48 protein-coding genes, 3 pseudogenes and 1 riboswitch (2 of these 52 cut by a window edge) are annotated in these 57671 nt (G+C 37.2%); of the genes and pseudogenes, 1 reads left to right on the top strand and 50 read right to left on the bottom strand.

The genetic code is table 11. The features are described 5' to 3' along the window. The 9 genes and pseudogenes from LRP84_RS02070 to LRP84_RS02030 all read right to left on the bottom strand — a co-directional run. Positions 1-764: the 5' portion of a molybdopterin molybdotransferase MoeA gene (locus LRP84_RS02070; RefSeq protein ID WP_302850563.1), read on the bottom strand. 550 nt of this gene lie to the left of the window's left edge; 764 of the gene's 1314 nt are visible here — the first part of the coding sequence; its start codon is at positions 762-764; its stop codon lies off the left edge, out of view. A 20-nt stretch (positions 765-784) separates the two neighbouring features. Further along, entirely contained in the window at positions 785-1801 is a 1017-nt protein-coding gene (locus LRP84_RS02065; protein WP_230573544.1) for a molybdopterin-synthase adenylyltransferase MoeB, read from the bottom strand. A gap of 83 nt (positions 1802-1884) precedes the next feature. After that, complete coding sequence (locus tag LRP84_RS02060; RefSeq protein WP_302850559.1) at positions 1885-2667, bottom strand: formate channel; 783 nt, start codon at positions 2665-2667, stop codon at positions 1885-1887. Between the two features lie 261 nt (positions 2668-2928). Next, positions 2929-3945, bottom strand: coding sequence for a GTP 3',8-cyclase MoaA (gene moaA, locus LRP84_RS02055; protein ID WP_230573542.1), 1017 nt, complete (start codon positions 3943-3945; stop codon positions 2929-2931). A gap of 109 nt (positions 3946-4054) precedes the next feature. Then, positions 4055-4852 carry a formate dehydrogenase accessory sulfurtransferase FdhD gene (gene fdhD / locus LRP84_RS02050; RefSeq protein WP_230573541.1) on the bottom strand — a complete coding sequence of 266 codons (798 nt, stop codon included), beginning with the start codon at positions 4850-4852 and terminating at the stop codon, positions 4055-4057. Between the two features lie 16 nt (positions 4853-4868). Continuing rightward, on the bottom strand, positions 4869-5213 hold the full coding sequence (locus LRP84_RS02045; RefSeq protein WP_230573540.1) for a Na-translocating system protein MpsC family protein: 345 nt from the start codon (positions 5211-5213) through the stop codon (positions 4869-4871). Positions 5214-5394: 181 nt separating this feature from the next. After that, positions 5395-5877: a helical membrane plugin domain-containing protein gene (locus LRP84_RS02040; protein WP_230573539.1), complete on the bottom strand. Its 483-nt coding sequence runs from the start codon at positions 5875-5877 to the stop codon at positions 5395-5397. A 15-nt stretch (positions 5878-5892) separates the two neighbouring features. Next, positions 5893-8832 (bottom strand): formate dehydrogenase subunit alpha, encoded by a 2940-nt coding sequence (fdhF, locus tag LRP84_RS02035; RefSeq protein WP_230573538.1) that lies wholly within the window; start codon positions 8830-8832, stop codon positions 5893-5895. Further along, positions 8801-8993, bottom strand: a pseudogene (locus tag LRP84_RS02030) (hypothetical protein). The gene fdhF and the pseudogene LRP84_RS02030 overlap by 32 nt, the downstream one beginning before the upstream one ends. A gap of 264 nt (positions 8994-9257) precedes the next feature. On the opposite strand from LRP84_RS02030, the pseudogene LRP84_RS02025 reads away from it, so the two are divergent. Continuing rightward, positions 9258-9482: pseudogene (locus LRP84_RS02025) on the top strand (transposase domain-containing protein); the annotation flags it as partial. A 16-nt stretch (positions 9483-9498) separates the two neighbouring features. On the opposite strand, the gene LRP84_RS02020 reads toward LRP84_RS02025, so the two are convergent. The 41 genes and pseudogenes from LRP84_RS02020 to LRP84_RS01820 form a co-directional block, all read right to left on the bottom strand. Then, on the bottom strand, positions 9499-10701 hold the full coding sequence (locus tag LRP84_RS02020; RefSeq protein ID WP_230573537.1) for an L-lactate MFS transporter: 1203 nt from the start codon (positions 10699-10701) through the stop codon (positions 9499-9501). Between the two features lie 137 nt (positions 10702-10838). Continuing rightward, the gene (locus tag LRP84_RS02015; protein ID WP_230573567.1) at positions 10839-11579 is read right to left on the bottom strand and encodes a LytR/AlgR family response regulator transcription factor; all 741 of its coding nucleotides are present in this window, start codon (positions 11577-11579) and stop codon (positions 10839-10841) included. Next, positions 11554-13323 (bottom strand): sensor histidine kinase, encoded by a 1770-nt coding sequence (locus LRP84_RS02010; RefSeq protein ID WP_230573536.1) that lies wholly within the window; start codon positions 13321-13323, stop codon positions 11554-11556. Before LRP84_RS02010 ends, LRP84_RS02015 begins: the two co-directional genes overlap by 26 nt. A gap of 171 nt (positions 13324-13494) precedes the next feature. Next, a pseudogene (locus LRP84_RS02005) lies at positions 13495-13680 on the bottom strand (transposase domain-containing protein); the annotation flags it as partial. 664 nt (positions 13681-14344) lie between these two features. Next, entirely contained in the window at positions 14345-16252 is a 1908-nt protein-coding gene (gene mutL, locus LRP84_RS02000) for a DNA mismatch repair endonuclease MutL (protein ID WP_230573535.1), read from the bottom strand. An 8-nt stretch (positions 16253-16260) separates the two neighbouring features. Next, entirely contained in the window at positions 16261-18924 is a 2664-nt protein-coding gene (mutS, locus tag LRP84_RS01995; RefSeq protein ID WP_230573534.1) for a DNA mismatch repair protein MutS, read from the bottom strand. Between the two features lie 128 nt (positions 18925-19052). Then, complete coding sequence (cotE, locus tag LRP84_RS01990) at positions 19053-19613, bottom strand: outer spore coat protein CotE (protein ID WP_230573533.1); 561 nt, start codon at positions 19611-19613, stop codon at positions 19053-19055. Positions 19614-19798: 185 nt separating this feature from the next. Next, the gene (locus LRP84_RS01985) at positions 19799-20230 is read right to left on the bottom strand and encodes a YlbF/YmcA family competence regulator (protein ID WP_230573532.1); all 432 of its coding nucleotides are present in this window, start codon (positions 20228-20230) and stop codon (positions 19799-19801) included. A 3-nt stretch (positions 20231-20233) separates the two neighbouring features. Beyond that, positions 20234-21763, bottom strand: a complete 1530-nt coding sequence (gene miaB, locus LRP84_RS01980) for a tRNA (N6-isopentenyl adenosine(37)-C2)-methylthiotransferase MiaB (RefSeq protein WP_230573531.1) — start codon at positions 21761-21763, stop codon at positions 20234-20236. Positions 21764-22093: 330 nt separating this feature from the next. After that, a complete protein-coding gene (locus LRP84_RS01975; RefSeq protein WP_230573530.1) occupies positions 22094-22960 on the bottom strand; it encodes a 2-oxoacid:ferredoxin oxidoreductase subunit beta in 867 nt (288 codons plus the stop codon). Further along, entirely contained in the window at positions 22947-24704 is a 1758-nt protein-coding gene (locus LRP84_RS01970) for a 2-oxoacid:acceptor oxidoreductase subunit alpha (RefSeq protein ID WP_230573529.1), read from the bottom strand. Before LRP84_RS01970 ends, LRP84_RS01975 begins: the two co-directional genes overlap by 14 nt. A 270-nt stretch (positions 24705-24974) precedes the next feature. Next, positions 24975-25898 (bottom strand): dipeptidase, encoded by a 924-nt coding sequence (locus LRP84_RS01965; RefSeq protein ID WP_230573528.1) that lies wholly within the window; start codon positions 25896-25898, stop codon positions 24975-24977. A 265-nt stretch (positions 25899-26163) separates the two neighbouring features. Further along, positions 26164-26424, bottom strand: coding sequence for a stage V sporulation protein SpoVS (spoVS, locus tag LRP84_RS01960; protein WP_020059065.1), 261 nt, complete (start codon positions 26422-26424; stop codon positions 26164-26166). 149 nt (positions 26425-26573) lie between these two features. Further along, positions 26574-27368 carry a 2',3'-cyclic-nucleotide 2'-phosphodiesterase gene (gene ymdB, locus LRP84_RS01955; protein WP_230573527.1) on the bottom strand — a complete coding sequence of 265 codons (795 nt, stop codon included), beginning with the start codon at positions 27366-27368 and terminating at the stop codon, positions 26574-26576. A gap of 183 nt (positions 27369-27551) precedes the next feature. Then, positions 27552-29114: a ribonuclease Y gene (rny, locus tag LRP84_RS01950; protein WP_230573526.1), complete on the bottom strand. Its 1563-nt coding sequence runs from the start codon at positions 29112-29114 to the stop codon at positions 27552-27554. Between the two features lie 318 nt (positions 29115-29432). Further along, positions 29433-30467, bottom strand: coding sequence for a recombinase RecA (gene recA, locus LRP84_RS01945; protein ID WP_230573525.1), 1035 nt, complete (start codon positions 30465-30467; stop codon positions 29433-29435). Positions 30468-30768: 301 nt separating this feature from the next. After that, positions 30769-32007, bottom strand: coding sequence for a competence/damage-inducible protein A (locus LRP84_RS01940; RefSeq protein ID WP_230573524.1), 1239 nt, complete (start codon positions 32005-32007; stop codon positions 30769-30771). A gap of 21 nt (positions 32008-32028) precedes the next feature. Next, entirely contained in the window at positions 32029-32607 is a 579-nt protein-coding gene (gene pgsA, locus LRP84_RS01935; RefSeq protein WP_230573523.1) for a CDP-diacylglycerol--glycerol-3-phosphate 3-phosphatidyltransferase, read from the bottom strand. A gap of 64 nt (positions 32608-32671) precedes the next feature. Further along, positions 32672-33559 (bottom strand): helix-turn-helix domain-containing protein, encoded by an 888-nt coding sequence (locus LRP84_RS01930; RefSeq protein ID WP_230573522.1) that lies wholly within the window; start codon positions 33557-33559, stop codon positions 32672-32674. A 21-nt stretch (positions 33560-33580) separates the two neighbouring features. Continuing rightward, positions 33581-34366 carry a DUF3388 domain-containing protein gene (locus LRP84_RS01925; RefSeq protein ID WP_230573521.1) on the bottom strand — a complete coding sequence of 262 codons (786 nt, stop codon included), beginning with the start codon at positions 34364-34366 and terminating at the stop codon, positions 33581-33583. 148 nt (positions 34367-34514) lie between these two features. Continuing rightward, complete coding sequence (locus tag LRP84_RS01920) at positions 34515-34763, bottom strand: DUF3243 domain-containing protein (RefSeq protein WP_230573520.1); 249 nt, start codon at positions 34761-34763, stop codon at positions 34515-34517. 108 nt (positions 34764-34871) lie between these two features. Beyond that, positions 34872-35585: an elongation factor P 5-aminopentanone reductase gene (gene ymfI / locus LRP84_RS01915; protein WP_230573519.1), complete on the bottom strand. Its 714-nt coding sequence runs from the start codon at positions 35583-35585 to the stop codon at positions 34872-34874. 21 nt (positions 35586-35606) lie between these two features. Then, a complete protein-coding gene (gene yfmH / locus LRP84_RS01910) occupies positions 35607-36893 on the bottom strand; it encodes an EF-P 5-aminopentanol modification-associated protein YfmH (RefSeq protein WP_230573518.1) in 1287 nt (428 codons plus the stop codon). Between the two features lies 1 nt (position 36894). After that, positions 36895-38169 (bottom strand): EF-P 5-aminopentanol modification-associated protein YfmF, encoded by a 1275-nt coding sequence (gene yfmF, locus LRP84_RS01905; protein WP_230573517.1) that lies wholly within the window; start codon positions 38167-38169, stop codon positions 36895-36897. A 131-nt stretch (positions 38170-38300) separates the two neighbouring features. Further along, positions 38301-39260, bottom strand: coding sequence for an ABC transporter permease (locus LRP84_RS01900; protein WP_230573516.1), 960 nt, complete (start codon positions 39258-39260; stop codon positions 38301-38303). Further along, a complete protein-coding gene (locus LRP84_RS01895) occupies positions 39261-40319 on the bottom strand; it encodes an ABC transporter permease (protein WP_230573515.1) in 1059 nt (352 codons plus the stop codon). Next, a complete protein-coding gene (locus LRP84_RS01890) occupies positions 40312-41844 on the bottom strand; it encodes an ABC transporter ATP-binding protein (RefSeq protein ID WP_230573514.1) in 1533 nt (510 codons plus the stop codon). Before LRP84_RS01890 ends, LRP84_RS01895 begins: the two co-directional genes overlap by 8 nt. Before the next feature lie 81 nt (positions 41845-41925). Continuing rightward, positions 41926-43008: a BMP family lipoprotein gene (locus LRP84_RS01885; RefSeq protein WP_230573513.1), complete on the bottom strand. Its 1083-nt coding sequence runs from the start codon at positions 43006-43008 to the stop codon at positions 41926-41928. A gap of 89 nt (positions 43009-43097) precedes the next feature. Further along, the gene (locus LRP84_RS01880) at positions 43098-43823 is read right to left on the bottom strand and encodes a GntR family transcriptional regulator (protein ID WP_230573512.1); all 726 of its coding nucleotides are present in this window, start codon (positions 43821-43823) and stop codon (positions 43098-43100) included. Between the two features lie 236 nt (positions 43824-44059). After that, positions 44060-44162, bottom strand: a riboswitch (purine riboswitch). A gap of 365 nt (positions 44163-44527) precedes the next feature. Next, the gene (locus tag LRP84_RS01875) at positions 44528-46909 is read right to left on the bottom strand and encodes a DNA translocase FtsK (RefSeq protein ID WP_230573511.1); all 2382 of its coding nucleotides are present in this window, start codon (positions 46907-46909) and stop codon (positions 44528-44530) included. Between the two features lie 359 nt (positions 46910-47268). After that, positions 47269-47475, bottom strand: coding sequence for a YlzJ-like family protein (locus tag LRP84_RS01870; protein ID WP_098309714.1), 207 nt, complete (start codon positions 47473-47475; stop codon positions 47269-47271). Continuing rightward, positions 47472-48221, bottom strand: coding sequence for a ClpP family protease (locus LRP84_RS01865; RefSeq protein WP_230573510.1), 750 nt, complete (start codon positions 48219-48221; stop codon positions 47472-47474). The genes LRP84_RS01870 and LRP84_RS01865 overlap by 4 nt, the downstream gene beginning before the upstream one ends. A gap of 103 nt (positions 48222-48324) precedes the next feature. Continuing rightward, positions 48325-49995, bottom strand: coding sequence for a ribonuclease J (locus tag LRP84_RS01860; RefSeq protein WP_230573509.1), 1671 nt, complete (start codon positions 49993-49995; stop codon positions 48325-48327). Positions 49996-50491: 496 nt separating this feature from the next. Beyond that, complete coding sequence (dapA, locus tag LRP84_RS01855) at positions 50492-51370, bottom strand: 4-hydroxy-tetrahydrodipicolinate synthase (RefSeq protein WP_230573508.1); 879 nt, start codon at positions 51368-51370, stop codon at positions 50492-50494. A gap of 11 nt (positions 51371-51381) precedes the next feature. Beyond that, entirely contained in the window at positions 51382-52614 is a 1233-nt protein-coding gene (gene dapG / locus LRP84_RS01850; RefSeq protein ID WP_230573507.1) for an aspartate kinase, read from the bottom strand. A gap of 22 nt (positions 52615-52636) precedes the next feature. Then, positions 52637-53683: an aspartate-semialdehyde dehydrogenase gene (asd, locus tag LRP84_RS01845; RefSeq protein WP_230573506.1), complete on the bottom strand. Its 1047-nt coding sequence runs from the start codon at positions 53681-53683 to the stop codon at positions 52637-52639. Between the two features lie 149 nt (positions 53684-53832). Beyond that, a complete protein-coding gene (locus tag LRP84_RS01840) occupies positions 53833-54432 on the bottom strand; it encodes a dipicolinate synthase subunit B (RefSeq protein ID WP_230573505.1) in 600 nt (199 codons plus the stop codon). Further along, a complete protein-coding gene (dpaA, locus tag LRP84_RS01835) occupies positions 54429-55331 on the bottom strand; it encodes a dipicolinic acid synthetase subunit A (RefSeq protein ID WP_230573504.1) in 903 nt (300 codons plus the stop codon). Before dpaA ends, LRP84_RS01840 begins: the two co-directional genes overlap by 4 nt. Positions 55332-55501: 170 nt before the next feature. Next, entirely contained in the window at positions 55502-55753 is a 252-nt protein-coding gene (locus LRP84_RS01830; RefSeq protein ID WP_230573503.1) for a YlmC/YmxH family sporulation protein, read from the bottom strand. A gap of 254 nt (positions 55754-56007) precedes the next feature. Beyond that, on the bottom strand, positions 56008-57252 hold the full coding sequence (locus LRP84_RS01825) for a M16 family metallopeptidase (RefSeq protein WP_230573502.1): 1245 nt from the start codon (positions 57250-57252) through the stop codon (positions 56008-56010). Between the two features lie 88 nt (positions 57253-57340). Further along, positions 57341-57671: the final stretch of a polysaccharide deacetylase family protein gene (locus LRP84_RS01820; protein WP_230573501.1), read on the bottom strand. Its footprint extends 569 nt past the window's final position; 331 of the gene's 900 nt are visible here — the last part of the coding sequence; its start codon lies beyond the right edge, outside the window — the gene reads right to left on this strand; the stop codon is at positions 57341-57343.

Here is a 57671-nt window from a genome sequence, read left to right as displayed (position 1 = left end):
ATTAACATATCCACTTGACTTAATGCTTCTTTTACGGCTGTGAAGCACGTATCAAAATCGTCACTAAACTTCCCAAAGTATTTCACTCTTCCCCCTGCTCTTCGAATTTGGGACAATATCATGTACATATTACTATTTCGAATTTTACCGGGTTTTAGCGATTCATTTACATCAAGAAGCTCACTCCCAGTCGCTAATACTCCAATCATAGGTTTTTTAGCAACTGGCACTTCGCTGTAACCAAATGTAGCAAGGAGAGCTGAAATACCTGGATTAATGTAAACTCCTCTCTTCGCAAGAATCGTCCCTTTACGTGTATCTTCACCTTGAAAGGAAATATTTTCTCCTTTTTTGAATGAGCGTTTCACTTCCATATAGATTTTACCGACATCCTCATATTGACGGGTCAGTTCCAGCATCACAACCGCGTTACATCCTTCCGGAATTTGTGCCCCCGTCATGATTCGAACCGCTTGAAATGGCCCTACCTCTTGAGGAAATATGGAGCCTGCCCCAATTTCGCCGATTACTTCGAATATAGTTGGATTCTCATAACTTGCCCAGGCAGTATCTTCTGCTCTAATAGCAAATCCATCATAAGGTGAGCGATCGAAGGAGGGAACATCATGATCAGCTACTAAATCCTCGGCTAATATACGTCCGTAAGCTAATTCAAGTGATACCAGCTCTTTTAAACCATGGCTGGCAAATTCCATTACTTTATGGATGGCCTCTCCAATTGCAATCGGTATTCGTTTTTCTATCATTTTCCTCACTCCTTCTGTTACCCTAATAAACGATAGTATATTTTTTTCGCTTTTTGAATTTCATTTGTCCCGTGGATAAATACACGACCATCCTGAAACATGACCAAACGATAATCATCTAGTTGGCAAGATAACAAATACGGGTTCCGATCTACTTTCCCATGTTTTTTTAGTTGTTTTTCTAAATGGTCAAGATTGTAACGACTATTATGCGGCGGTCTAATTTGAACCGTATTTCTCCCACATAAAACAGCTGTCTTTGTTTGGTTTTCATAAGATAAATAAGGATAAGTTCTATGTGTTCCGCACGAAGGACAATTGTCCGTTTTAATTTTTTCTAGTTTGACAGAATGGTGTTGATTACTCCATATATCAAACATTAAAAAGGTGTTTCTAATTGCTGAAAAATCTTCCACTAGAATTTTGAATGCTTCCACTACTTGATACGCTGCCACCATTTGGACAGCTGGACTAATGATTCCAACTGTGTCACACGTCGCTCCTGTAACTGGAACACTTTTAAGTACACAATGTAAGCACGGTGTTTTCCTTGGAATAATGGTATAGCTCATGCCATATCCCCCCACACAAGAACCATAAATCCAGGGAATATCATATTTTTGTGATAGATCATTTATCACAAATCGAATATCAAAATTATCTGTTGCATCAATGATTATATCGACGTCGCCTAACAAAGCTTCCATATTCTCTATTCTTGCATCCATCACTAAAGCATCAATCTGTACCTCTGAATTGATTTGTTTTAAACGATTCTGAGCTGCAATTGCTTTTGGTAATTTTTCTGTTGCATCTTGTTCAACGTAAAGTTGTTGTCGCTGTAAATTACTCCATTCTACGTAATCACGATCAATGATCGTTAACTTTCCGATACCTGCACGAACCAACGCTTCTGCGCTTGCACTTCCTAATGCACCTGCCCCCACAATCAACACATGCTTATTTCTAATCTTCTCTTGTCCTTTACTCCCAATAGGAATGAACAACTGTTGTCGTGAATACCGCTCTATCATTAGAAAGCCTTCCTTTCTTTTAGATAATTCTTGTTCTAAAACACCCCATTAATTAAAAAAATCTGCTTCATATGAGGTTTTTTTTACTCTTTCTCTATATGGCTTTGTTTCTGATAACAAGAAAAGTAAGCAAATCCAACAAACCCAGCTCCACCAATTACATTTCCTATAAAAACAGGAACAAAATTCTCTGCAAGATCTATCCACGAAAGGTGACCCGCAAAAATAGCTGCTGAGATTACAAACATATTTGCTACCACTTGCTGAAATCCAATTACCACAAATGTCATAATAGGAATCCAAATTCCGATAATTTTCCCAACAAAATCGTTAGTTCCATGAGCCAACCAAATTGCAAGACAAACAAGCCAGTTACAACCGATTGCTGAAATTAATGTTTTCCCAAACGGTTCATGTAATTTCTCTTGGGCTATTTCTACTGTTTTATTTAAATATTCCCCCTCCGTCAATCCTCCAAGATGACCGAAAAAATAAGCTACGAAAAGTGCACCAACAAAATTACTTAAAGTTATCCAAATCCAATTATTTAACACACTTTTCAATGAGATTTTTCGTGCATACAGGGCCATAGACACTGACATCATGTTTCCCGTAATTAATTCTCCTCCTGCCAGGACAACGAGCATAAGCCCTATAGGAAAAACTGCTCCTCCCAAAAAATTTACTAGACTTCCCCATTGCTCCGGTAAATTACCAAGAACTCGAATATTAAGCAAAAACCCTAACGAAATGAATGCTCCTCCTAAAAAACCAAGAATAAGCATGGCGGATAGCGATTGCCTTACCTTTTGAACACCGGCTTCAATCACAAGCTCAGCGATTTTTTCCGGTTTATGAAATGCCATAACCAATTCCTCCATTTTTTCAAATAAAAAACAGCTTCAAGAAACCCTTAACATAGTAAGGATTTTTGAATGCTGTTTTAATCTCCCTGCACTTCTCTTACAGAGATATCAATCATCATTTTTACTATAAAATAGAAAATCTACAGGACTTGCACACTTTCCACTTCGTATATTCAAGCATTATCTGCTATAACAAAAAGAAGCTACTAATAACCTTTTTTCATAGTGTTTTGAAAGTCATCCTAACATATTATTTATTCCTCAACCACCAATATGCGACATTTCAATTTTTGGAAGTGTTTTTTTATTTGTATTGCTCAACCGTTCATCTGAATAGCGATCTGAACGATTATTCCAAATGTCACGAATAACATCGGTAATCTCCTCATCGGTATACCCAGAACGAAGCAATTCTCTAAGATCATTTCCTTTGGAAGTAAACAAACAAGTATATAGCTTTCCTTCCGCGGAAATACGAGCTCTTGTACATGATGAACAAAAAGAATCTGTTACAGATGAAATAATTCCTATTTCCTCATCGCTATCGATATAACGATAGCGAGTGGCGACTTCGCCGGGATAGTTTGCTTCAATTCGTTCAAGCGGCATAACTTTATTAATAGTTTCTAATATCTCTTGTTTAGAGATTACTTCGTCTAATTCCCAGCCGTTAAAATTCCCGACATCCATATATTCAATAAACCGAAGAATATGCTTATTCTCTTTAAAGTATTGCGCCATCTGAATGATGTCCTGTTCATTTTTTCCTTTTTGGACAACCATGTTCATTTTGATTTTCATCCCGACTTCCGCTGCAGCCTGTATTCCTCCAAGAACCGTTTTCACTTTACTTCTATTACCATTTAAATAAGCAAAACGCTCTTCTTCCAAAGAATCCAAACTAACTGTCACACGTGATAAACCCGCCTTATATAAATCACCAGCAAACTTCTTGAGTAAGGACCCATTTGTAGTTAAACCAATATCCTCTACTCCATCAATTTTGTTAAGTCGCTCGATTAGCTCAGGAAGGTTTTTCCGAAGTAAAGGCTCTCCCCCAGTAATACGCAACTTTCTTACACCTAAAGAAACGAAAATACGTGTTACCCTTTCAATTTCATCAAAAGATAAAATTTTATCATTAGGCAAAAAAGAATAGTCAGGACCAAATATTTCCTCTGGCATACAATATCGACAGCGAAAATTACAGCGATCGGTAACAGAGATACGCAAATCCCTTAAAGGACGGTGCAATTTGTCCAATGTGACAGATTTCATGTTTATTGCCTCACTTCTGCATATTTTGTGATTCCGTACAAATTTTATTTAAAACACCTATTGTATATTACTCAACAAACGGTCGGCCGACGTGCTGACCAGTTTGCATTTATTTAATATTTACAACCCGCTCTGGGTGAGTATATACATTTAAAGATTCATTACGAATAAAACCTACTGTAGTAATCCCTAATTGTTCTGCTAGCTGCAATGCTAACTCAGTTGGAGCGGATTTTGACAATATTACTTCGCAGCCAATTTTCGCAACTTTTAATAGAATTTCAGATGATATACGGCCACTAAAAACAATAATTTTATCACTAATAGAAATGTTGTTTTTTAAACAATAGCCGAAAATTTTATCTAAAGCATTATGTCTTCCTATATCCATTCGGCTTAAAATAATTCCATTCACATCGCATAAGGCTGCATTATGAACCCCGCCTGTATGCTGAAAAGTAGCCGCAGATTGCTGCATATCATTCATTAATCGAAAACAATCCTGGGCAGAGATTGTTACGCGAATATCATTCATCTTCTTCGCGGTCAGTGCATCGTTTACGAAAACAAATCCTTGTCTACTCATTCCACAGCATGAAGTAATATAACGCTTATTTTGGATGTCACGATAATAAGGATTGATTTTTGTCGTTGTTACGTGTACATATCCTTCTTTATCCTGCACCCATATTTCATCAATGTCTTCATACTTTCGGATAATACCTTCAGATGCTAAAAAGCCTATCACCATATCTTCAATATACTCTGGAGTACTAACCATTGTAACAAACTCCTGTCCGTTAATTTTAACTGTAACTGGAAACTCTGTTACAATGCTGTCCTCTATATGTTTAAACTCCTCTTGCTCATAACGGAAAATTTCCCGTTCCACCTGTATCGATTTCACGATCAGTATCCTTCTCTCACGTTATATTTTTATCAAAGACAAACACTGAAACTGCAATATCTTCGTCCACTTTCATATCCGAAAACAGATGAACTAATTTCGCCCCAACAAGTTCCTCCAAACGTTCACGAGAATTAACTGCATAAACCTCCTGAATCATTTTCGTTCTAGCCATATGAACCATTTCCGCACCATCCATAGTTCCCGAAATGAATTTCTCAGTAGGTGTCAAATTTCCATAAAGTGTGGCAATAGCCATATTCTCAGCAAATACAGTATGAATTCGTTCCGGCCCTTTACCGAACAAATCCTTTCGAAGCTTTCGTATCATATCATTAAATTCATGTACCATTTTTGACATTCTCTCATTCCTCCCCAGTTAATCAATAATATTTTTTCGAATACTACTTCATCATACACATTTTAACAAAATGACCTTCTCGTCTAAATTATTCCACTCAAATAATTAGACGAAAAGGCTCATCTTTTAGAATTATTTCAAACATGCATACAACGTATGAAATAATATTATTGTTGCTTACCTATTCGTCTTTTAACCCTTTACCCATACCTTTTAAGAAATGAAGACCGAATCCGATAGCACGGTTAATATCTGGATCCTTAAGCACTTTCATAAGGTCCAGTATTCCTACTTTTTTATTACTTTGCAGATGTTGGTTTCCTTCATCCATACCTGTTAATACACTACTTACTAGTTTTTTAGTAAGTTCCGGATCAAGTTCTGTTAAAGCTCCTGCAGCGCCCATCATATTATTAATTAAATTCGTAACTGGTTCACGAGTGACTTGACCTAGAACAATTTTTGCAATTGGTTCTTTCGCTTTAAGCATCGAATTTGCAGCTTCTAGCATCCCAATGTCATTCAGTTCACCTACAATATTAAACATTTGATTTAAAGCTTCTTCATTATTAGCTAGAAGTGCTTTTAAATCTTCTAGCTTTTGTTGTCGTTGTTCTTCCTCAGTTAGCTCCTGCTTTTGGATCGCTTTAATAGGTGCTGCCATATTCCTTTCTCCTCCCTAGTTATCCGTTAAGTGTACGTATCCTGGACGAGCCCACTTACGATTTACCTCAATCCCATTTTGAGGGTGACGCTTTTTGTTACGTGGATTCGCTTTTGGCATCGGATTTTCACCTTCTACTTGTAACACTTCCATACGAACCTTCGTTTGTTTATATGCAGGTGTATTCGTACGTTGATCGACCGCAGGACCAGTTAAGAAATTAATCGCCGATTCTTTGTCCGTCGAGTTCATCGGTAAATAAAGCTCATTTGCTTTTACACGATCCGTTACAAGCGCACGTAATTTAAGTGCTCCAAAAGGAGAAACAAGGCGCACTAACGAACCAGTTTTAACTCCACGTTCTTGTGCAAGTTCTGGAGAAACTTCAACGAAGACACCAGGCACTTTAGCTTGAATACCAGTTGATTTATTTGTCATGTTACCTTCATGGAAATGTTCAAGCATACGACCATTATTAATGTGAAGATCATATTCCTCTGGGAATTCAGCAGGACGTACCCAGTCAGCTATGGCGAAACGAGCTTTTTTATCTGGGAAGTTAAATCCATCTTGGAAAAGAAGCGGCGTATTCGTTCCGTCAAAGCTTCCCCAATGGAAACTGTTCCAACCTTTAAGCACTTCATAGTTTGCTTTTGCGAAAAGTGGCGATAAACTTGCCATTTCAGCAAAGATTTCACTTGGATGACTATAGTTCCAGTTTGCACCTAATTTATTTGCAATCGCTTGTACGATCCACCAGTCTGGTTTCGCATCTCCGAGCGTAGGAAGTACTTGATATAGTCTTTGTACACGACGTTCTGTATTTGTAAAAGTACCTTCTTTTTCAAGAGATGGCGCCGCTGGTAACACTACATCGGCATATTGAGCAGTTTTAGAAAGGAATACATCTTGAACGACAAAGAAATCAAGGCTTGATAGAACTTCATGTACATGATTTGCGTTAGAGTCTACAAGAGCCATATCCTCTCCAACAAGATACATTGCTTTCATTTTTCCTTCTTCAATTGCGTGAAGCATTTGAATGTTGTTAAGACCTGGTTTGTTATCAATTTTCACCCCGTAAGCTTGTTCAAATTTCGCACGTTCTACATCGTCGGTAACGTGCTGATATCCTGGAAGCCAGCCTGGGAGAGTTCCCATATCACAAGCACCTTGTACGTTGTTATGACCTCGAAGCGGATATGCACCAGCACCTGGGCGACGATAATTTCCTGTTGCAAGAAGTAAATTTGAAATCGCAGCGGAAGTATCTGAACCACCCGTATTTTGAGTTACCCCCATTCCCCAAAGAATACAAGTACCATCTGCATCACGAATCATTTCGGCCATTTGAACGAGAGTTTCTTTTGAAATGCCTGTAATCTCTTCTGCATATTCAAGCGTATACTCTGCAAGACTATCTTTGAAATCTTCAAAGAAGTTTACATTCTCGTCGATGAACTGTTGATCATGCCAACCTTGGTCAATCATATATTTCGTAACAGCCATTAACCATACTTGGTCTGTTCCTTGCTTTGGACTAATAAAGATATCTGAACGCTCTGCCATTTCGGTTTTACGAAGATCTGCAACAATTAATTTTTGACCGTGAAGTTTATGCGCACGTTTCACACGAGTCGCTAATACCGGGTGACCTTCTGTTGGGTTACAACCAACGATAATAACAAGACCTGATTGCGCAATATCTTTAATCGTTCCCGCATCTCCGCCCATACCAATTGTACGGAACAATCCATCTGTTGCTGGTGATTGACAATAACGAGAGCAGTTATCAACATTGTTTGTTTCAAACACTTGTCGAGCTAATTTTTGAATGACATAGTTGTCTTCATTCGTAATTTTAGAAGAAGAAATAAAGCCTACAGATCCTTTACCGTATTGTTCTTTAATGGATCCTAATTTATTTGCCACTAAATCAAGCGCTTCTTCCCAAGTTGATTCAACAAATGTTCCATGTTTACGAATTAAAGGCTTAGTGAGTCGTTCTTCAGAATTTACGAAATCCCAACCAAATTTCCCTTTTACGCAAGTAGAAATTGCATTAACTGGTGCCTCAGAAGTTGGTTGTACTTTAAGAATTTTACGTCCCTTCGTCCACACTTCAAATGAGCATCCTACACCACAAAACGTACATACTGTTTTCGTCTTCTTTGTACGAGTTTCGCGCATGGCAGCTTCTACTTCTGATATAGCGAAAATACCGCTGTATCCAGGTTCAACTTCTTTTATAAGATCAACCATCGGCTCAAGAATGTCCGGCTTCAGCCCAGTCATAAATCCAGCTTCACCAAGCATCGATTTTTCCATCAAAGCATTACAAGGACAAATAGTTACACATTGACCGCAGCTTACACATGAAGAATCATTAATAGCCGCTCCATCATCCCAAATAACACGAGGACGCTCTGCCTCCCAATCAATAGATAACGTTTCATTTACTTGCAAGTTTTGACAAACCTCTACACATTGACCACACGCGATACACTGATTAGGGTCATAGCGATAAAATGGATGTGACATGTCAACCTCACTCACATCTACTTTTGGTTTGTAAGGATATTTTTGATGCTCAATTTCCATTAATTCTGCCGTATTATGCAATTTACAGTTCCCATTATTGTTGTCACAGACCGTACAATAAAGTAAATGGTTTTCCAATAAGCGGTCCATCGCCTCAGTTTGTGCTGCCTTCGCACTAATAGAGGACAACTCAATATTCATACCGTTCGTTGCTACTGTTGAGCAGGATCGCACAAGTTTTCCATCAATTTCTACAATACAAGTATCACACGTTTGGATAGGATCCACTTCAGGCACGTGACAGATTTGTGGATGTTCAATCCCGTTTTGATTAATGATATCCAATATAGTTGAACCGGGCTCAGCACTATATTCTTTGCCGTCAATTGTAATATGAACCATGCTGTCGTTCATGGTCTTTCCCCCTTTTTGAGAATAAAAAAACTCCACCACGAAAATATACGCACCGAATTAATAGGTACGCTATCATCATGGTGGAGTAGTTCATTAGCACATCTTGCTAAAATACCAATCCATTTATTTGTAAATAAAATGATAGATTCATAACAGGTCATATCACGATTCCATCTTTAACACTATCATTATAGCGTTTACTCCAAAAATATACAATATAAAAATTATAAAAAAGTCACAGCACTTAATGCTCTGACTTTTTTGGATATATTCGTTTAATCACGAAGCCATGCATTGACAAGCATAATTGCACTATCTGCCGCTGATCTTTCGGATAATTAACTTTGCAGCCTCCAGCTGTTGAAATGATTACCTATTGTCGTAAGAAGAAACACGGTCATAGGGATAAGTCTGTCCAAAACCTTCTGGTTGAAACCTCAAAAGAGAACAATTTAAGTCCCTATCATTATCTTCTTTATTTGTTTGAAACACTCTCCAATATCGATTTAAACAATAAAGAAGAAATTGATAAAGTCTTGCCATGGTCAACGGATTTACCGTCTAGATGCGGAGTGCCGAAAAAAAGTAACTCCAAAATCAACTTTTATTGTATATTTTGGAGTTACTTTACGTTTACTTTTAGAATGTAATAAAAATTTAAAATGCTCACGCTACGCTGCGATAATTTTCTTGTTTTTCTTTTTGCTGATTAGGTGGTTGAATGAAAATAGCGATGATAAATGACACGACACACAGTACGCCAATCACCATAAAAGTTGGTTTAAATCCACCTAGAATTACACCGATAAAGGAACCTGCGAGTGCTCCCAAACCAAAGCCTTGATACACGATTCCGTAGTTTTTACTATGATTTTTTAGACCGAAGAAATCACCAACAATGGCTGGAAAAATAGTGATATTTCCACCAAAACAAAAAGCAACACTTGCTACACAGGCTAAATAAATGCCATAATTTAAATCCACAAAACTAAGTACAAAGACAGACGTAGCTATAACGACAAACGTTGCAGTAACAATTTTCAAACGGCCGATTTTATCTGATAACGGTCCCAAAATGATTCGGCCAACCGTATTAAAGATCGCAACTATAGCGACAGCATTAGCTGCTGTTGCTGCGCTAAGCCCTACGAGTTGAACACCAATATCCTTTACCATGCCAATTAAGTATAAGCCACTCATACATGATGTAAATAACATAATAAATAACAGATAAACTTGTTTTGTACCTAGCATTTCTCTTGTTGTATAGTCACGACTTTTTGTTTCATGAACTGTATCTTGTTCAGCGGCTTGATGGATAAGACAAGCGCCTACCACTATCATAACTGTAACAATTAGGCCCCAATATAAAAACGCTTGTGATACACCAACTGAATCAATGAACTTTGCGTTAATGTATTTAAAAATTAGGCTACCTGTGCCATATGCGGAGACAGATATACCAGCAATTAAACCTTTACGCTCTGGAAACCACTTTAGTAAATTGGATAGTGAAGTAATATAGGCTGTACCATCTGCGTAACCTACAACAACTCCTGCTAGTACATAAAGCATTACTAATGAGGAAACTTGCGAACTAAGCATCAAGCCAATTCCTAAGGCTACTCCGGAAATCATAATAAGTTTACGAAGTCCCAATTTCTCTTGTAATTTACCCGCAAACAAAGTTGAAAATGCTAAAGAAAAGCTAGTGATTGAGAAAGTTATAGCAACAGCGTTAAGACTCCAGCCGTATTTACTCACTAAAGGTTGATTGAATAAACTCCATGTATATATCGTTCCAAGTCCCATTTGTACAATGACTGTACCGAGGACAACAAGCCATGGATTAACAGATGATTGTTTCATATCATCCTTCCACCTCTTTCGATTTGATGCCTTTATTGTATAGGATGTAAACGATTCCGTAAGCACTTACAACACAGAGCGTCAAATATATGAAATCAGTTACAGAAAAAGAAGAATGAAATGCAAAAAGCTGCTTGTTAAATACGAAGCAGCTTCTTTAATTCTTTTGCATAGGTACGGCTTACAGGTACTTTTGAATCCTCTTTCATAATTAAATTATACGTAGAGTTAAACCACGGCTGGATTTCAGAAATATGATTTACATTTACGATAAAACTGCGATGCACACGCAGAAAATTCATTTGTGGCAATTTCTTTTCTAATATGGCAAGCGTATCGTACGTCACATACGTATCACAAATCGTTTTCACAATTACTTTTCCATCTAACACTCCAGCATATACGATATCTTCTATATTCACTAATACAATCGATTCATCAATCGGCAGCGCTAATTTTTTCATTCTGCTAGATACATCTGACGCATGTACTTCTTGCTTCTCCTCCATTTCATGCTGTTTTCGTTTTTTAAATTTCTTAATCGCTTGGACAATGCGCTCTTCGTCAAACGGCTTTAAAATATAATCTAAAGCATCTACTTCAAATGCCTGAATGGCATATTGATCATAGGCCGTTGCAAATACAATAGCAGGTGGATTTTTCATCTTCTTTAGTATATTAGCAATCTCAAATCCATTATCATCCGACAGCTGAATATCTAAAAAAACAAGATCCGGTTTACTTTCTATCAACTTCTCTAACGCTTCTTCTACACTGTCTGCCTCATCAATAATATCGACCTCTTTCGTTCGATATAATAAATATTTTAATTCGTCACGCGCCAACATTTCATCATCGACTACTAATATTTTCAATATCGCTGCCTCCTTTTCTTTGAATTGGAATCGTGAAGGAAATCTCCGTCCCTGTTTCCAGTTCACTGACGATATGAAGCGTTGTACCTTTTCCAAACAGCCCCATTAACCGTTCATTAATATTATATAATGCTGTTCCCGTCCCTTTTTTTGACGATACAATTGCTTTTCCTAACCGCTCTAATCGCTCCGGCTCAATCCCTTGACCGTTATCTTTTACTTTGAAATGCACGCTGTTTTTCTTGGCATAAACATGAATTTCAACTTGGCATAGAGGCTGTTTTTTAGGAAATGCATGACGAAGAGCATTTTCCACTAATAGTTGCAACACAAACGGTGGAAGCAAAATATTATGCAGCTCGTCTTCAATGTACATTTTTACCTCATATTTGTTCGGAAATCTTGCTTGTTCTAACGACAAATACGCATGCACATGATTCAATTCTTGTTCTAACGGAATGAGAAGCTGCCTTGCACCTTGTAAATTGCAGCGAAAATACACGCTTAGCTGTAACAATAATTTCCTTGCTTTCTCTACATCTGTGCGACATAAAGCAGAGACTGTATTAATCGCATTAAAAAGAAAATGAGGGTTAATTTGTGCTTGCAGCGCCTTTATTTCCGCATCTTGCAACAATTTACTTTGCAGTTCTGCTTCTCCAAGCTCAAGCTGCGTTGAAAAGATTTTTGCTAATCCTTCTGCCAGCTCTTCCTCTACGGGGCTTAATGAATTGGGATTTTTAAAATAAAGCTTTAACGTACCGATGGTCTTTCCACGAGATGTGAGCGGAATCACGATTGCCGCTTGTAATAAACACCCTTCATGCTGACAATTAATCTCTTCGCGCGACTTTGCTTTCATAATTTTCCCGGTCTTTAACACCTCTTTTGACAATTCAGTAATTAAGCTATGAGAAGGAATATGATGATCAGATCCTAATCCAACATGTGCTAATATTTTTTCTGTATCTGTTAAAGATACTGCATCTGTTCCTGTAAAGCGGTGGATAATTTGTGCCACATGCGTACATGATTCTTCCGTTAATCCTTGGCGGAAATACGGAAGCGTTTTATCAGCAATGCGCAATACTTTATGCGTTTGTAATGCCTTCGCATGTTCTTCTTGTCGTAAAATGGACTGAATCATTGACAATAGAATAAAACTTCCAAAACCATTTACGATAATCATTGGGAGTGCAATTGTTTTCACAATACTCCAGCCGTCATCGACTATGAAAAGAATCATAATCATTTCCAGCGATACCATACAGATGCTAAGCACTGCAGAAAACTTAGGGGTCACAACGCGATTCCGTTTTTGATATAAATAGCCAATATAACCTGTCACAATCCCAGCTAAAATAGAAGAGATTGCACAGCTTAATGCAGTCGTTCCCCCTAGCACATAACGATGAATGCCAGCTATAAATCCTACTCCTATTCCAACAATTGGACCTCCAAGTAACCCGCTAATCCCAATTCCCATAATACGCGTATTCGCAATCGTACTAGAAGAAGAGACGCCCCGCAGCCAGTTATCATTCATAATCGTATTACCAGAAATCTCAATCCCTGTGTAGTTGCTTACAATTGTAAATAATGAAAATATGCCAATTAACATAAAGCTACCTTTATAGCCATCTTGCTTATGCAGCAGCCAACGGAACGCCTTAATATGTGAAAGTAAAAATCCTAAAATGACAATTAAACCAACGCGTTCAATCATCATCAATAATAAATCTCCCATTTTATGTCCATCCTTCATGTATTCACTTCATTTCATTCAATATATTACTTCATTATGTCTATACCGTAAATGTTAATAAAATCCCAAAAATACCATGAAGATTGATTTTAGAGTTACCTTTTGTTTACTTTACTTTTTTCGGCCTTTGCAACTAGATGGTAAATCCATTGACTACAGCAAGACTTTATCAATTTCCTCTTTATTATTTAAATCGATATTAGGGAGCGTTTCAAACAAATAACGAAGATAATGATAGGAACTTAAATTGTTCTCTTTTGCGGTTTCAACCACACTATACATGATGGCACTTCCTCTAGCACCTCGTGGTGTATTTGAAAACATCCAATTTTTTCTCCCACCAATTTTTCGTTAAACAAATCGGACGCTTTTCTCTGATTAAACTTTCATTTTTCACAGCGGATTACCATTTAAATTAACAGGCTAATTAACGACGTTATCGGTAAAGAAAAAAACGCTTAGAGTATAAAAAAACTCTGAGCGTTTCTTTTTATCGATTTATTCAACATAAACACCCTTTATGCGAATAGGGAAAACTTTGATTGTTCTAATGTTCGATGTTTGTTTTAAAAAATTCCTTCTTCACATAAATTGTATAAACTAACACAATAATTGATCAAACCAAATTCCCTATGAATGGCTGATGTGATTGATTAGTTATCAACAAGGAACTGACTATTCCAACAAGAACTGAGTAGGTTATCATTAGCCAAAAACCCCATTTTTTCATTCTTATATAACCGTAGACCATTCCCAATGTGAATAAAGCCACCATTACAAATACTTTATTATTAACAAATTACGGATAACTAACAAAAAGCATGACATAAAATTGTCATGCTTTTTCGCTATTAAAAAATTCTTCTCTTACAGTATTATTTTTTTAATATATTAACGTAAAAACTCATTCATTCAGTGGTACTTTTCATTCTTTATAATAACTTTCAACAGTACAAACCATTTTCATTACCCAGTAGCGAACTTTTTCCCTTTAGACAGCACCCTACATCACCCGCTTAAACATCTTCTCCAGTTCATAAGTCGAATGATGCACAATAATCGGTCTGCCATGCGGACATGTATAAGGATTTGTTGTTGTTCGCAGCTCTTCTAATAAGGCGAAGATTTGATCGTTCGTTAAATATTGATTTGCTTTAATAGATGCTTTGCAGCTCATCATAATAGCTGCTTCTTCACGCAGTTTTTTGATATCGACTTTTTTCAATTTCAATACTTGCTGCATCATTTCATCAATGATCTCCATTTCTTGTCCTTTTGGAAACCATGTTGGATGTGAACGTACAATGAATGATTGATGGCCGAAGTGCTCTAAGAATAATCCTACTTTTTTCAGTTCTTCTAATTGTTCTTCTACTCGTAAAAATTCATTGAGTGATAAATCAATTCTATATGGAACGAGTAATTCTTGTACCTCTGGTGCAACTTGTCCTACTCTATCACGGAAATATTCATAATTGATACGCTCCTGAGCGGCATGCTGATCAATCATATATAACCCTTTATCGTTTTGAGCAAAAATGTACGTGCCGTGCATTTGTCCAATTGGATACAGTGGCGGTAAATCGTTTCCGTTCATTTGAATTTCTTGTATTTCTTCCTGTTCTTCTAACTCAAAATCTTCCTCATTCTCTTGTGGAAGCGGTTCTTCTACAATTACCTTGGATGGTTGCCAATTGTTTTCTTCTCTTACAAGAGACTCTGATGGCTGCCATTCCTGCTTTGGTGGATTCCAAAGCGGTGACTGTTGCTTTGGCTTTTCTTCTTCTTGCTCATCCATTCCGGTCGGTAAAACAATATTGGGCATCGATGGTTCTTTCGGTTTTGCATGCTCAAACTGAAACTGCTCCTGAACACTTTCATCTTTTTCTTTTTTCTTTGTTGTAACACCGGCATCAGGAATGAGTCGAATCTTTTTAAAAGCATCTTGCAATGCTGTTTCAATAAGCTGTAATAGCTCCTGCTCTTTACTAAAGCGAACCTCTAGTTTTGCTGGATGAACGTTCACATCAACTAACATCGGATCCATTTCAATTGATAAAAAGCCAATTGGGTAACGTCCAACCGGTAGCAATGTATGATAGCCTTGCTGCACAGCTTTCATTAAGACATAGTTCCGAACGTAACGACCATTTACAATCGTTGACATATAGTTACGAGATGCACGCGTTACTTCTGGCAACGTCACATAACCACGAATCGTAAAGTCTAACGATTCTGCTTCAATCGGAATTAGTTTTTTTGCAACTTGGATGCTGTAAATTGCCGCAAGAACTTGTCTTACATCACCATTTCCTGATGTATGAAGCAGTTTTTTCTCATTGTGAAACAAACGCAGAGAGACTTCTGGATGTGATAGAGCAATGCGGTATACAATATCCGTAATGTTTCCAAGCTCTGTATGAATCGTTTTCATATATTTTAAACGTGCTGGTGTATTAAAAAACAGGTTTTGAACCGTAATATCTGTTCCTTTACGGCTCGCTGTTTTTTCTTGTTTCAAAATCTCGCCACCTTTAATAACAAGGTGTGTTCCTGGCACATCCCCTGTGCTCGTTACTAACTCTAATTCACTAACAGATGCAATACTTGGCAATGCTTCACCGCGAAAACCAAGCGTCCGAATACGAAACAAATCATTTTCATCTTTAATTTTACTTGTTGCATGTCGTTCAAAAGCAACGATACAGTCTTCTTCAGCAATTCCATCTCCATTATCGATGATGCGAATTTTCGATAATCCAGCTTCTTCTAAGTGGATTTCAATAGATGTACTATTCGCATCGATGGAATTTTCGACAAGTTCTTTTACAACTGAAGCAGGTCGTTCTACTACTTCTCCCGCTGCAATTAAGTTAGAAAGTTGATCATCGAGTTTGCGAATTTTCCCCATCTACTTACTCATCCTTTCTTCAACTTTTTCTGTAAACGGTACAGTTCGTTTAATGCTTCTAGCGGTGTCATATCCAGTAAATCTATTTTTTTGATTTGCGTTAATACAGCAGTTTCTTTTGAATCAAGTACAATCTTGTCTTCTTTTTCCACTGTTTGTTCCGCCGCAAAGAAGGATAGCTGCGATTCTTCTTTCACTTCTTCTTGCGACAATGCTTCTTCTTTCACGACTACAGGTTCTTGTACGATTTCTTCCGGAACTTTGACTTCTGTTCGTTTCGGAATCGTAATCTCCTCTTGACCTTCAAGCTGCGCTAATACTTCTTTCGCGCGAGCGATTAAGCTATCTGGCAGCTCTGCAAGCTGAGCAACGTGAATACCGTAACTCTTATCTGCTGCCCCTTCTTGAATTTTATGCAAGAAGACAACTTTTCCGTTTTCCTCAATTGCTGAAACATGTACATTTTTTAGTTGATCTAAACTTTCCTCTAGCACTGTTAATTCATGATAGTGTGTTGAAAATAACGTTTTCGCACCAATTTGATCATGAATATGCTCAATGATTGCTTGCGCTAATGCCATACCGTCATACGTAGATGTACCACGACCAATTTCATCAAATAAAATTAAGCTTCTTTCCGATGCATTCGCAATCGCATTTTTTGCTTCTAACATCTCAACCATAAACGTACTTTGGCCTGAAATTAAGTCATCTGCTGCCCCAATTCTCGTAAAGATTTGGTCAAACACAGGGAGTACAGCTTCTGCTGCTGGTACAAAGCAACCGATTTGCGACATAACAGTAATAAGTGCTAATTGACGCATATACGTACTTTTACCGGACATATTTGGACCAGTAATTAAAAAGACATCCATATTTTCAGGCATTATACAATCATTTGGAACATACAACTTGCCGTTTAATACTTTTTCAACGACCGGATGACGGCCATCTTTAATAAAGATTTCTCGTTTACTCGTTAATATTGGTTTTACAAATTGTTCTTCTTCACTTACAGTTGCAAAGCTTTGAAGGACATCTAGTTCACTAATAATTTTCGCTAATTGCTGTAACTTCGGAATAAACACTTTCACTTCTTCACGAAGAGCCGTGAATAAATCATATTCTAACTGAACGATTTTTTCTTCTGCTTCTAAAATCAATGTTTCTTTTTCTTTTAATTCGTCTGTAATAAAACGCTCTGCATTCGCAAGTGTTTGTTTTCGTTCATAGCGTCCTTCTGGAAGTGCGGTAAGGTTTGCTTTTGTAACTTCAATATAATAACCAAAAATACGGTTGTAACCAATCTTTAATGATTTAATTCCTGTTATATCACGCTCACGTTTTTCAAGCTCTGCAATCCATGTTTTTCCGTTTTTACTTACGTAGCGATATTGATCTAATTTCTCACTATAACCGTCTTTTATAATGTCACCATCTTTTATAGAAAGTGGCGGATTTTCTTGAATACTTCTCTCTAATAACGCCGTTAAGCTTTCACAAGGATCAGCACCTTGAATTAAGTTTGCAGCATAAGAATTATCTAAAAGACTAACTGCCTCTAAAATAGCCGGAACTTGCATTAAGGAACGCTTTAATTGCAGTAAATCACGCGCATTGACATTTCCATATGAAACTTTTCCTGCTAACCGTTCTAAGTCGTATACTTCTTTTAATTTTTCTTTTAAATCTTCACGTAAGAAATAATCGTTCACAAACGTTTCAACCATCTCTAAACGTTCTTCAATTTTTTCTTTTTGAATGAGTGGACGTTCCATCCACTGTTTTAACATTCGTCCACCCATCGCTGTTTTCGTTTTATCTAACAACCATAATAGGGAGCCTGTTTTTTCTTTTGTTCGAATGGTTTCTGTTAGCTCCAAATTACGTTTAGAGTGAACATCAATCTTCATAAATTGATTTGTATAATAAATTTCAACCGGTTGCAAGTGATCTAGCGAACGTTTTTGTGTTCGTAAAACATAGTTAAATAAACGTCCAACTGCTGCAATTAATTTTGTTTGCGTTACATTTTGAACGAGATGCATAAGACTCTCTGGAATTTTCGTTTCTTCCTCATACGAAACTGTCATTTTTAATGTTGCTAACATCTTGTCCAATTCTTCCTTAGAGAACGTGGAAGATACGACAATCTCTTTCGCACCCGTTGCATATACTTCTAGTAATACATCTTCAAGTGTTCCAGTTAACAATGTTACTGTATTTTGACCTGTTGTTAAGTCATTACATGCTAATGCATAGGAACCATCTTCAAAATGTGCTAGTGCTGCGAGAAAATTATTTTCCTTTTCATCTATTGTACGACCTTCCATCATCGTTCCTGGCGTAATTAACTGAACAACTTCACGGCGCACAACACCTTTTGCTGTTTTTGGATCTTCAACTTGTTCACAAATTGCTACTTTATATCCTTTTTCAATCAGTTGTTCAATGTAGTTTTTCGCAGCGTGATACGGTACACCGCACATTGGAATCCGTTCGCTCCCGCCCCCATCGCGACTCGTCAATGTAATTTCAAGTTCATGTGCTGCTTTTACAGCATCCTCAAAAAACATCTCATAAAAATCGCCTAATCGAAAAAATAAAAAGGCATCTTGATAATCTGCCTTGATCTTTAAATATTGCTGCATCATCGGCGTGTACTGTGCCATTTTGATCCCCCATACATCTTTCTTTTTCACTTTAAAAATATATTATAACACAATTATACACGAATGATTTTGTTCCATCATCTGAAACATATACAAAAAGCTAGGAAGAGATTCTCCCTAGCTTCAACTTATTCTTCTTCTTCTTCCGTTTCTATGATAAAGTTCGGATCAAGTTCTTCAAACTCATTATCATCCACTTCAGCTTCAACTTCAAATTGCTGATCATCTTCTTGACAGCCATCCGGATTCACACTCACACAAATTTTTGTTTCACCCACGACTTCGGTTACAAATTCCCGTTCCACAGTGACAGCCATTTTGTTTCCATTTGGTGAAATAACAGCTTCTAAACAATTTGGATGTTGCATGACACGTGCAACAATTTCTAAATCTTCCCCTGAAAAGTTCTTATCACGATAACCAATGTTCACATCATCTGTGTAATTCACACGTTCTGTCACGACTTCTGTTTTCGTATTTTCTTCATACGAATACCATGTGTTAATATCGTAGAATCCTTCGATTTCTACATACTTTCCATTTTTCTTTGCTTCATATGCATGGTTAATAACCCAACACCCCAAAATACTTGTCGGCGGGTGATTCGGTGTAACAGTGTGAGTTGTTTTCATATACTTACGCCCTTTCCCCACAACTGCTTTCGTAATAATTTCTCTAAACTCAGACATACGAACCCCTCCTCAATGAATGTTCAATTCATTATATGCGGGACAAATGCGGAATGTGTTATTCTTTTTTGAAAATGCTCTGTCCTGCTCATTATGTAACGTGAAACTTCTACTTTCTAGAAGGAGATAATACCTTATTGCCTATTAAAATGAAACAAAAAGAGATGTCGAATTCGACATCTCTTTTAACAGCCACATGTGCCTTTTTTATTTGCTACTTCAGCACCTGTTTCTCCTTTTAATACATCGCCGTCAGTTGAAATTAAAATTTCATCTGTGACCGTGTTTGAAATTGTACTTGCGACAAGCTGCAATAAATCATTTACATATGTTTGAGAAGATTTGAACTGCTGTACAACTGGAATTTCATCTAGTTTATCTTGCAACGCATCAATTTCTGATTCTACTTTTTTTAGCGCTTCCCATTTCCCATAATGTTGTAGATTCACTGCTTGTTTTTGCAAAGCTTTAATTTCATCAATCGTGCGTTTTACATTCTCATTTTTATGAATTTGCGCTTCTGCACGTTTAAAGAAATCAACTTCTTCTGTTTCAGAAATCATTTTTGCTAATTCTTTCGCTTGCTCTACAATTTCATCTTTTGTAAAAATTTTCATCTATTATTTCACCTCGATCGGCTCCTCAACCAATTCCCCGTTTAGAGACCAAGTTTTTGCTTTTGTTATTTTCACTTTTACAAGCTGACCGATTACAGATTTTGGAGCTACGAAGTTTACAAGTTTATTGGCACGTGTATAACCTGCAAGTACATCAGGATTATTTTTACTTTCTCCATCAACAAGCACTTCAACAGTTTGTCCTTCATACGCTTTATTCTTCTTCGCAGAAAATTCATTTACTAACGCATTTAAACGTTGCAAACGTTCTTTTTTCACTTCCATTGGTACATTATCTTGCATTTTTGCAGCTGGTGTACCTTCACGTGGTGAATAAATAAATGTATATGCACTATCAAAGCCTACTTCATGATATAACGACATCGTTTCTTCAAATTGTTCATCTGTTTCATTTGGGAAACCGACGATAATATCAGTCGTTAGTACTACATTTGGAATCGCTTCTTTAATTTTACGTACAAGTTCTAAATAATGCTCACGTGAGTATTTACGTGCCATAATTTTCAACATATCCGTACTTCCAGATTGTACTGGTAAGTGAATGTGTTCGACTAAATTGCCGCCTTTTCCAAGTATTTCAATTAAACGATCATCAAAGTCGCGCGGATGGCTTGTTGTAAAACGAATACGTGCTACGTCAATCTTACGAAGTTCATCCATAAGATCTCCTAAACCATATTCCATATCTTCAAAGTCTTTTCCGTATGCATTTACGTTTTGACCAAGTAGCGTAATTTCTTTATAACCATTTGCTGCTAAATGACGTACTTCTTTAATAATGTCCCCTGGACGACGGCTACGCTCTTTACCGCGAGTATACGGTACAATACAATATGTGCAGAATTTGTCACATCCGTACATAATGTTTACCCACGCTTTAATATCCCCACGGCGTACTTTCGGAAGATTCTCAATGACATCTCCTTCTTTTGACCATACTTCAACAACTGTCGCTTTCGAGAACATAGCATCTTTTAAAATGTATGGTAAACGGTGAATGTTATGTGTACCAAATACCATATCTACATGCTGATGTTTTTGCATAATTTTGTTTACGACAGATTCCTCTTGTGACATACAACCGCATACACCGACTAAAAGATCAGGATTTCTTTGTTTTAAAGATTTTAAATGACCAAGTTCCCCGAATACTTTATTTTCAGCATTTTCACGAATTGCACATGTATTTAATAGAATCACATCTGCATCTTCTGTAGAGAATGTTGGTTCGTATCCAAGAGCTGTAAAGATACCAGCCATTACTTCTGTGTCATGCTCATTCATTTGACATCCATAAGTACGGATATAAAACTTTCTTCCTGCACCAAAATTACGAAACTCTTCAGGTAAGCCAAAATCACGCTCAATTTTAATTTCTTCTTTTCCGCGTTTTTTCGCATCCTTTAAAGAAGGTGGCTGATATACATTTTCAAAATATTTACTGTAATCTTTTTCTGCTTTTTTAGTAGTTGAAGTTGCTTGTTGATCTGCTAATCGTTGCTCTTCGTTCATGAATAATCTCCTTTCAACCTCACATATACACAGTTTTGACTTTTAGTTGTTGTTTATTTTGTCCTTATAAAAAAGCCTATCGCTTCATTCTTATACACATTATTATAGTATAAAGCGTTCAGTCAAATTAAACAATAGAGAGGCCTTGCATTCACGAACGATTTTACTTGATACTAAAGGGAAGAGAAGAGCTCGTATATAATGTAACTCTTGTTTATTATTTTATCATTCTGAATTTTCTTAGTAAAGAAAGTACATCCCATCACAAAAATACTTTATCATAAATTTTCATTAGAAAAGGCTATCGAAATTTCGATAGCCTTTCATATATTACATAAATTCTGCTACAAGTTCATCAAACATTTTTTGGTCCATTTGCAAATCAGCATGAACTAATGATTTTTCACTATACCCTTTTACAAGCTCTTGGTAAGAAGGTTGCTCTGTATTTTGATAAATCAAACCTGTTACTAAACCTTTGTTTTCCATTAATGTTTGCATAGCAACCATGCGATTAGATGGATCATATCCTTCTACTTCGCTAAGCTTTGTTAAATTCTCTTTAAACCAATCATACGTATTTACCTTATTGTATGTTACACATGGACTATATACATTAATTAAAGAGAACCCTTTATGATTAATACCAGCTTCGATCAGCTGTGTTAATTCTTTTAAGTCACTAGAGAAACTTTGTGCTACAAACGTTGCTCCAGCAGTTAATGCCATCTCCATTACAGATAACGCTGGCTCAATCGACCCTTGCGGCGTACTTTTCGTTTTAAAGCCCGCTTCACTACGAGGAGAAGTTTGGCCCTTTGTTAAACCGTAAATTTGGTTATCCATAACAATGTACGTAATATCAATATTACGACGAATAGAATGAATAGTATGACCCATACCGATTGCAAAGCCGTCACCGTCACCACCAGAGGCAATAACTGTTAAATCACGATTTGCCATTTTTACACCTTGTGCAATTGGAAGGGCACGTCCATGAATACTATGAACACCGTAAGAGTTAATATAACCAGAGATACGACCGGAACATCCGATACCAGAAATAACCGCTAATTCATCAGGATTCAAGCCTACATTTGCAGCCGCACGTTGAATTGCCGCTTGCACTGAGAAGTCCCCACAACCTGGACACCAGTTTGGCTTTACACTATTACGAAAGTCCTTAAATGTTGCCATTTAAAACAACCCCTTTTTTGCATTCGTTGTAAATTTCTTTCGGTAAGAATGGATTTCCGTCATACTTTAACAGACTAGAAATTTTCTCGCCATAGCCAAGATTCATCTTCATAATATTAGCAAGCTGTCCAGTTGCATTGTTTTCTACAACGACAACACGTTTTGCACTCTTCACAAGTGGCAACATTTCAGCTGTTGGGAACGGATGAATTAGGCGAACATGAGCATGGTTTACTTTTAATCCTTCTTGCTCTAAACGTTCCATCGCTTCTTCAATTGCACCACGAGTTGAGTTAAAGCCTACTAATAATACATCAGCTTCATCATATTTAGCATTTTTGTAAACAGGGGTATTGAATTTAATGTTTTCCATTTTACGGAAACGTTTGTCCATTTGTGCACTGCGGTTAAGTGCTGACTCTGATGGCTTACCTGTTTCATCGTGCTCTACGCCTGTTACATGGTGAATACCATTTTTCATACCAGGTACAACACGTGGTGAAATGCCATCTTCTGTTACTTCATAACGTTTGAAGTATGCTTTATTTTCACGATCTGGTAACTCCGCATGTAAATCAAGTTTACCACGGCGAATTTCAACCTTTTCTAATTGAAGTGGTTCTACTGTTTGTTTGCCTAAAGAAAGTTGTAAATCCGTTAAAAAGATTACAGGAACTTGATATTCTTCCGCTAAGTTAAATGCTTCTACAATATCATAGAACGCTTCTTCAGCAGTACTTGGTGCCATGACGATTTTCGGAATCTCGCCATGCGTACCGTAAATCATTGCCATTAAATCAGATTGTTCTTGTTTTGTTGGCAAACCAGTACTTGGTCCACCACGTTGTGTATCAACGATAACAAGAGGTGTTTCTGTAATCCCAGCTAAACCAATTGCTTCCATCATTAGAGATAAACCAGGACCTGCTGACGCTGTTAATGTACGTACACCAGCATAGTTTGCACCGATTGCCATCGTACAAGCAGCAATCTCATCCTCAGTTTGAATAACAGTTCCTCCTACTTTTGGAAGCTTCTTAATTAAGTATTCCATAATCTCAGAAGCAGGCGTAATTGGATAAGCAGACATAAAACGAGCACCACCAGCTACTGCGCCAAATGCGATTGCATCGTTTCCTATCATAAACATCCGTTTTTTTTCATCTGCTTTTTCAAGTTGCATCATATTTACTTTTTCGCCTAGTAATTCTTTCATATATTGAGAGCCGCGTTTAATTGCCTCCATGTTTTTCTCAACAACTTGCTCTCCTTTACGACCAAAAATCTCATCAACAACTTCTAAATATACATTTTCGTCTAACCCTAATACAGCACTAGACGCTCCTACTGCAACCATGTTTTTCATTAAAGATGTACCAAGTTCAGAAGCAATATCCGTAAACGGAATCGCATATAAAATTGCATCTGTTCCCTCTGGAATGCTTGGATTGAATTTTGCATCTGCAACAACAATCCCACCTGGACGTAGTTCGTGGAAGTTAAAGTCAATTGTTTCTTGATCAAACGCAATTAAGATATCTAAATCATCTGATATTGCGCGTACTTCTGTTGTACTTACGCGAATTTTATTGTTTGTATGACCACCTTTAATTCGTGATGAAAAGTGGCGATAACCATATAGATAATAACCTAATCGGTTTAATGCAATACAAAAGATTTCTCCTGTACTTTCAATTCCTTCACCTTGTTGTCCTCCAACTTTCCATGAAAGTTGACTAATCATCTCCTACACCCCTTTAGCTTCATACATTGTAGTGTATTTTTTTACAGTACTAGTTTAGTACTAGTTTAGCACTTTTTGAGCCAAGAAACTACAATGGACACAAATTATACCTCTTCTGATTTCAGTAAATGTTTTGCATAATCTTAATTCGTTTACAATTCTAGCTCTACCACTGTAAAAATGCAAGAATTTGATACAATTTCATTGAATATTTTTTAAATTTTCTAATATTTAATTTTCCTCTATAATAGCCTCTTGTATAAGAATAACTTAGAATGAAATGTGGTGTATAAAATTACGATATGTAAAATTGTTTACTTGTTCTTCTTTATATCGTTTTAATAGTTCATTTATGACATATTCATAATGTTCATACCGTTCTACATGTACCACTGTTTCTGTTATTCCATCAAAATCTGATCCAAATCCAACATTCTTTTCTCCACCAAGCATACATACATGCTCAACATGGCGCAATATATCATCCATACAAACAGACTTATTTGCAGCTAAAAACATCGGTACAAATGTTATCCCAATCATTCCATCTTTTTGGATTAATGCTTTTATTTGTTCATCCGTTAAGTTTCTTGGATGCTGACATAACTCGTAGCTATTCGAATGAGAAGCAATGAGATGATTTGCAAGTTCTATCACATCCCAAAATCCTTTCTCTGACAGATGTGAAACATCTGTCCATACTTTGTAACGGTTTAACTCGTCCACTGCTTTTTTTCCAAACAGTGTTAGACCACCGCCTCGAGACTCTAATGCTCCGTCAGCAACTAAATTCGCATAGTTCCAAGTAAGTCCAACAGAACGAACACCAAGATAATACAACGTTTTCAGCTTCTCTAATTCATTTCCAATTGCATCGCATCCTTCTAAAGTTAAAAGCGCTCCAATTTCATCTTTTCCTAATCGCTGAATATCTTCTTTTGTCCTGATCCATTTTATATTCGGCAGTGCCAAGATTTGTTCATGAAATATATTTGTCATCTCTAATGCAACTGCAAATCGCTGTCCATATGGCACTTCTTCCGGCACATAAATCGCAAAACATTGAACACTACCGCCATTTTGTTTTAACTGATCGTACGTAATATGTAAAGATGAATCATTTTGAAAAGATTTTTTTCCTTTTCCCATCCATAACTGCCATAATACATCACAATGCGCATCAAAAATTTTCAACGTTCTTCATCCCTTCTTCTAGAACCAGCCTCATTTACTATTCAGTTTGAAGCTAAGCTCTTCTTACAGAAAATGATAAAGTGAAACTTAATCAGTGAGGATTTTTTCATCCTCCACTGATTATTAGTTAAATCAATCAGGCGCATGCCAGCAGTTATCCCCCACCTATCTTCTTCGCTTCTCGCTGAATCTTGAGCTGGGATCTTACTGCCCGTTAATGCGGGATAAAAATGACCTGTTTGCAAATGCAAACAGGTCATCCGATTTAACGAGGTTCTACAATTAATTTAATCGCTGTGCGTTCTTCACCATCAATCATAATATCTGTGAAAGCTGGGATACAAATCAAGTCCACACCACTCGGCGCTACAAATCCTCTCGCAATTGCTACTGCCTTCACGGCTTGATTCAATGCACCAGCACCGATTGCTTGCATTTCTGCTGAACCACGCTCACGAATAACTCCAGCAAGTGCACCAGCTACAGAGTTAGGTACCGAAGTTGCTTTAACTTTTAATATTTCCATTGCTCGTTTCCTCCTCGTTTCTTAAAAAAAGTATTAGCGATTGAATTCACTTTTAACTTATATTCACGAGCAATGATTCATATTCCTGCTAAAATTCTGTAATTTTTCTAAAAATTGAAATATATTTTCTTTTCTAACCTTTGTGTTTTTTATTCAAAAAATGGCTGGTCATCATTAATTAAAATACGATCAATTTTCTTAGCTTTTCCTGTATTTGGATCCACATCAATTAACACAGCACTTAACTGTGTTCTTCCATTCGTTACTTCAAATCGTATTGGAAGATTCGTTAAAAACTTCTTCAATACCGCTTCGCGATCCATCCCTAAAATCCCATCATATGGACCTGTCATACCAACATCCGTAATATAAGCTGTTCCCTTTGGTAAAATACGATTATCCGCAGTTGGAACATGCGTATGCGTTCCAACAACCGCTGTAGCGCGTCCATCTACATACCAGCCAAGCGCTTGCTTTTCACTCGTTGTTTCAGCATGAAAATCAATAAAAATAATATTCGTACGCTTTTTCGCAACCTTAATCAATTCATCCACTTTACGGAATGGACAATCAATTGGTGGTAGGAATGTGCGACCTTGTAAATTAATCACTGCAACTTCTATACCATTACAATTTACAAAAATAAGTCCTTTTCCTGGTGTTCCTTCCGGGAAATTTGCTGGTCTTGCAAGGTACTTTGCATCATCGATAAATTCAAAAATTTCGCGGTTATCCCATGCATGGTTTCCAAGTGTAACTGCCTGTGCACCGCACTCTAAGAAGTTACGATAAATTTTCTCTGTAATTCCACGTCCACCTGCAGCATTTTCTCCATTAATAATCGTAACTGTAGGTGTATATTTTTTCTTTAATGCAGGCACGTAATCTTGAATCATACTTCTTCCTGGCGAGCCTACTACATCCCCAACAAATAAAATTCTCATTGTGTTTACCCTTTCCATCTATACTTTTCTCGTAGTTTAGTTTTATAAGTAGCAATCTCTACTTATGAAAAATACGAATTTACTTACATTATTCTATTTCATGAATCGTTTCCGATTCTACATGCTTTTCTATATTGTGTCCATTCCCGGCACAAAAAAATAAAGTGGTGTAACACCACCACTTTATTTTGCGTATTCAACTGCACGTGTTTCACGAATAACAGTAACTTTAATATGACCTGGATAATCAAGTTCACTTTCAATACGTTTTCGAATATCACGCGCTAAACGATGAGCCTCTAAATCATCAATTGTATCTGGTTTCACTAAGATACGAACTTCACGTCCAGCTTGAATTGCATAGGATTTCTCAACACCTTCATAAGACTCAGAAATCTCTTCAAGCTTTTCAAGACGACGAATATAATTTTCCAGCGTCTCACTTCGTGCTCCAGGCCTTGCTGCTGACAGTGCATCTGCCGCTGCCACAAGAACTGCGATGATAGAAGTCGGTTCCGTATCGCCATGGTGAGATGCAATACTATTGATAACAACAGGATGCTCTTTATATTTTGTCGCCAGCTCGACACCAATTTCAACGTGGCTGCCTTCAACCTCATGGTCGATTGCTTTTCCGATGTCATGTAATAAGCCAGCACGACGAGCAAGTTTTTCGTCTTCACCAAGTTCAGCTGCCATTAGCCCAGCTAAATAAGCAACTTCCATAGAGTGCTTTAAAACATTTTGACCGTAGCTTGTTCTAAATTTCAAACGACCTAAAATCTTAATTAAATCTGGATGTAACCCGTGTACTCCTACTTCAAAAGTCGTTTGTTCTCCAACTTCACGAATATACTCATCCACTTCACGTCTTGATTTTTCAACCATTTCTTCAATACGTGCTGGGTGAATACGTCCGTCTTGTACAAGTTTATCAAGAGCAATACGAGCAGTTTCACGACGAATTGGGTCAAAGCCTGATAAAATTACTGCTTCTGGTGTATCATCGATGATTAAATCAATACCTGTTAACGTTTCTAGTGTACGAATATTACGACCTTCACGTCCGATAATACGTCCCTTCATCTCGTCATTTGGAAGATTTACAACTGAAACCGTAGTTTCAGCAACGTGATCAGCAGCACATCTTTGCATAGCTAAAGATAAAATCTCTTTCGCTTTCTTATCTGCTTCTTCTTTTGCACGTATTTCAGTTTCTTTTACCATAACAGCGATTTCATGCGAAATTTCATTTTCAACTTTTTCTAGGATAATGGCTCTTGCTTGCTCACGCGTTAGGCTAGAAATACGCTCTAATTCATCTTGCTGTTTTTGTACTAACTCTCCCACTTTGCTTTCCAAATCTTCAATCTGCTGTTGTCTTACTACAAGAGATTCCTCTTTCTTCTCTAACAATTGCTGACTTTTCTCAAGCGATTCGTCTTTTCGATCAAGGTTCTCTTCTTTTTGCATTAAACGATTTTCTTGTTTTTGTAACTCGTTTCTTCGGTCACGAATTTCTAATTCCGCTTCTGTACGAAGTGTATGAATTTCATCCTTTGCTTCTAACAGCGCTTCTTTTTTCAGTGCTTCTGCTTGACGATTTGCATCTTCTACAATACGCTTCGCTTCATTGGCCGCACCGTTAATCTTCGCTTCTGCAATGGACTTTCGAACAAAAAATCCAACAACTGCACTGACGATGGCCAGCAAAATGGAGATGAGTAGCCAAACTACATTACTCATAATTTCACCTCCTCTTGCTATGAATGAAAAAAGACTGCATGGATGTACATTGTTTGCGCTTGCAACGTACAGCAATGACTGTCGTCCCGCCTTTTCAAGGGACTTTCTTCATTTCACAATTAAAATAGACATATGCTTATTTCGGAAAGTATCAGTCCTATCCGAATGTTACTTCTCTTCTTGAGAAGAGTGTATCGTATATAATATAAGAAAAAATATACATTATTATTGTATCTACCGCTATTTTCATTGTCAAGCGTTGTCTACTTTTACTTTCTTTACCTCTGATGAAAAATAAAAGACACGAAACCGTGTCTTTTAATCATCAAGAAGATTCATATCTTCTCCACTTCCAGATACCGCTTCTTCACCAATGCCATGATGCTCACGAATAAAGAATGCAATTTCATCTGTAACTTCTGGATTTTCTTTTAGGAATTGCTTCGCATTTTCACGCCCTTGTCCTAAGCGTTCTTCATTATAAGAATACCAAGCTCCGCTCTTTTGAACGATATCAAGTTCAGAAGCCATATCTAAAATTTCGCCTTCTCTTGAAATCCCTTCTCCGTACATAATATCAACTTCTGCAACGCGGAAAGGAGGTGCTACTTTATTTTTTACTACTTTCACTTTTGTTTTATTACCAACAATATCGTTACCTTGCTTTAACTGCTCAGCACGACGCACTTCTAAACGCACTGTTGAATAGAATTTCAACGCACGACCACCTGGAGTTGTTTCTGGATTTCCAAACATAACCCCAACTTTTTCACGAATTTGGTTAATAAAGATTGCGATTGTTTTTGACTTATTAATTGCACCAGATAATTTACGAAGAGCTTGTGACATTAAACGTGCTTGTAAACCGACGTGAGAGTCACCCATTTCTCCTTCAATCTCTGCTTTTGGAACAAGTGCTGCTACAGAGTCAATAACAATAATATCAATTGCACCGCTTCGTACTAATGCCTCTGCAATTTCTAATCCTTGTTCTCCTGTGTCTGGCTGAGATAATAGTAATTCATCAATGTTAACACCTAATTTTTGGGCATATACAGGATCCATTGCATGTTCTGCATCAATAAACGCCGCTTGTCCGCCTTGACGTTGTACTTCTGCAATCGCATGTAAGGAAACCGTTGTTTTACCTGAACTTTCAGGTCCGTAAATTTCAATAACACGGCCACGTGGATAACCACCAACTCCAAGGGCAACATCAAGTGCTAACGAACCACTTGATATAGTAGAAATCTTTCGTTCCGCTTGCTCTCCTAGTTTCATAATAGAGCCTTTACCGAATTGTTTTTCTATTTGTTTTAACGCCATATCTAAAGCCGCTTGACGATCACTCATTCAAAAATTCCTCCTTAACTTAAATGCTAATCTTATTATAATAGTTTCTTTCCATTATGCCAACAAAAATCGAACGTTTATTCGTTTTTTTATTTTCCAGTAGATCAAAACCTTTATTTTTCTATATAATGTGAAACTTCCATCAGTGGAGTTTTTCTTCATCTCCCACTGATGGAAAGCCTGCCCAATCGGGCTTTTACGGACAGTTATTCCACAACTATCTTCTTCGCTTTCTCTGAATCTTGAGGTGGGGTCTTACTTCCCGTGAATGCGGGATAAAATAATAGAAGCTAGAAGAGATTTAAATCTCTTCTAGCTTCTTATACAGATGATAAAATCCATATTTGACAGTTCGTTCACGAATTTGCTGCCGACTTCCACTTAATGCAAGCGGAATAACAATCGTCGGCTGTTCATCTATTGCTAATCCAATAAATACTGTCCCTGGCTCTTTCTCCTCGGAAGCATCTGGCCCAGCTACTCCAGTAAAACTAATTCCGATATTGGCTTGCATAAGTTTTTTCACATTTTCTGCAAGATAGCGAGCACAGGCTTCACTAACGGCTCCATCCGTTTGTAAAATCTCTTTTGGAACATGTAAAATATGTTGCTTTACATCGTTGCTATAACAAATTATGCCGCCTGTAAACACAGAAGACACACCAGCAACTTCGGTAATACGATCACCAAATAATCCGCCTGTTAAACTTTCAGCACATGCAATCATCAAACATTTTTGTTTTAACAAGGCTATTACTTTGTTATGAAGAAGATCTTGATTATATCCGTAAAAAAATTGTCCTACTCTTTGTAAAATCAATTCTTCTATATCATTTATTAGCGTTTCAGCCTCTTTTGCATCATGGTGCTTTGCAGTCAGACGAAGCGTTACTTCTCCTTCAGAAGCAAGAGGAGCAATCGTTGGGTTCGTTTGAGCATCTATTAAGTCTTGAATCATTGTCTCTAATTGTGATTCTCCAATTCCAAAGAATCGAAGAGTACGAGAATATAGATTCTCACCCGATGTAAAAGGGAGTAGCCAAGTCTCTCCATAACTTGCATACATTGGATTCATTTCCTTAGGTGGTCCCGGAAGTAAAATATACACCTTGTTATCTTTACATACCCCCATCCCTGGAGCCATACCATGATCATTGGCGAACACAGTTGAACCCTTTAAAACAAGAGCTTGTTTTTTATTATTTTCCGTAAACTCTCTTCCTGTTCGTTTATAATAGTCAGCGATTGAAGCGAGCGCTATTTCATCATATACAAGCTCTTCCTGCAAAGAAGAAGCAATTGTTTCTTTCGTTAAATCATCTTTTGTCGGTCCTAATCCACCCGTAAAAATCAATATATCTGCACGTTTTTGAGCAATTTCAATCGCTTGACGCAAGCGATTATTGTTATCTCCTACAACAGTGTGATAGTATACATCGATTCCGATAGATGCCAGCTTTTCTGATAAAAATTTGGCATTCGTGTTCGCAATTTGTCCAAGCAATAACTCTGTACCAACCGCGATAATCTCTGCATTCATCTTCCATTCCCCCGTAAGCCGTTATTTCGAATTGACAAAAACCTCTCTATTTTTCCAGAAATAATCCCATCCTGAAATAACCGTAAAAATAAGTGCAATCCATATTGAAATTTCCGCGATTGGAATATGAATTAAATTGAATGGAACGTCATGCAATAAGTACGCAGAAATTGCAATAACTTGCATCCACATTTTAATTTTCCCAGGCATCTTTGCAGCCGCTACTTCCCCTGTACCAGCTAATACGAGACGCAAGCCTGTCACAGCAAATTCTCGGCTAATAATAACAACAGCTATCCAAGTTGATACAAAATGTAAATCTACAAGCGTAATTAATGCTGCAGATACCAATAATTTATCCGCCAAAGGATCTAAAAATTTCCCTAGATTTGTTACTTGATTATGTTTTCTTGCATAATGGCCATCAATCCAATCTGTAGCAGAAGCAATAATAAAAACGATAGCTCCAGCTAAGTGCTGAATCGGTAATTCTACATTTCCAATTGTGTATGCCCCCCAATCAAATGGAACAAGCATAATAATTAAAAATATAGGAATTAAACAAATTCTTGATACAGTAATTTTATTTGGTAAATTCACAGCTATTCCTCCATCATGTCAAAAACGGTTTGTGCATTGAAAAAAGTCATCGGAACGATGACTATTATTGCGCAGGTTGTTCTCCTAAGTTTTTAATCACCCAAATTTGATGATACATTTCTTCTGGATTAACTGGGAAAGCAACAGTTTGCCCATTAATTTTAATTTCAACATTTGGCGCACTACCAATGTTTAACCGCACAACATTTTTTGACCCTAAATCCTGTTGTTGTGTTTGCCCTTCTGTTAAAGTACCCGTATAGAGTACATTATTATTTTCGTCTTTAATATCTACATAACTTGTACCTTTTGCAATAACTTCTAATTTGAACTCTTTGTTATTCCGAATTTCCAATGTAGATACGTTCTTTTTTGTCTCAACAAATTTAACATCTTCTTGAGATGCAGTTGGTTGTGACTGTGGTTGTTGAGGTGCTTCTTCTTTTTTATCTTCTTTTTTATCTTCTTTCTTTTGATCAAGAGGCGAATTTTTCGCTTTCTCTACTTCTGTTTGTGCACTTTCTGTTTGCTTTACTTGGCCGCCATCTTTCCCTAGCAAAAATTGAAAAACAAACCAAATTGCAACACCAATCGCAATAATAAGCACTGTAATTAAAATTTTAGGCATATGATCTGCAATCGGTGATGAAGTTGCTCTTTGTACAGTTTCCTGCGTTTTTTGTCCTGTTGAAATTTGCGGAACATCTTGAGAAACTGACTGCGGTATCTCATGTTTATACTCTTCTAATACTGCCTCTCCATTAAGACCAACCGCTTCTGCATATTGCTTTATAAAGGCACGTGCATAAAAATCCCCAGGCAATATGCTGTAATTCCCTTCTTCGATACTAATCAAATAGCGTTTTTGAATTTTCGTAACCTCTTGCAGCTGATCGATGGAAAAACCTTTCATTTCTCGTGCTACTTTCAGCTTTTGTCCTAATTCCGTCAATGCTAACACCTCAATATTTCTTTAAAAGTCGAACATAGAAAAATTATTATGATTTCCTTGTTCAATTTCATCTACTAGATTGTATTGAATTTCTTCATCGTAATCATTTCGCAATTCAATAATGTAATCAAAATCATCAAGTGTATATTCTGACTGACTCACAAATATATCTGGATGCTCTACAACCTTTGTCGCTGGCAATCTCATAATTTCGCGAACAAGCTGCCAGTGTCGTTCATTTGCGCGCTTCGTTGAAACAATTCCATCTAAAATAAAGATATTATTATCATTATATTCATCTTCAATTAATTGACTACGCACCGTTTGTTTAATAAGAGTCGACGATACAAAAAGCCACCGTTTGTTTGCACAAACACTCGCAGCAACGATAGATTCTGTTTTTCCGACGCGCGGCATTCCGCGAATTCCAATTAATTTATGACCTTCTTTTTTCATGAGTTCCGCCATAAAATCCACAAGCAAGCCTAATTCATTACGAACGAAACGAAATGTTTTCTTATCATCCGCATCCCGCTGTATGTACCTTCCATGTCGAACTGCTAACCGATCACGAAGCTTCGGTGCACGATATTTCGTTACGGTTATATTATCCATCGTATTTAGAATTGATTCAAGTCTAGAAATTTGTTCTTGATTATCGCACATTAACAATAGTCCACGCCGAGCATTATCTACCCCATTAATTGTTATGATATTAATACCAAGCATACCGATCAACGAAGAAACGTCGCCAAGCAAGCCAGGTCGGTTTTTATGTATTTCATACTCAAAATACCATTCAATCATTTGATGACACTCCCCTTGCTTACTTTACACCTACGTACTATATTATATGATTTTCCCCTAATAGGAAAGCGAAATGTATAATAGAACTTAATTTAATCTAGAGATTTTCAAAATCGACAAAAAAGGGAGGATTCCTCCTCCCTTTTTCTTACTTATGGTTGACCATTTTCACCATTAAGTTTGCGATTATGTGTTGCTCTTGTTCATCTGCAACTTTCCAAAGCTCTGCCAATAATTTTTCTTGATCATTACGCGCTTCTACTTCATTTGCTAAATAATCACCAATGCGATAAGCCATATCAGAAATCGCACCGCCATCTAGCCCTTTTCCTTGCGCTTGCTCTAAACGCTCTCCTAAAAAGCCTTTCCATTGTTCAAAGTTTTCTAACACTGACATTGTTAAGCACCTCACTATAAAGTAATGGAGTCATGTTTACTATTTGCTATTATGTCCTTTTTTATGTATGAACAGAAAACAAAATACAATGCTCCTTACTTTAAGCGGTTAACAATGCCAGCCCCCATTAACCCCAATGATTTGACCTGTTATATAAGATGCTTGAGGAGAAACTATAAATGCCACTGTATTTGCAACTTCCTCTGCCATTCCTAATCGTCCAAGTGGAATTTCTTCTGCAATATCTTGCTTTTCTTCATGTGAAAATACACGTAGCATCTCTGTTTCAATTGCGCCGGGAGCAACAGCATTCACTCGTACACCGCTTAATGCAACTTCTTTTGCCAAAGCTTTTACGTACGAATTTTGCGCTCCTTTTACCATAGAATATAACACTTCACATGAAGCACCTATTTGTCCCCATATGGAGGAGATAATGACAATATTTCCATGTCGATTTCGAATCATTGAGGGCAGTGCAGATGAAACAAGTTTATATACATTTTTTACTTGCAGCTCCACCATCTCATTTAATTGTTCATCTGTAATGTCTGTCGTTAATCCAAAGATACTTTTTCCAGCTGTATATACTACAGTATCAATTGGATGATGAATTTGAGACCATAGACGCTCAGCACTATCCGCTTCTGATAAATTAGCTTGAACTGGAATAATACCTTCTAGTTCAAGCTGTAACTCCAAAACTTTCTTTTCACTTCGGTTATAATGGACATATACCGTATACCCATCTTTCACTAGCCGTCTTACAACGGCAGAACCGATTCCTCCACTTCCCCCGGTAACTAATGCGTATTTCTTCATCCTCTTCCTCTCTCTACTACATTATTTCTTTGGAAGAACTTGACAAACACTTACTCTTTCTTCTTTTAAAAAGCTCTTCGCGACTGTTTGTAAATCTTCAATTGATAAACTTTCCAAAACGGATAATGCATCAAACAAACTAGAACCGTTAAATGCATATCGTGTGAATTGATTCGCAATATATTCTGATGAATTTAACGAACGTAAAAAACCACCTATTTTCTTCTTTTTCACACGCTCTAATGTTTCACCGCATAACTCATCATAATTTGTTTGCAATAAAATATCAGTTATTTGCTTCGCTAGCTTATCCGGTTGTTTCGTATCTCCGCCAATCATTGCAAAACCGAAACTGCTTTCTTCTGTATAATCGTACGAAAACGTATCATCAATTAAACCTTCATTATATAATGCCTCATAATGAGTAGAACCTTTTCCAAATAAATAATCTAACAGAAGGGTTAAGGCAATTTCTTGTTTTAGCAGGTCTTTTCCTTCTTTCTTTAAGTCCTGTGTTTTCACACCAACTAAACATTTTGGTGTTTGTACTGGCATTGTAATAACCATTTTTTTCTCGTTTACTTGTTCTGGTTCTTCATCAAAAGACCGAACAATTTCAGATTGAGCGGTATAATTTTTCTTCGCTTGATTTTCACGTACTAAATTCATTGTCTTCTCTGGGTCAATAGAGCCAACAATAAATAATAACATATTGCTTGGGTGATAAAATGTGTGATAGCATTCATACAGTAAATCTTTCGTAATTTTGCTAATAGAATCAATTGTTCCAGCGATATCAATCTTTACAGGATGTTTCCTATATAAGCTGTCAATTAATCCAAAATATAAACGCCAATCAGCATTATCTTGGTACATTTGAATTTCTTGACCGATAATTCCCTTCTCTTTCTCAACCGTTTGTTCAGAAAAGTACGGCTCTTGCACGAAATCCAACAATGTTTCTAAGTTTGTTTCAACGTTTGATGTGCAAGAAAATAAATATGCAGTTCTTGTAAAAGATGTAAATGCATTTGAAGAAGCTCCTTGTTTACTAAATAATTGAAACGCATCATGATCCTCTTTTTCAAATAATTTATGCTCTAAAAAGTGTGCAATCCCATCCGGTACACGGAGCATCTCACCTTTTTCAAGCGGCACAAACGCATTATCAATCGAACCATACTTTGTCGTAAATGTTGCATACGTTTTATTAAAGCCTTGCTTCGGAAGAATATATACTTCTAAACCATTCGAAAATTTCTCGTAATATAGCGTTTCTTTTAATTGTTCGTACACGATTCTTTCCATCTTAAACACCCTCCGTCCCGTGTAAGAAGTAAATTGTATCTAGCTGGATATCATTAGCCACTTTCACGATTGCATCTTTCGTTACCCGTTCAATCCCTGTTAACCATTCGCCTACAGGGCGATTATAATTTGCAATTATTTCATGATACAGAAGTTCTACAAGGCCGCGCGGCGTATCAATTGTTTCTAAGATTTGATTTTTAATTACACTTTTTGTTTGTACGATTTCCTCATCAGTAAAATCACCATTTTGCATCGCTGTCATTTGTTCTTTAATAATCGTAACAGCTTTTTCATAATTTTTGCCCTCAATTCCAGACATCACGAACAGAAGTCCTTTATGACTTTCATAACGAGAAGCAGCATAATATGCCAAACTGTTTTTCTCACGTACATTAACAAATAATTTTGAATGTGAAAAGCCACCAAACAAACCATTAAATAACTGCAAAGCAAAATAGTCTTCGTCACGATACGTAATATATGTGCGGTATCCAATATTTAATTTACTTTGTTTTAATTCTTGTTTTTCTACAACTTCTTGCTCTTCTTCATTTTTCTTATGCAACATTATATTACTTTCTTTCACCTCACGTTTAGAAACAGAAAAATATTGTTTCACAAGGTCAAGAGCCCCCGCTTCAATATCACCTATAATATATAAATCCATTTCATCTTCTTCTAAGACTTTTTTATAGTATTGATACAGCGTTTCGCTTGTAATAGCAGAAACACGCTCTTTTTGACCATTTGCACTTAAGCGATATGGCTCTACTTTACACATTTCTTCGATGAGGCGTTCATTAGCATAACGCATTTTATCATCAAACGTAGATTCAATACGCTGCACAAGCGCACGTTTCTCACTTTCCACAACCGTTTGTAAAAAACCATTACCTTCTGTTGCTGGTCTTAGTAAAATATCAGCAAGCATAGCAAGCGCTTTTTCAAAGAGCGGAGGCGCTTCTTGTAAATACGTTTCATTAGCAACATCTATATAAATAGAAATAATATGATCTTCACCTTTTTTACTTACGTCTACAGCTAATGAAGAGCCATATAACTCCTCTAAATATTGACGAATACGAATAACAGATGGGTGTGTTTCTGTAGCACTTTGTAATACATAAGGAAGTAATCCCCGTTCTGTTACTGTTTCTTCACATAACGGTGCCTTCAAGCGCAATACAAATGTATTCGTTTTATATTTTTCTGTTGGAATAATATGTAGGCGTAATCCACCTAATTCATGTGTTTCTTGTTTTATAAGCTCCATTGGTAAACCTCCTCTAAAAAGGAATTTTCTTCTTCAATATACAGTTTTCACAAAAGAAATTGCAACTTTTCTCATGTATTAACGTTATTGTATGTAAAAAAACCCGCACTAATGTGCGAGCTTTTTAGCTTTTAGCGTTTTCCTTTTTCATATGGTGTTCCAAGCGCTTTCGGAGCTTCGGAACGCCCAACAAAACCGACAAGTGCAAAAATTGTTAATACATATGGTAATATCGTTAAAAAGACACTTGGAATTTGATTTAAAACAGGAATTGTACCACCTGCAACGCCTAGTGACTGTGCAAATCCAAAAAATAACGCTGCACCTAGAGCCCCAATTGGATGCCATTTCCCAAAAATCATTGCTGCTAACGCTAAAAACCCTTGGCCTGTAATTGTAGCGCCAGAAAAGTTATTTGAAATAGATGTTGAAAATACAGCACCGCCGACACCTGCAAACATGCCTGATAAACAAACAGCAATATAGCGCATTTTATAAACATTAATACCCATTGTATCAGCTGCCATCGGATGTTCTCCAACAGCACGTAATCGTAAGCCAAATGGTGTTTTATAAATCACATACCAAACTACAAATGCTAAAATGATTGCAATATAAGAGGTTAATGGTACATCAGAGAAAAACACTTTTCCAATAACAGGAATATCAGAAAGACCAGGGATATCAATTTTTTCAATACGATATTGGATAAAATCAGTTTGACCTTTTCCAAAAATCTTTTTAATCGCAAACACTGTTAATCCTAACGCTAAAAAGTTAATCGCTACTCCGCTGACAACTTGATCAGCGCGGAATGTAATTGATGCAACCGCATGAAGAAGTGCAAATAACCCCCCGCCAATCGCCGCAAAAATAAGCGCAATCCACGGCGTCATCGCTCCCCATGTATCCCCCATTAATAAAGTTGTAACAACTCCAATAAACGCACCAAACAACATTAAACCTTCTAATGCAATGTTAACAACACCAGAACGTTCACTAAACACGCCTCCAAGTGCTGTAAAAATAAGCGGTGCTGCTGTATATAACGTACCCGTGACAAGAATGGCTACAATATCTAGGAAACTCATTTATTTCCCCTCCTTGCTAAAACGAGAAAGTGCCCATCGTAAAACGTAGCTGCATGCTACAAAGAAAATAATACAAGCAACAATAACATTAATTAGTTCAGATGGAACATTCGCTTCAAAGTTCATTTGCGGTCCTGCACTTTTCAGACCGCCAAATAAAAGTGCTGCTAATAAAATACCAAATGCATTATTTGCACCAAGAAGAGCAACAGCAATACCATCAAATCCTATTCCTGTAAAAGAAGACATCGCTGTCATACTTTGGAACGTTCCAAGCCCTTCCATCGCACCGCCAATTCCAGCAAACGCACCAGCAATTGTCATTGACAATATAATATTACGCGACACTTTCATCCCTGCATATTTGGAGGCATGTTGATTAAATCCAACTGATTTGAGCTCGTAACCTAATGTTGTTCGTTCTAATAAAAACCACATAATAATCGCCATAATAATTACTACAATAATTCCCCAGTGCAGGCGAGAACCTCCTGTTAAAGATGATAACCAAGAAGAAGCTAGAGACGCACTCGCTTGTATATCATACGATTTTTCATTTCCTTCATGTAAAAAACGTTTAATAATATCATAAGTTACGTAAAGCGCGATATAGTTCATCATAATTGTAACGATAACTTCGTTTACCTTGAATTTCCCTTTTAAATATCCAGGAATAAATCCCCATAGTCCGCCAGCAAGGGCTGCAACTAATATCGATAATGGAATATGGAGAAAGGCTGGTAGAGAAACAGCATAACCGAACCAAACAGCAGCGAGCCACCCAACTAATAATTGTCCTTCTACCCCGATATTAAACAAACCTGTACGGAACGCAAATGCTACCGATAAACCAGCAAGAGCAAGTGGAATCATCGTTCGAAGTGTTTCCCCTACCGCACGTGGATTTCCAACCATTCCATCCCATAATGCAGCATAGCCGGCGATTGGATCGTATCCGCTCGTAATCATAACAATGGCTCCAACAAGTAAACCAAAAATAACGGATAATACAGGTACTACCATATTAATTGTTCGCTCCGTTAAAAACTTTTTAGCCATTTGTATTCACCTTCTCTTTCTTCTTTCCCCCAGCCATTAATAGACCTAGTTGTTGTTCATTTGTTTCTTTTGCATTCACAATGTCCACAATTTTCCCTTCATAAATAACAGCGATACGGTCACTTACATTTAAAATTTCCTCAAGCTCTAGCGAAAGTAGTAGAACTGCTTTTCCTTTATCACGCTGTTCAATTAGCTTTTTATGAATAAATTCAATTGCCCCGACATCTAAACCACGTGTTGGCTGTGCAGCAATCAATAAATCCGGATCACGGTCCACTTCACGAGCAATAATTGCCTTTTGCTGGTTTCCCCCAGATAACGCCCGCGCCGGTGTATGCTCACTCGGTGTACGAACATCAAACTGTTGAATTAACGACTTTGCTTTTTCATATACTTTCGAAAAATTCAAAATACCTTTTTTAGAATACGGATTTTTATAATATGTTTGAAGTACCATATTATCTCCAATAGAAAAATCAAGAACGAGCCCATGTTTATGACGATCTTCTGGAATATGCCCAACGCCTTCTTCTGTAATGCGTCTAACTGGCCAATTCGTCACGTCCTTCTCTCTTAACGTAATAGAGCCTGACTCAACTTTTCGTAAACCAGTAATCGCTTCTATTAATTCACTTTGTCCATTTCCATCGATTCCTGCAATACCAACAATCTCTCCTCCACGAACAGTTAAGTCAAGTCCTTTTACGGTAGGTAACTGACGTGCATCGTGCACAACAAGATTAGAAATCGCAAGTACATTTTCACATGGTTTGGCGTCTGACTTTTCAGTTTTAAAATTCACTTGACGTCCGACCATTAATTCTGCAAGCTTGTTTTCATCTGTATTTGCAACGTCTACCGTACCAATTCCTTTTCCTTTACGAATAATTGTACAACGATTACATACTTCCATAATTTCTTTCAACTTATGTGTAATAAGAATAATAGATTTCCCTTCTTGTACAAGCTTTTTCATAATATGAATAAGCTCTTGAATCTCCTGCGGTGTTAATACAGCTGTAGGTTCATCAAAAATTAAAATCTCCGCCCCGCGATAGAGCGTTTTCAAAATTTCTACACGTTGTTGCGTTCCAACAGAAATATCTTCTATTTTCGCATATGGGTCTACCGCTAGTCCGTATTGCTCAGATAATTTTTTAATTTTTCCCGCTGCTTCATCAATAGCAATTTTACCGTTTTTCTTCGGTTCATTTCCTAGAATAATATTTTCCGTGACTGTAAAATTATGAACAAGCATAAAGTGCTGATGTACCATACCAATTCCAAGATCATTCGCTACATTCGGATTCGTAATTTTCACAGGCTGCCCTTTAATTTTAATTTCTCCTTGTTCTGGTTGATACAATCCAAACAAAACATTCATAAGTGTCGATTTTCCAGCACCGTTTTCTCCAAGTAAAGCATGAATTTCTCCCTGTTTCACTTGCAGCGTAATATTATCATTCGCTACAATCCCCGGGAATACTTTTGTAATATTGTTCATCTCAATTACGTATTCCATGTTATTCCTCCTTGACAGGACAAAGTTCTTTATATATACAAAGGTTAGTTCTAAGAACTAACCTTTGCTATTTCTCTAACATTATTTTTTAAGAGAAGCCTCATATGTTTTGTACTCATCTGGAGTAGATGGCACTTTAATTTCACCGTTTATGATTTTCTTTTTATAATCTTCTACTTTTGTTAAAATCTCTGGATTTACTTTTTTCACGTTATCAGTTGTTTTTGCAATCCCAACACCATCATCTTTTAAACCAAACTCTTCTGTTTTACCGCCTTGTAATTTACCATCTTTTGCTTCTTGTGAAACTTTTTCCACTGCAACATCAACACGTTTTACCATTGAAGTTAATGTTACATTCTCTGGCATACCTTCTTGGGTTTGATCACGGTCAACACCGATTACCCAAACATTTTCACCTTTTTTCTTACGGTTTTTCGCTTCTGTAAACACACCGTTACCCGTTGCACCAGATGCATGATAAATTACGTCAACGCCTTGGCCATACATAGCAGAAGCTAATACAGAACCTTTTTCTGGCTTATCAAATGCTTCAGCATATTGAGATACAATTTCAATGTTCGGATTTACTGCTTTTACCCCAGCTTTAAAACCAGATTCAAATTTTTCAATTAATGGACTCTTTACACCGCCGATAAAGCCAACTTTATTTGACTTCGTTGTCATTGCTGCCACTACACCAACAAGGAAAGAACCTTCATGGTCTTTAAATGTAATACTTGTTACGTTCGGTTTATTTACTACAGCATCTACAAGTGCGAATTGACTTTTTGGGAATTGATCCGCTACTTTTTCAATCGATTTTTGCATTAAGAATCCAATTCCGAATGTCAAATTATAATTTGTTTCTGCGAATTTTGTTAAGTTAGGAATATAGTCTGCTTCCTTAGTAGATTGAAGGTAACGATATCCCTCGTTTTCTTTAAACTTATTCTCTTTACCAAATGCAGTTAAACCTTCCCAAGCAGATTGGTTAAATGATTTATCATCTACTCCACCAACGTCTGTAACCATACCAACCTTAAAGTTATTATTTTCTTTTCCCTCTTTTTTGTCACTTTCCTTATTAGTGTTACCGCAAGCTCCTAAAATCGTGCTTGCCGCTAACGTTAATGATAATAATATCCCCGCTTTTTTCTTCATACTAGAAACCCCTCCTAAAATATGTATCATTCTACCTATATGACCATGTCCCCGTTTTCTTGCTGTCACCCCCCTAAAAAGGGAACATTTTACATCCGTTTTCTTAACACGTGAAAGCTAAATTTATCTGCTCGAAAATAGTTAATAGAATATAAAATTGGTTCATCATTTTGATCATAATGCATTTGCTTTAATACAAGTAGTGCTGTTTCTGGCTCACACTCTAGAATCGGTGATATCTTCGGATGATAACCGAGCGGTTCAATATGAGCAACAGCATACGTAATGCGTTTATTTGTGTTTTTATGAATGACAGTAAGTAATGATTCTTCTTTGTATTCTGACAAATCAGGAAGAACTTCTTTTGGTAACTTATCAACACAATATACAACAGGTTCCCCGTCTGCTGTACGAACGCGTTCAATCATAAGTGTTTCAAAATCATCTTCACTATGAAACTTCTCTTTTTCTTCTTCTGTTAAATTGCCTATTGATGATGATAAAAACACTGTACCTGGCGTTTTCCCTGCACTAGCAATCATATCTGTAATACTAGATAATTGTTCAATTCCTGAAGAAAACAAAGGTTTTGCATTTACAAACGTCCCTACACCGTGTCTGCGAATAACAACGTTTTCTTCTTCTAAGATTCGAAGTGCTTCTCGCAATGTCGCTCTACTGACGCCTAACTCTTTTGCTAGATCAAATTCGGATGGTAGCTTTTGTTTCTCTTTATACACCCCGTTTTTAATCTTTTCTTTAATGTGGTCAATCACTCGTAAATACAAATGTCGACTATCTGACTTTACTGACATAAGACTCCCCTCACACTTCACTTATTCGACCTCTGATGTAAGACCTCTTTTCTCTTTTTTCCACAATTAATATACCATGGATGCCCCTGGATAAAAATAAGAAAATTGCAATTCGTCGAATAAATGCTAATAATTTTTTTAGGTTAAATTTTCTTTCTTTAAACTATAAAAAAAACTTTGTACCCCTACATTTCTCATATGCTGAAAAAGTTAGGGACAAAGTTATGATACACCTTGTATTTACACTTTTTCCTCATAGTCTAGCTAATTTATGGTTGCTAGGTAGAAACTTATGGACCTTATTTCCAAGATTATATGAGGTTTATTTTGATTTCGAAGTAATCGTACCACTTGATATGATTACTGTCAATACAATCCAACAAAAAAATCGAACGTTGAAATAAAAAAATATATAACCATTCGTATTCTCATCGAAACACAACGCTAGTAAGCGTTGTCATTTTTATTTAATAAAGAAACCGGCTAGAAGTGTTTCTAACCGGCTTCTTTATCTCACATGAACAGGCAATCCCCATTCATGGAAGTTTCACTTTATCCCGCACTAACGGGCAGTAAGCCCCCACCTCAAGATTTAGAGAAAGCTAAGAAGATAGATGGGGAATAACTGCCCATAAGAGCCCGATTGGTTCAACTAACCATCAGCGGGGAATAAAGCCTCCCCGACTGATGGAAGTTTCACTTTATTACGAACTTTTCTCTTGAATATCTTTTATTAATACTTCACGGGGCTTACTTCCTTCATACGGTCCAACAACACCATTTATTTCCATCGCATCGATTAAACGTGCCGCCCGCGTATACCCAATACGGAACCTCCGCTGCAACATAGAAACTGACGCTGTCTGCATATCGACAACAAGCTGAACTGCTTCATCATATAAGCTATCCTCTACTTCTTGCGTCGTTTCTGGTACATCTTGCGGAATCATATCCTCTTGATACTGTGCTTTTTGCTGCGTAACAACATATTCTACTACTTTCTCTACTTCCTCATCTGATAGAAATGCTCCTTGCACACGAACTGGTTTAGAAGCACCAATTGGTACAAACAGCATATCACCGCGTCCTAATAATTTCTCTGCTCCCCCTGTATCAAGAATAGTTCTTGAATCAATTTGAGAAGAAACTGCAAAGGCAATTCGCGATGGAATATTCGCTTTAATAACACCAGTAATAACATCCACAGATGGACGCTGCGTTGCAATAATTAAATGAATACCAGCTGCACGTGCCATTTGTGCAAGACGCATAATTGCATCCTCTACATCGGAAGAAGCAACCATCATTAAATCTGCCAACTCGTCCACTATAACAACAATATAAGGAAGTTCGGGTTGCTTCGCTTCAGAATGTTCGTTATGTTGCTTTATATACTCGTTATATCCTTCAATATTACGCGTTCCACTATGAGCAAACAATTCATAGCGACGTTCCATTTCATTGACAACTTTTTTTAACGCCTGTGATGCTTTCTTTGGATCTGTTACAACAGGCGTTAATAAATGCGGAACACCATTGTATACATTTAACTCTACCATTTTCGGATCAATCATCATTAGTTTCACCTCGTGCGGCTTAGCGCGCATTAAGATACTTGTGATAATTCCGTTTATACATACACTCTTTCCGCTACCAGTTGCTCCTGCTACAAGTAAATGAGGCATTTTATTCAGACGGGCTAATACAGCTTCTCCTGTAATGTCACGCCCAAGTCCAATTAATAACTTTTCTTCTGGATGATTATTTGCTTTCGAATCTAACACTTCTCTTAACGTAACGATTGCAACTTCTGAATTCGGCACTTCAATCCCGATAGCTGATTTCCCCGGAATTGGGGCTTCAATTCGAATATCTTTTGCCGCTAAAGCTAATGCCAAATCATCACTTAAACTAACAATTTTACTTACTTTAACTCCCATGTCAGGATACACTTCATATTTTGTAACAGCTGGCCCTCTATGAACCTTTGTTACTTTCGCTTTCACACCGAAGCTTTGGAATGTTCGTTCCAACTTACGTGCATTTTCATAAATCGTTTCATTTTCATTGGTCACTTGCTTATTCTTCGGAAACTTTAATAGCTCTAAAGAAGGCAATTTATAATCTTTATTTTCAACATCTGAAAAATGCATTGGCGGCGCTGCTGTCTCTCCAGCAAGAGATTCAACAATTTTCCCGCCCTTCTTCGGCTTCAGCTGCTCCTCTTGCATAGGCAGAGATTCTTCTTGATGTGTTTCAGAAATAAGCGATTCATTTCTTATTGGATCTGGTGCTGCATAGTTTTCAGTAAAGTTTGATATAATCGGCGGCACTACATCAACCTCTTCTACTCTCTCTTCTACACTCTCTTCTAACTCCGGCACTTCTTGCACATGACGTTCACTTCGCGTACGAGCAGTCTTTTTCTTTTCCGTTTTCTCAGCAGCACGTTTTGTTTGCCACTCTTTGTAATCGCCTTGCATCACTTCAAATTGCCCTCTAAGTATACGCCCAATCGGTGCAAGCACCTCGCCTATATGTTTATTTGTAATACATAGTACACCAAGTAAAATGAGAATCATTCCAATTATGTATGCGCCAACTTCATCAAATAAAAAGTAACATGTCGCAAACATAATAGCCCCAAACATTCCCCCGCCTAAATGAACCGTGTCGACTCCTTTTTTCATTTCATGAAAAAACAAATCTTTCGTAGTCACAATAACAGATGAACTTTGTACCGCTCCATCTTTTGTTAGAAGATTGACTAATGTAATATGACTAAACATGAGCACGGTTAATACGATTAAATATATACCAATCAATCGTTTGTGCAATAAATTCGGCCACTCTCGTTTTATAACAAATGCTATAGAAAGAGCAATAACTCCGAGTACTCCAAGTATGTACCATTCCCCAAAGAAAAAGCGAAAAAATAGCACGAATGCTTTTCCGACAACACCTAGCTGCATAATTGTAATGATGGAGAGCGCAAAAAGAGTCAAACCGACGATTTCGTAGTACAAAGTTGGCTTTATGGTACGTCTTGCTTTTGTTTTCGTCCCTCTTTGCTTTTGTTTTGCCATTTCTTCACCTCAAATTCCAATTCAAAAATATAACTTTCGTACAACAAGTGTAGTTTCCATCCCGCTCTAATGGTAGTAAATTTCTTTACGTTATCTTACCAGTAGATAATTTAGAGCCGAATACGAATAAAGTAAAACCTCCATGAATGCAGGGTTTTCATCCCTCACATCGTTAGCCCGACCAATCAAGATTTTACGGGAAATTATCCCGCTCCTATCTTCTTTGTTTTCTTAGAATCTTGAGGCAGGTGATAACTTCCCGCGAATAGCGGGATAAATTGAAGAAAGCAGCCTATACACGGCTGCTCCACCTTCTTGTTTTTTATATTATACCATAGCTCATAAACAAAATCCTGCTTTTACGAAAAGGATATTTTCTGCCCCGGTTCATATTGTAAAAAATGCTGGGGATTTGTACTTAATACTCGTACAACAGAATAATCATTTTCATTCCCCATTTCAACAACCATATCAATACCATCTACATGTACAATTTTCTGCCTTGCAAATTCTGTATGATCCATCGGATACACGAGTTGCTCTGGCATAATGGTATATAAAATCATTGTAATAACGCCCCGCTTTGTTCAGTTGATGCTTTTGCGCCAATTAATTCATTTAATTTTTTGACCGCTTGACCAATCCCTCCAACATCATCAATTAAACCATATTTCACCGCATCTCCACCTACAACATTTGTACCAATATCTCGTGTTAAATTCCCTTTTGCAAACATTAGCTCCTTAAAACGATCTTCTGTTACTTTTGAATGCTTTGTTACAAAACGAATGACACGCTCTTGCATCTTATCTAAATACTCAAATGTTTGCGGAACACCTATCACAAGACCTGTAAGACGAATAGGGTGAATCGTCATTGTTGCTGTTTCTGCAATGAATGAATAATCTGTTGACACAGCAATCGGCACACCAATTGAATGACCTCCACCAAGAACAATCGATACTGTTGGTTTCGAAAGCGAGGCAATCATTTCAGAAATTGCAAGCCCAGCTTCTACATCTCCTCCAACTGTATTTAACAAAATTAATAACCCTTCAATTTTAGGATTTTGTTCAATTGCTACAATTTGAGGAATAACATGTTCATATTTCGTTGTTTTATTTTGCGGCGGTAATTGTACATGCCCTTCAATTTGCCCTACAATCGTTAAACAATGAATACGCGATTCATTAAATTGCGGGACATTCGTCTGTCCAAGCTGCTGAATTTTCTCTAGCACAGAAGCTTCTTTCGTTTCTTCCTTTGTCTCGGCCTCTTTTTCTTCATTTTTCATTTCATCACGCTCTACCATATCGTATCCCCTTTCTTACGTATACAACTATTATTTGTTAAGTTATAAATTTCATTCGAAAGAGGATAAAAGAAAAAGCCGCCTACAAATGGGCAGCCATCTCTTATACTTCCATGATAATTGGTAAAATCATCGGTTTTCTCTTTGTTTTTTCAAATAAAAATTGTCCAAGTAACTCACGAATATTTTGTTTTAACGTTGACCATTCAATAGAATATTCTTTAATAGATTGTTCTACAATTGTGCGTACAATATCAGTTGATTTTTCAATTAACGCTTCTGATTCACGAACATAAACAAATCCTCGTGAAATGATTTCTGGTCCAGAAATAATCTTTTTCTCATCTTTTCCAAGCGTTACAACAACGACTAAAATACCATCTTGTGATAACATTTTACGATCACGCAAAACGATATTTCCAACATCGCCAACGCCTAATCCATCAATCAATACATTTCCCGCAGGAACCTTACCGGCAGGCTTTGCTTCTCCATCTGTGAAGGAAATCACTTCACCTTTTTCCGTGATAAAAATACGATCTGCGTGAATGCCAACATCCTGAGCTAAACGGGCATGCGCCTTTTGCATACGGAATTCACCATGTACAGGCAGAAAATATTTCGGTCTCATTAAGTTTAACATTAGTTTCAATTCTTCTTGACTACCATGCCCGGAAACATGGACTTTCTTTTCTCCGTAATATACGACATCCGCACCTGCTCTAAACAATAAATCAATTGTCCTTGAAACAGATGTTTCATTCCCTGGAATTGGCGATGCAGCAATAATGACTGTATCACCTTTACGAATTGAAATTTGTTTATGGGCTTGTCTTGCCATTCTAGAAAGAGCAGCCATTGGCTCACCTTGGCTACCAGTCGTTAAAATTGTCACCTTTTTCTCAGGATAATTATCAACATCGTGTAGTGAAATTATCATACCGTCTGGAATATTTAAATATCCTAGTTTATACGCAATATCAACAACTTTTACCATACTTCGTCCAACTACCGCTACCTTACGCCCAGTTTCATACGCTGCATCAAAAACTTGTTGAATACGGTGAACGTTAGAAGCAAATGAAGCCACAATAATACGACCTTCTGAATTATAAAATACCTTAGAAATCTCCAAACCGACTTCTCTCTCAGATCCTGTATAGCCAGGGCGCTCTGCATTTGTACTATCAGATAGTAAGCAAAGCACACCTTCATTTCCGATTTGTGCCATTTTTCCAATATCTGAACCAGTATTCCCAATTGGAGTTTGGTCAAATTTAAAATCACCAGTATATACAATTGCACCTTGTGAAGTATGGAAGCAAACCCCTACTGCATCTGGAATACTGTGTGTTGTTTTAAAGAAGGAAACAGTTGTTGTATCGAATTCTACCGTAGTATTAGAATCAATCGTTTTTAAATCAACGCGACCTAACATACCCGCTTCTCCTAATTTTTCTTTCACAAGACCATTCGTTAGCTTCGTTCCATAAACTGGAATATCTAATTTTCTTAACACATAGACAATACCACCAATATGATCTTCATGGCCATGTGTTAAAAATAGTCCTTTTACTCGCTCTTTATTTTCTACTAAATATGTGATGTCAGGAATAACAATATCTATTCCAAACATCTCTTCTTCTGGAAACATAAGTCCCGCATCCACAATAAAAATTTCAGAGTCAATTTCAACGCAGTACATATTTTTTCCAATTTCGCCCACTCCACCGAGAGCGAATACTTTTACAGTACCTATCTCTTTTTTCTTCATGTTGTTGCCTGGTTTAAAAATGTTGTAAAAACTGATCCCACTAACATTGTAGAGAAACCAGGGGAAACTCCACCATCATTTTTCAGCATCTAAAACGAAGGTCTTATCGCTATGCGATATCACGTTTTTTCGTTTTTAAACCAGGTTCCACCTCTCTTTCATTATATAAATCAAATGTTTTATGTAAATTAATACAAAATCCGATAATCCGTAAAGTTTTCCCATTTTTGCTAAGCATACCCGTACTAAGCTACTTAGCCATATTATAACTGATACAAGAAATAGAACACAAGTTAAATTATAAGAAAGGAAAAAGAAGAATATGTACACGATGATAAACCGGATTCATTTCACCACTTCATCTAAGTAATAAAGTGAAACTTCCATCCATGGGGATTTACTTTGTAGATAGGGGTCTTACTGCCCGTTAATGCGGGATACAGTACGAAACACAAAAAAGTGACTTAGTATAACACTAAGCCACTTTTCTTTTCTATTAACGAGGAATTGATTGTATAACTTCAAGTAATTGCATTCTTTCTGCCTCAGTTAATGGTAGAAGGGGTAAACGAACAGAACCAACATCTAACCCTACGATTTGCAGTGCTGTTTTGACAGGAGTTGGACTCGGTGCCATAAATAGTGCATTCGTCACTCTTACTAACAATTGATGAAGCGTTTGTGCTGTTTTCATATCACCAGTTTGGAATGCTGCAATCATGTCTTGCATTTCGTTACCAATAACATGAGAAGCAACAGATACAATACCTTTCGCTCCAATTGCCATCGCTGGCAATGTTAAGCCATCATCACCGCTGTATACAGCAAAATTATCATCTGTTTTTTCAATGATTTCTGTCATTGTTAATACATCGCCGCCTGCATCCTTGATTGCAACAATGTTTGGAATTTGTGATAAACGAACAACTGTATCAACAGAAATTTGTACAATAGATCGGCCTGGAACGTTATATAACATAACCGGCAGTTTTGTACTTTCAGCAATTGTTTTAAAGTGCTGATACATACCTTCTTGACTTGGTTTATTATAATACGGTGCAACTAGCATAATCGCATCTACACCTACTTCTTCTGCTTTTTGCGTAAGCTCCGTAGAAGCATGTGTATTATTGCTACCAGTTCCAGCAATTACAGGCACTCTTTTATCGACAACAGATACGACATGGCGATATAACGCTACTTTTTCTTCAGATGTTAATGTAGGAGACTCACCTGTTGTTCCCCCTACAACGATTGCTGTTGTACCGTTATCAATTAAATAATTTACCAATTTTGTTGTCTTTACAAAGTCGATATTTCCATTCTTATCAAATGGTGTGACCATCGCCGTTGCAATTATCCCAAAATCTATCATGGTCTCACTCCTTATAATTCCAGTTGCTTTTCTTTTGAAAGCTCAAATGCACGATGAAGCGCATTTACAGCATCTACCAGTTTCTCTTCTTTAACAAGCACCCATATTGTTGTATGGCTATCTGCAGATTGTAATATTTGAACACCATTTTCAGCTAACGCCGTTACAATTTTTGCAGTAACACCCGGAACACCTGCGATACCAGCTCCAACAATGGATACTTTCGCGCAGTGCTCAGTTACAATTGGATGATATCCAAGTTTATGCAGTACTTCGACAGCTCGGCCTGCAACCTCATCACTAACTGTGTATGCTACACCAGTAGGAGAAATGTTAATTAAATCTACGCTAATCTTTTCATTTGCCATTTCTTTGAACACTTCTGTTTGTAAATCGTATGCCCCATCCTTGGCCAACACTTTAATTTGCGTTACATTGGAAACATGAGCAATACCAGTTACAGGACGCTCTTGTACATCGCGACCTTTTGTTGCACCATCATACGCTGCAATCAGAGTTCCTTCGCTATCAGAATATGTTGAACGCACACGCAGTGGCACTTTTGCATGCATCGCAATTTCAACTGCACGCGGATGAACAACTTTTGCACCTTGATATGCCATATTACAAATTTCATTATATGTTACATTTTGAAGGTGACGCGCATCTTTTACAATACGTGGATCAGCAGTCATCACACCTTCTACATCTGTAAAAATATCGATATACTCAGCATGAAGTGCAACACCTAACGCTGACGCTGATGTATCACTACCCCCGCGCCCAAGTGTAGTCGTATCGCCCTCGTTCGTTTGCCCTTGGAAACCCGTTACGACGACTACATCAACTTCTTCTAATTCCTTCAAAATACGCTGACAATCCATTTCAATAATCTTTGCATTTGTAAAGTCATCATTTGTAATGAATCCAGCTTGTGCACCGTTAAACGCTGCAGCCTTTACACCCTTTTCATTTAACATATTTGAAAACACAATTGCCGAAATTAACTCCCCGCAAGATAATAGTAAGTCTTGTTCACGTTTTGAAATGAACGATTGTTTTTCATTTACAAGGCTTAATAATGTATCCGTCGCATAAGGCTCACCTTTGCGGCCCATCGCAGATACAACAACTACAGTTTTATAGCCTTCTTTCAATGATTTTTGAATGTGATGAAGGGCATGCTTTCGACCATTTTCATCACGCACAGATGTACCACCGAATTTTTGGACAATAATTTTCATTTTTGCACCTTCTTTTAGCCGTTTACACTAATTGTAATTTCACTAATCGTTCTGCAATTTGAACAGAGTTCCATGCAGCACCTTTTAATAAGTTATCAGATACGACCCAAAGATGGAATCCTTTATCATTGTTTAAATCTTTACGAATACGACCAACGAATACTTCGTTTTTACCAACTGCAGTTGCTGGCATTGGATATACTTGCTCTTCCGGATTATCTTGCAGTATAATTCCTTCTGCATTTGCTAATAGATTACGCAACTCTTCTACTGTTACACCTTCTTTTTCCACTTCAATGTAAACAGATTCAGAGTGACCTGATACAACTGGTAAGCGTACGCATGTTGCCGCTACTTCAAGTTCTGGCATATGCATAATTTTCTTCGTTTCATTAATCATTTTCATTTCTTCAAATGTAAAACCATTATCTTCGAACTTATCAATTTGCGGAATCACATTGAATGCAATTTGATAATGTTTTTTATCACCTTTTACAGGTAAAACATTTGCTTTTACTTCTTCGCCGTTTAAAATGGCTTGTGATTGTTCATGAAGCTCTTCAATTGCAGCAGCCCCTGCACCTGATACAGCTTGATATGTGGAAACGATTACTCGTTTTAAACCAAAGTGCTGACGAACTGGTTCGAGAGCAACTACCATTTGAATTGTAGAACAGTTTGGATTTGCAATGATTCCGTTATGTTCTAATAAATCTTTTTCGTTTACTTCTGGTACAACAAGCGGAACATTTTCTGTCATGCGGAACGCACTAGTATTATCAACGACGATTGCACCGCGCTTTGCTGCTTCTGGTGCTAATTGTTTTGATACAGATCCACCTGCACTAAAGAGTGCAATATCCACTCCTTCAAAGCTTTCAGGAGTAGCTTCTTGTACTGTTACTTCTTCTCCTTTAAATAAAAGCGTTTTGCCTGCAGAACGTTTAGATGAAAGTAACGTTAACTTTCCAATTGGAAAATCTCGTTGCTCTAAAGTATTTAACATTTGTTCACCAACTGCGCCGGTTGCTCCAACTACAGCGACATGAAAAGATTTTTTCTTTTCCATCACTATGCCCCTTTCTAGGTACCAATCCTTCTATAATTAGAATAAAAAGGAGTAACAAATACTCCTTCTAATTCTTAATAGAATTAATTTTATCATATTCTGCGATCAGAATGATGGTTTCATGAAAAAAATTGTCTGTTTTTTGTTTGTTAATTCATGTATCTGAATTTTTCTACAACTACAGGTTGCAGTTGTTTCCCTTCCATTGCTTCAACCATTGTATCTTGCAACAATTCCATACGCGCTACCATAGAATTCGGTTTATTATGCGGTGCATCTTGCCCAAACGGTACAAAATAAATATTTTTCGTTGCCATCAAACGCATCATATTCACTCCGTTTAATCCGAGAGCATCATTTGTTGAAACAGCTAATACAACAGGTTTACCATTTCTTAGTGTCGCTTTCGCTGCCATTAGTACAGGAGAATCTGTCATTGCATTTGCAAATTTACTCATCGTATTGCCTGTTAACGGAGCTATAACCATACAGTCTAGCGGAATTTTCGGACCAAGGGGCTCTGCTTTTACGATAGAGTCAATTACTTTATGACCTGTAATAGTTTCTATCTTTTCAACCCACTCTGCCCCTTCACCAAACCTCGTATTTGTCGTTTGCAATGTATACGATACAATAGGTAACACTTCGGCTCCATCTGCAACAAGCTTCTCTAAATACGGCATGACTTCTGCATACGTACAATGCGAACCTGTTAATCCAAAACCAATTCGTTTGCCTTTTACACTCATTTTTTCTTCTCCTTTCTCACTTCTATATCTGCCATTAATAAATTAGAAAGGACGTTCGCGAGAATTTGCCCTGCCGTTTTTGGTGCAACAATTCCTGGCAGTCCAGGTGCTAACAATGCTTTAATGCCTCGCTTTTCCGCATACCGGAAATCTGTTCCGCCTGGTTTAGAAGCTAAATCGATAATCAATGTATGAGCTGGCATTTTTGAAATTATACTTGCTGTTACAACAAGATACGGAATTGTATTAATTACAATATCGACATCTTGTACCTCTTGCTCTATATCTCGCATTTGAAATGGCGTAAATGTCATCTCTGTGATACGAGCGATATGTTCAGAGCGCCGGGCACCTACCTTCACTTTTGCTCCTAGCGACTGAAATGCTCTCGCTACACTCATTCCAGTTCTCCCAAACCCCAATACCATTACTTTAGAGCCATGAATTGTATAATCTGTATGTTGAATGACCATCATAATGGTCCCTTCAACCGTTGGAATTGAATTATAAATTGCCACATCATCACGATCAAACAATTTGACAAGTTTTCGATTCGTAGAAGAAGCAATTGTATCTAAGTAAGTGTTACTAATACCTGAATATATCGTAAAATGTGCTGGTGTGTTTTCAATTTGTTCTTTCGTAATGATCACTTTTTTATTAGAAAAAATTGTATCGATTTGTCCGTTTGCATCAGTTCCAGCAACCGGCAAAATGATGGCATCTAAAGAAGTAAAATCAAGATTCTGCATACTCTCTTTTGCTGCTCCTGTAAATCCATGATCAAGTTGATCAAAGCCTACTAATGAGAGTTTTGCATCAAGCTCAACTAGCTTACGAATAACTTCAAGCTGCCGTGCATCTCCTCCTATGACAGCAATATGGATATCAGTCAACATCCTTTACTTCACCTTCTTTTTCTCTCATTATAAGAAAAGCGCCTACTTTTTTCGTTTTCCTCCACATCATATGTAATGTACGAGTATAAGGTGATTGAAAAACAAAAAGTAAGGATGATTTACATCTATGGATTCTCACAATAAAAAAAGACAACCGCAATGGTTATCTTTTAAACAGGATCTGAATAATTAGCAAGATCAAAAATAATCATATCCTGCCCTACTTTTTTAATTCTACTCCACTCCACACGCACTTCTTGTTGCCCTCGTTTGAACCCTCCCCATTTCCCAACAGGAATAATGAGCGCTTGAATTTTACCATCTTTCTCATCAATCTCTAAGTCCGCATGTCCAAGTACTCCCATTCTTTCCGCACGCTGTAAATCAACAATTTCTTTCCCGCTCAATTCACTTAATCGCATTCCATCCTCTCCTTATATAACGTTCTAATTAGAAGATTTCTTTTATCCCGCTACTTTTGGGCAGTAAGACCCCACCTCAAGATTAAGAAAAAGCGAAGAAGATAGGTGGGGGATGAAGAAAACCCACACTGATGGAAGTTTCACTTTATATTAAGTACCTATTCTAGTCTTGCAAAAAAAATACCTACAAGTTTTACCCCCTTGTATATAAAAAAACCGTTTCTCCTTAATAAGAAACGGTTTCATAGACATATTTATTTTTTACTTATTCCTTTTGGAAGCTCTCCATTTGGACTAATAAGCGCTGCAGAAAACTCGTCTGTAAACATATTACGAATCAGCGTATCTACATCCGCTTTTGTAACACTGTTTACACTTTCAATAATTTCATCTAAAGAGCGGTGTTTTTTCAGCAGCAACTCATTTTTACCATTGCGGCTCATACGACTATTTGTACTTTCTAAACTTAACATAAGATTTCCTTTTAGTTGCTCTTTACTGTTAAGTAATTCTTTTTCTGTAATTCCTTTATCTTTTAGTATATCTAGTGTTTGCTGAATAGTTTCATACAGCGTATCTAGCTGCTGACTACCCGTTCCTCCGTAAATTGTTAACATCCCTGTATCTTCATAAGAAGAATGATAAGAAAATACAGAGTATGCTAACCCGCGTTGCTCACGCACTTCTTGGAACAGACGGCTACTCATGCTGCCACCTAAAATATTATTTAATACAATTAAATTATAAATACTTTTGTCACCCATCTGTAATCCTTTAAATCCTAAACATAAATGAGCTTGTTCTGTTTCTTTTTTGCGCGCTACTTTATTCGGGTGAAAAACAGGCTTATGTACTTGTTCGCGATTTGTCGTTCCTTCATAATTCCCAAAATATTGTTCGACGATTTGAACAAAGGATTCGTCAATATTACCAGCGACGGAAACAACGACATTTTCTGGCGTATAATGATCTTTTATATATTGACGAAGCGTATCACCTGTAAATGTATCAAGGGTTTGCTCTGTTCCTAAAATCGGATATGCTAGCGGATGCGTTTCATACGTCGCTTTCGTTAACATATCGTGAACAATATCATCTGGTGTATCTTCATACATTTTAATTTCTTCGAACACAACGTTCTTTTCTTTTTTCAATTCTTCTTCAACAAACGTTGAATTAAAGAACATGTCCGCTAAAATATCAAGCGCATATTTCGCATGCTCATCTAATACTTTTGCATAGTAACATGTATATTCCTTTGATGTAAACGCATTAACTTGCCCGCCAATGCTGTCGAAGGATTCTGCAATTTCTCTAGCACTACGTGTTTTCGTTCCTTTAAAAAACATGTGTTCTAAAAAGTGAGAAATCCCATTATTCTTTTCATTTTCATTTCGTGATCCCGCATGAATCCATACTCCAATTGCAACAGAACGTACTGTTGGAATATTCTCCATTACGATTCTTACTCCATTTTTACACGTATATTTTTTGATCAAATGCCTTCCTCCTATTGACAAATTCTCTGTAAAAAGATTCTATTATATAATCATAACAAGTTTAACAGCGAATGTCATGCAAATGTGTTTAATCAATACGCTTTTCGTCTACTAAAGCAGATACATTCCCTACCGTATACCCTCTCTCTTTTAGCTTTGAAATCAATGTATCAAGTGATTCTGCTGAAGAAGAAGTAGGATGCATTAAAATAATGGCACCGGGATGTACTTTACTTAACACTCGCTGTAGCAACACATGTGGTTCTGGTCGTTTCCAATCAATTGTGTCTACCGTCCACATAATGGTTCCCATTTTTAGTTTTGCAGCAGTATGGACAACATCATCACGAAAACTCCCACTTGGCGGTGCAAACCAGCGTACCTTTTGATTCGTCGCTGCTTCAATGACTTGGTTCGTT

It is taken from the genome of Bacillus rhizoplanae, from assembly GCF_917563915.1.
Classification (GTDB): Bacteria; Bacillota; Bacilli; order Bacillales; family Bacillaceae_G; genus Bacillus_A; species Bacillus_A rhizoplanae.
This window is presented reverse-complemented; position numbering and strand designations above follow the sequence as displayed.

Coding starts and splice junctions, on each gene's coding strand:
- LRP84_RS02065 (WP_230573544.1), bottom strand. CDS start 1,801: ATGATAGAGCGGTATTCACGACAACAGTTGTTCATTCCTATTGGGAGT.
- LRP84_RS02060 (WP_302850559.1), bottom strand. CDS start 2,667: ATGGCATTTCATAAACCGGAAAAAATCGCTGAGCTTGTGATTGAAGCC.
- moaA (WP_230573542.1), bottom strand. CDS start 3,945: ATGAAATCTGTCACATTGGACAAATTGCACCGTCCTTTAAGGGATTTG.
- LRP84_RS02045 (WP_230573540.1), bottom strand. CDS start 5,213: ATGTCAAAAATGGTACATGAATTTAATGATATGATACGAAAGCTTCGA.
- LRP84_RS02040 (WP_230573539.1), bottom strand. CDS start 5,877: ATGGCAGCACCTATTAAAGCGATCCAAAAGCAGGAGCTAACTGAGGAA.
- fdhF (WP_230573538.1), bottom strand. CDS start 8,832: ATGAACGACAGCATGGTTCATATTACAATTGACGGCAAAGAATATAGT.
- LRP84_RS02020 (WP_230573537.1), bottom strand. CDS start 10,701: ATGAAACAATCATCTGTTAATCCATGGCTTGTTGTCCTCGGTACAGTC.
- LRP84_RS02010 (WP_230573536.1), bottom strand. CDS start 13,323: ATGGGAGATTTATTATTGATGATGATTGAACGCGTTGGTTTAATTGTC.
- mutL (WP_230573535.1), bottom strand. CDS start 16,252: ATGGGGAAAATTCGCAAACTCGATGATCAACTTTCTAACTTAATTGCA.
- mutS (WP_230573534.1), bottom strand. CDS start 18,924: ATGGCACAGTACACGCCGATGATGCAGCAATATTTAAAGATCAAGGCA.
- cotE (WP_230573533.1), bottom strand. CDS start 19,613: ATGTCTGAGTTTAGAGAAATTATTACGAAAGCAGTTGTGGGGAAAGGG.
- LRP84_RS01985 (WP_230573532.1), bottom strand. CDS start 20,230: ATGAAAATTTTTACAAAAGATGAAATTGTAGAGCAAGCGAAAGAATTA.
- miaB (WP_230573531.1), bottom strand. CDS start 21,763: ATGAACGAAGAGCAACGATTAGCAGATCAACAAGCAACTTCAACTACT.
- LRP84_RS01975 (WP_230573530.1), bottom strand. CDS start 22,960: ATGGCAACATTTAAGGACTTTCGTAATAGTGTAAAGCCAAACTGGTGT.
- LRP84_RS01970 (WP_230573529.1), bottom strand. CDS start 24,704: ATGATTAGTCAACTTTCATGGAAAGTTGGAGGACAACAAGGTGAAGGA.
- spoVS (WP_020059065.1), bottom strand. CDS start 26,424: ATGGAAATATTAAAAGTTAAAGCAACTTCGGTACCTAACTCTGTAGCT.
- ymdB (WP_230573527.1), bottom strand. CDS start 27,368: ATGAGAATTTTATTTGTTGGGGATGTAGTAGGCTCGCCAGGAAGAAGT.
- rny (WP_230573526.1), bottom strand. CDS start 29,114: ATGAGTAATGTAGTTTGGCTACTCATCTCCATTTTGCTGGCCATCGTC.
- recA (WP_230573525.1), bottom strand. CDS start 30,467: ATGAGTGATCGTCAAGCGGCTTTAGATATGGCGTTAAAACAAATAGAA.
- LRP84_RS01940 (WP_230573524.1), bottom strand. CDS start 32,007: ATGAATGCAGAGATTATCGCGGTTGGTACAGAGTTATTGCTTGGACAA.
- LRP84_RS01925 (WP_230573521.1), bottom strand. CDS start 34,366: ATGATTGAATGGTATTTTGAGTATGAAATACATAAAAACCGACCTGGC.
- LRP84_RS01920 (WP_230573520.1), bottom strand. CDS start 34,763: ATGTCAGTGTTAGAAAACTTTGAACAATGGAAAGGCTTTTTAGGAGAG.
- ymfI (WP_230573519.1), bottom strand. CDS start 35,585: ATGAAGAAATACGCATTAGTTACCGGGGGAAGTGGAGGAATCGGTTCT.
- yfmH (WP_230573518.1), bottom strand. CDS start 36,893: ATGGAAAGAATCGTGTACGAACAATTAAAAGAAACGCTATATTACGAG.
- yfmF (WP_230573517.1), bottom strand. CDS start 38,169: ATGGAGCTTATAAAACAAGAAACACATGAATTAGGTGGATTACGCCTA.
- LRP84_RS01900 (WP_230573516.1), bottom strand. CDS start 39,260: ATGAGTTTCCTAGATATTGTAGCCATTCTTGTCACGGGTACGTTATAT.
- LRP84_RS01895 (WP_230573515.1), bottom strand. CDS start 40,319: ATGGCTAAAAAGTTTTTAACGGAGCGAACAATTAATATGGTAGTACCT.
- LRP84_RS01890 (WP_230573514.1), bottom strand. CDS start 41,844: ATGGAATACGTAATTGAGATGAACAATATTACAAAAGTATTCCCGGGG.
- LRP84_RS01885 (WP_230573513.1), bottom strand. CDS start 43,008: ATGAAGAAAAAAGCGGGGATATTATTATCATTAACGTTAGCGGCAAGC.
- LRP84_RS01880 (WP_230573512.1), bottom strand. CDS start 43,823: ATGTCAGTAAAGTCAGATAGTCGACATTTGTATTTACGAGTGATTGAC.
- LRP84_RS01875 (WP_230573511.1), bottom strand. CDS start 46,909: ATGGCAAAACAAAAGCAAAGAGGGACGAAAACAAAAGCAAGACGTACC.
- LRP84_RS01870 (WP_098309714.1), bottom strand. CDS start 47,475: ATGATTTTATATACCATTATGCCAGAGCAACTCGTGTATCCGATGGAT.
- LRP84_RS01865 (WP_230573510.1), bottom strand. CDS start 48,221: ATGGTAGAGCGTGATGAAATGAAAAATGAAGAAAAAGAGGCCGAGACA.
- LRP84_RS01860 (WP_230573509.1), bottom strand. CDS start 49,995: ATGAAGAAAAAAGAGATAGGTACTGTAAAAGTATTCGCTCTCGGTGGA.
- dapA (WP_230573508.1), bottom strand. CDS start 51,370: ATGATAGATTTTGGGATAATTGCAACGGCGATGGTCACACCATTTGAT.
- dapG (WP_230573507.1), bottom strand. CDS start 52,614: ATGAAAATTATTGTCCAAAAATTCGGTGGTACATCTGTGCGTGATGAA.
- asd (WP_230573506.1), bottom strand. CDS start 53,683: ATGGAAAAGAAAAAATCTTTTCATGTCGCTGTAGTTGGAGCAACCGGC.
- LRP84_RS01840 (WP_230573505.1), bottom strand. CDS start 54,432: ATGAGTGTAAAAGGCAAACGAATTGGTTTTGGATTAACAGGTTCGCAT.
- dpaA (WP_230573504.1), bottom strand. CDS start 55,331: ATGTTGACTGATATCCATATTGCTGTCATAGGAGGAGATGCACGGCAG.
- LRP84_RS01830 (WP_230573503.1), bottom strand. CDS start 55,753: ATGCGATTAAGTGAATTGAGCGGGAAAGAAATTGTTGATTTACAGCGT.